This window comes from Microcoleus sp. Pol14D4, assembly GCF_036701245.1.
In the GTDB taxonomy this organism is placed as follows: domain Bacteria; phylum Cyanobacteriota; class Cyanobacteriia; order Cyanobacteriales; family Microcoleaceae; genus Microcoleus.
In genome coordinates, this window is sequence record NZ_JAUBQM010000029.1 from 1 (window position 1) to 57224 (window position 57224).

Consider the following 57224-nt stretch of genomic DNA (forward strand, 5'->3'; position numbering starts at 1 on the left):
TGCCTATCTTTTTTTACCACAAGTTGGCTCAATCCTTACTAACTATGGGTTTGGGGCGGGTTGTCACCCCCCCAGATATTTTTCCTTAAGAAATCTCTATCCGATAAATCAATAGCTATACGATAATCATGTGAATTAAGATTCCGATGGGTTCTACCCACTCAGAAGACTTGCGGACAAACCAGAAACCTTGTGTAGGAGAAGTGAAATGAACGAAATAGTTGAAAAAGCTCAACAGGCAATTGCTACACCCGAAGTGCAAGAGATGTTGAGGAAGTTATCTGAATATGGTTTAGGTGTGTTTATGCCACATATGCACGATCCAGAAACAGGTGACTTTGCCCCGCTTCCTTCAGGGATGGTAGCCGTAGAGGATAATCTACAAGTATCTTTTCATCATGTTTCTGAACCGGAAGTTTCTAACGGTAGACCAGTCGGTTGGGTTTGGGATAATTCTTCTCAAACAGCTATGGCTTGTACTACTTGTATGGAATATAGTGGACGACACAGTAAAACTAATCATTAAGTAGTTTGTTGATTGAGTACAGTCTGGGATAAGTCAACTGCTATCCCAGTTTCTGTCTGAGGAGATGCAAAACAGTTGTCTGTCTCAAAACTTGGTTTTGATTCAACAACATAATGTTAATTATTCACAAGGAGTTGAATATGAAGTTTTCGGCTGACCGTACAGAGAAGAAAGGGCCTTTGGGAGGAGCTTACTACGAAACATACATCAAGATAACTTTGACACCAGAAGAGGAAAATATTGCCAACAAACAAGGCATTATGAGTTCCAGAATTTTCGGAAGTATGAGAAATTCTGATGACCCTGAAACAAGAGAGGCTTTTAGTCTTTGTGGTCGGTTAGAAATAACAATGGAAGATTTAATTAATGGGATTACAGTTAAAGTTGGTAGCGGTAAAGAACTGGGAAGGCTTGCAGCGTTTGAAGATTTGATAAAACAGCGTTGTAAAAACTTTAAGTCCAACCTTGAAGCCGATCAGTTTTTTGGCTCTGGCGGATCTAAAGATGAAGAGGAGTTATAAGCTCCTGGTTTTGCATTATTGTGTTGATAAGTTTTGTTGAGCAATGGAGAGAAAAAATGTCAAACAAGCGAATGGAAGACGATCGCCCTGAAAATCGTGCGTCAGCAAAAGATAAAGTAGAAGACGTGGTTAAAGAACTTAAGCTAACTAAAAATGAGCGACAACAGCTACATTACCGCTTAGAAGACTACATGAGCTACTGGGAGATACTGGAACTTGCAAAAAGTATGTTCCAGTCAGAAGGTCGTTGGTAGATAATGAAGGTATCAAAAAAAATTGCCTTTTTTTATCCCAGACAAAAGAGCGATCGCACTTTTTTCAGTATCTCGATGAAAATGCGATCGCTCTATTTTGCATAATTTGCACTGACTCAGTATTAATTTCAGTTAAATCACTCAGTTTTATATCATTTGTGCGTTCGATCGCCCAAACCCCTTATCCCTGACCTCGCGCTGGTCTAAAATCTCCTGGGCCGCAACAAAGGCGATATGTGCGATCGACAAACTGCCCGTATAACCCCGCCAGCAGCAGGGAAAAACTAGCAGCAAGTCGAAGAAGCCAACTAAAACTGCTGCGGTAAAATCGGAAACTGCAACTGAGAAGACTGTAGCGAAGAAAACAACTGCTAAAAAGACGGCGACAGCGACAAAGTAGAAAACCAAGTGAAATTAGTTTAGTTTTCACTCATCCCAGAAACCCGGTTTCTTAAAGAAACCGGGTTTCTTTATTTGTAAAAAACTAGACAAGATGGCCAAAATAGGTTTGTACTTCAATCTTTAAAATTCTCTTATCTTCCTTTGTCTCATCAGCTTCTGCGGGGTTCGATCGCCCCTATTTTTTTTGAGACATATCAACTCAAACACTTGTCAAGCCTAGCTATTCAGCTTACTTGTCACCCGTCGGCAAAATCATCCTATTTACTTATTGACAATTGCTGCTCTCTGTTAAATTGTCAGGAATCGAACATATAAGGTTAAAAATTGTATCATAAGCAACAGAAAGTACCCAATGTTTTATGTAGCGCTCTACAATTGAGAAAAGAAACAAGATTAAGAGGCGCGATCCCGATGGATATGAATATGGATATGAATGGAAACCTAGACTGGGAAGAAGCATTTGAGTACCGAGCGGGCTTAACAGTAGAGTTGAAGTCCCAGCCTGGGGTTTTGCATACGATCGCTTACTATGAAGTGATGATGGTACCGCCCATCTGGTTAGAAAATGACCCCCGTCCCCGCTATCCTCACGAAGTGCGAGTCGTTGCCCACCAGCCAACTGTGTCCAATGTTTGCCGGATTTCAGAGAGTCCTGTTTTAGTCGCCTCCTAAGTTTTTTCAGCGGGAAATATGGGCGATGGCATCTAGCCAGCAATCAAACCGATGCAGTGATTTTCGGATTGAGATTGCTTGAGTTTACTTTGTGGCGATCGCTTAAGATATAGATGGCGCCGAGAGTGCGATCGACTCGAATCACTTGACCTGTTAATGTTGCAAGTGAGAAAATAGCCTGATTAAGGTTAGCAGCCATTCTGTGAAATCATTCTCTCCCCTACAGACAATAATTGCAGCATGGTCAGACTGTAAGCTGTGCAGTCTGATAAAATAACCGCGATTTAGAGTTAAAACAGCTCAATTTTCACTGACTGCAAAAGCTAACACTTCTTCGTCAGGAATTTTTTGGTTATCTTTTCCGGCTTCTTGCACTGTCAAAATATTGTGCCCCATCTGGCGCAGCAATTCTACAATATCTCTGGGAAATTGTTGGTCAGTATCAAGACGCGCCATCATTTCAATCCTCGTCATTTTCGCGGATAGCTATTTCAATTGCATCTGGGAAAGCTGCTGCATAAGCCCACGCATTTGCTAAATCAGAAGCAGTTAGTGTGGCATAGTGATATAAGAGTCGAGACTCGTTCATACCCAAACGATGAAAGCTAACCAGTTCCCAAATAGGAATGCGAGTATTTCTCATACAAGCATCACCGCCACAGACACCAAGAGTTTGGCTCATTCCTTGCCAGGTTTTAGCTATATTTTGCGTTAATTATTAGATAGATAATATGTATTTGCTATTATACGAAATTCCTTTCTCTCTCCTCTCTTCCTCTGTGCCCTCTGCGGTTCATAAAAAAGCCCTTTCACCAATGCAATAGCATTATATCTTTTTAACTTCTGGCTAATTCTCTCTTATTATAAAAATTGCTCACCCTTTTACCCGGAGCTTAAACCAACCTAAAAAACTTAACAAAAAACGAGTCATACCATTTGAGATTTTAGGTTTTTAAATTGGGAATGACTGAGAACATAAAGCTTTGGATATTGCTTAAAGTTGATTTTTTTTTGATAACTGGTATCAGCCATCAGCAGGCACAAAGTTAAATTAACTTCACCTATAAATCCTTATCGCTTCTACCTTGAGAAGTATCTTTTTGGGGACTGGCACCACGCATCCTACCACTCGCAACATATACTACGGCTCAGTGCGGAGTACAAAGCCTACAAAAAATATTGTGTAAATCCTATTATGTATTGCTGAATTCCTTGATCCCCGCAATTAGCCGCCTTTATTGAATCAAAGTCGTGCGATATTTAGCCATAAATTAACATTGATTTAAACTTTAATGGAGGCATAAACAAGCTAGAATTCAAGAGTTTGCGTGGAAGACATAGAGTTTAAATACAAAATGTCACAAATAACAAATTAATATCGATCGCACTTCACGATCGCACATTACAAAACAACCACTACTTAGGAGTCAATAGCTGATGATGCTAGGAACAACCGAGATCCCGCAATTAAAGCCGCTTTCCGACTCAGAACTACACAAAATGAACGCCTACTGGCGGGCGGCAAACTACCTATCCGTCGGACAAATCTATCTCCTCGACAACCCCCTACTCAAAGAACCCCTCAAAATCGAACACGTCAAACCGAGACTCCTCGGACATTGGGGCACCACTCCAGGCCTCAACTTCATCTACGTTCACCTCAACCGCATCATCAAAGCCCAAGACCTCAACACCATCTACATCGCAGGTCCCGGACACGGCGGGCCGGGCTTGGTCGCCAACACCTATCTCGAAGGAACTTACAGCGAATATTACTCGAACATTTCCGAAGATGAAGAGGGTATCAAACGGCTGTTCAAACAGTTCTCCTTTCCCGGCGGTATCCCCAGCCACGTCGCCCCGGAAACCCCCGGTTCGATTCACGAAGGCGGCGAACTCGGCTACGCCCTCGTCCACGCTTACGGGGCGGCCTTCGACAATCCCGATTTGATTGTGGCCGCCGTTGTCGGCGACGGGGAAGCCGAAACCGGCCCCTTGGCTGCTAGCTGGCACTCTAACAAGTTTCTCAACCCGGTTCGGGACGGGGCCGTGTTGCCGATTCTGCACTTGAACGGCTACAAAATTGCCAATCCCACGCTGTTGGCCCGCATTCCGCAAGAGGAATTGGAAAGTTTGATGGTCGGTTACGGCTACAAACCTTATTGGGTGGAAGGTTCAGACCCAGAAACCATGCACCAGTTGATGGCTGCAACTCTCGATACCGCGATCGGCGAAATTAAGGCGATTCAGGAAAAAGCCCGGACGGAGGGCTATTCCGGTCGTCCCCAGTGGCCGATGATTGTGATGAAAACTCCCAAAGGCTGGACGGGGCCGAAGGAAGTTGACGGTAAGAAAACTGAGGATTATTGGCGATCGCACCAAGTCCCGCTTTCGGAAATGGCTTCTAAGCCGGGACACGTCCAACTCCTGGAAGATTGGATGAAAAGCTATAAGCCGGAAGAACTCTTCGACGAAAATGGCAAGTTAATTCCCGAATTGGCGGAACTCGCACCCAAGGGAACTCGACGGATGGGGGCAAATCCCCACGCTAACGGCGGCCTGCTGCTGCGAGACTTGAAAATGCCGAAATTTGAAGACTACGCCGTTGACGTGCAAAAACCGGGCACTGTAATGGCAGAAGCAACCCGCGTTTCCGGTCGCTTCCTGCGAGAGGTGATGAAACTGAATCAGGAAAACGCCAATTTCCGCATTGTCGGGCCTGACGAGACGGCCTCAAATCGCCTCGATCCGGTGTTTGAAGTGACGAACCGGATGTGGGCGGGAGAAATTTTGCCCGAAGACGACCACATCTCCCCCGACGGCCGGGTGATGGAAGTCCTCAGCGAACATCTATGTCAGGGATGGCTGGAAGGCTATTTGCTGACGGGACGCCACGGCTTTTTCTCTTGTTACGAGGCGTTTATTCACATCATCGATTCGATGTTCAACCAACACGCCAAGTGGTTGAAAACTACTAACGATATTCCTTGGCGCCGACCGATCGCCTCTCTGAATTACTTACTAACTTCTCACGTTTGGCGACAAGACCACAACGGTTTTTCTCACCAAGATCCGGGTTTTATCGACCACGTAATTAACAAGAAAGCGGAAGTGGTGCGGATTTATTTGCCGCCGGATGCTAATACTTTGCTGTCAGTAACGGATCACTGTCTCCGCAGCCGCCACTATGTCAACGTGATTATTGCAGGGAAGCAGCCGGCATTGCAGTATTTGGATATGGATTCTGCGATTAAACACTGTACCGCCGGCATCGGCATTTGGGAGTGGGCTAGCAACGATAAAGGTGGCGAACCGGATGTGGTGATGGCTTGCGCGGGTGATGTTCCAACGCTGGAAACTTTGGCTGCGGTTGACATTCTCCGCCGAGATTATCCCGATTTAAAAGTGCGGGTGGTGAATGTGGTGGATTTGATGACGCTGCAACCTGCTAGCGAACATCCCCACGGTTTGTCTGACAAGGATTTTGATACTTTGTTCACGAAAGATAAGCCGGTGATTTTTGCTTTTCACGGCTATCCTTGGCTGATTCACCGCTTGACTTATCGCCGGACAAATCACCCGAATATTCACGTTCGGGGTTACAAGGAAGAGGGGACGACTACGACGCCGTTTGATATGGTGGTGATTAATGACCTCGATCGATTCCATTTAGTTGGAGATGTACTCGATCGCGTTCCCAAACTGAGTTCTGTCGCAGCTTACGGCAAACAAGCTATCCGTGACAAGCTGATCGAACACACGCAGTATATCACCGAACACGGCGATGATATGCCGGAAATCCGCGACTGGAAGTGGCCGCACGCGGGCCCTGTTTCGTCGGAAGCGCCGAAGGAAACGAAAGATCCGGGGGCGACAGCAGAACAAACCGTGCGATCGGGTGCACCGGGCTAGGTGCGATCGCTTCTAGAACACAAGCTACTCATCCCTATGATTGTCAACCAGAGGAAAAATTGACGATTTTGCGAGTATACAACCTAGGCAAGATCGAGGTTCCACCTCAGTTTGACAATCATAGGGAGTGACATCAGTTAAATAAAGCTTCAGCAAGGAATGTCAATTTCTAGGTATGCGCCCGGAACAATAGTGTCGATCGCGTTCCGAATCTCGTCTTGATGCCTTTGAATACGCGGCCAAGATGTAGACAGCAAAACCACAATAGCAATTTGTCGGCTTGTCAGATTTTGTTGATAACGCAAGTTGCGATCGGTTGTTACCAGCAGATTATACCCATCGCGTTCGGCTGTGTCGAGCAGATCGCCATTTGCTAATGTTGACCATCCACGTTCATAAGCAGTATCTACTGTATGACTCAGCAGCGATCGGCGCAACGGTACTGGCGTACCTTGATCGAACAATATCTTCATGCCACCATCTGCGTTAACGAGGCTAGCGCGCGATCGAGTAGCACTTCAACTTGGGCGCGAGTTACTCCCGGAAACCATTCCAGAAACTGGTCAATAGATGCTCCATCTTTAAGGTTCTCGAAAAAGGCGGCAACAGGTACGCGCGTTCCCCGAAATATCCATGCACCACTCACCTTGGTTGGATCGCGTTCAATGACTTCAAAGAGGTCTACATTCTGCATGACGATCGTTTAGTATACAATTAAAACAAGATAATATGTAAGTTATTTTAGCATAAATCGATCGCGATTTAGGATTTGTACATTCACAAGAGGCGGTAATGCTTAAAGAAATAGAAATCCAAAATTTTAGGTGTTTTGAGCAAATCAAAATTTCTGGCTTTGAAAGAGTCAATTTAATCGGCGGGAAAAATAATGCTGGCAAGACAGCCTTGCTAGAGGCACTTTTTCTCAATTTGGATCCCGATGCTAGCAGTCTCGTAATCCTAAGAGAGCTGAGAAGAGAGCCATCAGAAGCCCTAGAAGCTATGCGTGATAGAGCCTGGGACAACTTATTTCATGCACTAAAAAAAGATAGATTTATAGTAATTATTGGCAAAGACGACAACAATAACACCGAGCGATTAGAAATTAAAGTAGAAATCAATTCAATTAGAAATAAGATAATTTTTGAGTTTATGAAAAACGAAGACGAATCTACTTGGTCATTAACACAGGTTGCTGCCGGAGGTTTAAGCAATTTTCGCATTTCTATTGACGAAGTACCAATCATTCCCTCCTGGATCAGGATTTCGGGAAAAGAACTCACACAAGCATACGATAAAGCGCGTTTGGATGAGAAAGATAGCGAAGTTTTGAAAGCTTTTCAAATTATTGACCCTACAATCGAATCAGTAGAGAGTTTTTCGATTGGGGAACCCACACTTTACTTGAGAAGAAAAGGCGAAAAGCGTTTGCCTTTATCATTGTTTGGAGATGCCATTAACAGAGTGGCAGAAATTATCCTTAAACTGGTAAACAGTGAATACAAAATCTTGCTAATCGATGAGATAGAAAATGGCATACATTATACAAGCCAGCGGGAGTTTTGGAGAATGTTATTTCGCTTGGCGGTTGAACTGGATACCCAGATTTTTGCGGCCACTCACAGTTTAGAGATGCTGCAAGCATTTGCTGATGTGGGTTTAGAACCCAATCAGGAATGCAGCAGTGCATATTTTGAACTAGCTAAGAAACCGAAAACAGATCAAATAATCGGAATCCGGCGCGATTTGGAAACTTTGAATTACGCACTAGAGCATCAAAAAGGAGTGAGAGGTGAGTAATATTGTCATAGTAGAAAGTAAAAATGATGCAATTTTTATGCAGGCAATGGTTAAGCAACTAAACTGCGATATCCAGGTAGATCCACCTATTTATATAGATAATTATAAAAGTTTGGAAGGCTTGAGCGAAACCAAGTTAATAATTACGTTAAAAGATTTAGAAGCAGATCTTCAAAAAAGAGAGATAGAAAAAATTGGGATTATTATTGATATTGACAACTATTCCGAGCCAGATCGGTTAGAATGGGTAAATAAATGTATACAACAGGTGTTTGTTGAATCTGAAACATTGTCAAGCACTAAACAATTTATCGATATTTGTGGAGATAATGGAACAAATGCAAAATTGGCTTGTTACTTTACAAATTTTGAAGGTAAAGGCGAACTGGAAACGCTTTTAAAGGGAATAAAGGCTAGAGAATCTCCTCATGCTGATTGTTTGAATAGCTGGAAAACTTGCATAGAAAGCCAGGGACAGCACATCAAGCAGAAAGATTTTGATAAATTCTGGGTTAACACCTATCTGAGGTTTGATACTTGCTCAAAGCAGGATCAGAAACAAGCTGGCAGAAAATGCAGTATGTTTGAGTTTGATTATGTTATGGAACACAAAAAAGATATTTGGGATTGGGGTAATCCTGCTCTCGATGATTTGAAGGAGTTTTTTAGACTCTTTTGCTAACATAGTAAAATTCACACACAATTAACTAACTCATGAGCTTAAGAATCTACTTTGTACGACACGGTGAAACGACTTACAGCCAAACAGGCAGTTTCTGCGGCGCGATCGACCCAGAATTAACGCCCGAAGGTTCTCAAATGGCAGAACAGTTTGCCGCCACTTACGCAAAATTGCCTTGGAATGCTGTTTATGTCAGTCCGATGAAACGAACTATTGCTACTGCAAAACCTTTGTGCGATGCTGTGGGAATTGAAATGCAGCTTCGCGACGGACTGAGGGAAATTAATTACGGTGAGTGGGAAGGCAAAACAGTAGAAGCGGTCAAAAAAGAATACGAAGAAGATTATATTAATTGGCTGACCGAACCTGCTTGGAATGCACCAAACGGTGGCGAAACTTCGGTGGAAATTGCTAGTAGAGCTTCCTTAGTTATCGCAGAAATTGAGGAAAAGTACAAGAGTGGTAATGTTTTGGTTGTCTCGCACAAGGCGACTATTAGAATTATTCTGTGCAGTCTGTTGGGGATTGATTTGGGACGTTATCGCTATCGCATTGCGGCTCTAGCAGCGTCTGTGAGTATTGTCAAGTTTGATGTTCGCGGGCCGCTGCTGGAAGTTTTGGGCGATCGATCGTACATGGATGAAAACCTCCGCAATTTACCCGGTACTTGAAATCGCGGGTAAGGTGCGGAGGCGCACCCTACAGTCTGCCACTAAATCGCACCGAGGTAAGACAATCCTAAAATCGTACCCGTTCCCAAAATATGACCGAAGCAGAGACTTCCCACAAGTGCACCCAAACTCAAGCCGCCGACCAAACCCGATGAGGGCGCGGCTGGGCCTGTGTGAGGCTTTTGGATGGTTGATCTGCCGATCGCAATAGCTAAAATATTGCAAATAATCATAATCAAACCAGTCGTGGGGCTCCACTCTACGGTTCTGGCGACAGTGGCAAGTAAAATTGGTGTAAACATCGATCGGCTCCTTAAACTTTAGTAAATGAAAATCTGCCTAGAAGATATATCAAAAAAATGCAACTGTTAGCTACAGATTGCATTAACAGTTAATTTTTCGACATTTTTCTTAATAATTTTCCCTGAGTCTCAAGATTTTTTAGTCCCCCTCTGCTGGGACGAAAGTTTGACAAGACGCGATTTCAATCGCCTAGCGATCGAAAGAACGAATCAACAGGAAATAATAAAGCATGAAAATACTGGTGTTAAATGCGGGTTCTAGCAGTCAAAAGAGCTGTCTTTACGAGTTAAACGATGTCCTGCCCGATCGCCCGCCCCAACCCCTCTGGGAAGCGCAAATTGACTGGACTCACCAGCAGGGTATAGCAGAGTTGAAAGTCAAAACAGCAAAGGGCGATCGGCTTGAAGATGAGTTTGCCTCAGACTCTCGCAAAGATGCTATTTCTCGAATGCTGGAGACTCTTTGGAGGGGAAAAACTCAAACCATTAATGATTTAAAGGAGATTGATATTGTCGGCCACCGCGTCGTACACGGCGGACAAGAATATCAGGAAAGTACGTTAATTTCGCCGGATGTTAAAAAGGCGATCGCCCGTTTATCTGTTTTCGCCCCCGTTCACAATCCCGTTAACCTCGAAGGTATCGAAGCGATTGAGAAAATTCTCGAAAAAGTGCCGCAAGTAGCAGTATTTGATACAGCTTTTCACGCACAATTGCCGCCCGCAGCCTTTGTTTATCCCGGCCCCTATGAATGGCTGGAAAATGGGATTCGGCGCTACGGTTTTCACGGGATTAGCCATCAATATTGCGCGCGTCGGGCCGCCGACATTCTGGGTCAAAATTTGGCAGATTTGCGGTTGATTAGCTGTCATTTGGGCAACGGATGTTCTCTGGCGGCGATTCGCGGGGGCTGGAGTGTTGACACGACGATGGGATTTACGCCTTTGGAAGGTTTGATGATGGGAAGTCGATCGGGTTCGATCGATCCAGGCATTCTCATTCATCTGTTAAAACAATCCGATTTTACTGCTGAGAAACTTGATGGTATTCTCAATCGAAATTCAGGCTTAAAAGGGATTTCAGGGGTATCTAGCGATATGCGGCAGATTGGAGATGCGATCGCCCAAGGTAATGAGAGAGCTCAACTTGCTTTGGATATTTACATCCACCGTTTGCGCGCCGGAATTGCGGCGATGCTGGCGAGTTTGGGAGGGTTGGATGCTTTGATTTTTACGGCGGGAGTTGGGGAAAATTCTGCTGTTGTGCGGGCTGCCGCTTGCGAAGCTTTTGGATTTATCGGGTTAAAATTGGATGGGGATAAAAATCAACATTCACCGATCGATCAAGATATTGCAGCAGTGGATTCTGCAGTGAGAATTTTGATAATTCACACGCAGGAGGATTGGGAAATTGCGCGAGAATGCTGGAAACTTTATCACTAACTTATTTTATGAATTCCTGCAACAGCGATGCCCACTCAGCTTCGCAGCAGGGTCAATCGATTTTAGATTTTAGATTTTATATTTTAGATTTTAGAATTGAAGCATTGACCCCACAGATCAATTCGGGCGCTTGTTTATCGGATACAGGTTTTTTATTTATCCGTCCTGAGTCTGCTTTCGGAATGAATCCGGGGGCTTGTATCCTGGATGCTTTCGGTCAAAAATCACGCTCGGCGCCACAGTAATAGATCTAATTCATCTGCGTTAATCTGTGTTTCTCTGCCCTAATCTGCGGTAAAAAAAAGATAATTTATTAACCGCAGATGACAAAGGATTGACGCTGATTCACGCAGAGGTCGAGAATAGAGATATGAATAATTCCGATGCCAACAGATTTGATATGAAATCATTGAAATACTGCCAGGGTTGGTAATGATCCAGAAACGATTACAAAACTTGCCTGGGGGCGATAGGAATTTCAATAATAAACTCGGTTCCCTCTCCGGGTGCAGAAACGCAAGTCAATTTTCCGCCATGAGAACTCACAACAATCGAGTGAGAAATAGACAATCCCAAACCAGTTCCCGAACCCACGGGCTTAGTTGTAAAAAATGGATCGAATATCTTGTGCAGCACCTCATTGCTCATCCCCGGCCCGCTGTCGGCAATTTTAATTATGGCAGAATTCCTCTCAGTCACCTCTGTAGAAATTGTAATCGTCGGCTGTTGATGAGAGTTTTCCGGGCAATCTCTTGCTACGAGGAGAGCATCGATCGCATTTGTCAAAATATTCATAAACACCTGATTGAGTTGTCCGGCATAGCATTCCACCAGGGGTAGAGAACCGTAGTTTTGAATCACCTCAATAGACGGTCGTTCCAATCTATTTTTGAGGCGGTGTTGCAAAATCAGTAGGGTGCTGTTAATACCCTCATGGATATCCACTGCTTTAAAATCTGCTTCGTCCATCCGTGAAAAGTTCCGCAACGACAGGACAATTTGGCGGATGCGATCGGTACCCATTTTCATCGAAGACAGCATTTTGGGCAGGTCTTCTTGCAAGAACTCCAGGTCGATTTCTTCGGCTGCGATTTGAATTTCGTCAGCAGGGTTAGGATAGTGCTGTTGATAAAGCTGTACGAACTTTAACAAATCTTGGGCGTATTGCTGTGTATGGACGAGGTTGCCGTGAATGAAGTTGACCGGGTTGTTAATTTCGTGGGCGACTCCACCAACCATTTGCCCCAAACTAGACATTTTTTCGCTATGAATTATCTGTGATTGGGTGCGTTGCAACTCACTTAGGGCGTTTTTGAGTTCAGCGGTGCGGTATTCCACCCGGTCTTCTAATTCTGCATTACTTTTTTCTAAGGCGGTAAACGATTCGCGCAGTTGTCTTGCCATCTGGTTAAAGGAGTTGGCAAGGGCGTTGAGTTCTTGAATACGGCTGTCTTCTACAGCTTGGTCGAAGTTGCCAGATGTTATTGCCTCACTCGCCCGGTTCAGTCGCAGAATCGGACGCGCAATCCAGCCGGAGGTGAGAACGCCCATCCCACAAGCTACCCCCAATGCTGCTAAGCAGAGTAAGATTGTGGTGCGGGTGTTGGCATTGATTTGCCCCATGAAATCGGATTCAGGAACCGCAACAACTACCAACCAATCCAATCCCCATTCGTCTTTCCAGGGTAAAACTTGGACAAACTGGCGTTCTTTATTCAGCCAGAAATCAAGCTGTTGAGTATCTTTGATATTGTTGAAGTCGCCGAAATGCTTTACTAAATATTGAGATGTTGATTGGATCAGTCGATCGCTGCTTTCCAACGCGTTTAACCGTTCGGGGTTGTTATTAATCAGTTTGAAGGGTTGCTCGTTGCTGGAACTCGCAACAATTAGCCCGCTGCGCTCCACAATAAACGTTTTGCCGGATTTGCTGACTTTGATTTGACGCAAGAAATCGCTAATTTGCGAAAGACGCTGGTCGATGCCTATGACACCAATCAGTTGATTGTTCTTGTCATAAACCGGGCGATTTGCCGAAACAGCCAGAGGATACGGCGTGATTTCCCACTGGTATAAAACCCATGTGGGTTTTCTAGCTTTAACCGTGTTTGAGTACCACAGTTCTTTCTGGAACTCGTAGTTTTTGTATATATCAATAAGCGTAGTTTTGTTGCCCTGACTATCTGTCTTGTAGACGTAATTATTTCGATGACCGCGTTGCTTGGGGTTACTGGTGTTAACAATAATATTTCGATCTGTGTAATATCCAGAACCCGCAAACTCGCCTCTTGGAGCGCCAAAGCTTATGTAGCCGACATTAAACAATTGCATTTGTTTCCAGAAGAAACGAGCCACATTATCTAAATCTTTGGGAGCGATCAATCCTGCGTCAAAGGCATCGGCATTCACCTGAGCAAGGTGACGGGCTGTGTTGAGTTGGCTGTCTAGATGCTGGTCAATCCGGCTGCTCACTTCAGTCCGCAGTTGAGATGCCAAATCGTTGACTGCTTTCTGTCCATTTTTAAACGACAAATATCCCACCAGACCGACCGCTCCAAAGATTTGCAAAGCAAATGGGACGATCAGTATGAGCTGCAATCCGATCGCCTGACTTTTCCAGAAGTGACGTATGTTCATTCTCGAAAATTACTTTCCTTTTAGTGTGTTCTATTATCTACTGTTCCATCATATTTATACACACAATATTGACTTCTTTAATTAAAAATCTGACACTTTTTATGCTTTGCCGGAACATGGCCACCTCGTTGCGATCGAAAGTCCTCATTGCGGCTGAAAAAGGGCGATCGCCCTTTTATGAAAACCAGCTCGCTCGCCTTTAATGCAGAGTTTTTGCCGAGCTTGAATTGCGAATTCAAAGTTTAGTAAACGCAATGCGTGGCCGGATTGTTAAGGGTTGCTGGAATTAATTTGGGGATGTTGGTTAATAGTGGTGCCGATTACAAAACTTGCCTGGGGGCGATCGGAATTTCAATAATAAACTCGCTCCCCTCTCCCGGTGCAGAAACGCAAGTCAATTTTCCGCCATGAGAACTCACAACAATCGAGTGAGAAATAGACAATCCCAAACCAGTTCCCGAACCCACGGGCTTAGTTGTAAAAAATGGATCGAATATCTTGTGCAGCACCTCATTGCTCATCCCCGGCCCGCTGTCGGCAATTTTAATTATGGCAGAATTCCTCTCAGTCACCTCTGTAGAAATTGTAATCGTCGGCTGTTGATGAGAGTTTTCCGGGCAATCTCTTGCTACGAGGAGAGCATCGATCGCATTTGTCAAAATATTCATAAATACCTGATTCAACTGAGACGCATAACAAGTAATTAGGGGTAGCGTGTTGTAATTTTTAATCACCTCAATTCCCAAACGCCCGCCCTCTTTTCTCAGGCGCGGTTGCAGCAACATCACCGTACTGTCGATGCCTTGATGGATATCTACCGACTTCATTTGCGCTTCGTCGAGGCGCGAAAAATTCCGCAAGCTTAGCACAATATCCCGGATTCTTTCCGCTCCTACTTTCATGGAATCCAGCAGCTTTTGCAAATCCTCGCTCAAAAATTCCAGCTCAATTGTTTCTATTTCTTCGAGAATTTCATCAGCCGGTTCTGGATAGTGCTGCTGGTAAAGCTCAATCAATTTTAGCAAGTCTTTAACGTATTCGCTAGCCGGATTAAGATTGCCGTAGATGAAACTTACAGGATTATTAATTTCGTGAGCTACACCAGCGACCATTTGCCCCAAACTAGACATTTTTTCCGTTTGGATTAATTGAGCTTGAGTTAGTTTAAGTTCGCGCAAAGTTTGTTCTAAACGCTCGTTTTTTTCATTTAACTCCTGCGTCCGTTCTTGTACTTTCTGTTCCACAGAATTGTAAAGTAGAGCATTTTCCAAAGAAATAGCAACTTGGGAAGAAAGCAACCTTAAAACTTCCAATCTGTGGGGAGTAAATGCTCCGACAGTCAAATTATTTTCTAAATAAAGAATGCCGATCAGTTTGCCTTGATTGATGATGGGAGTACACAAAATCGATTGCAGTTGGTGTTTAGCGATGTAAGGATCAGCGGTGAATAGTCCCTCACCTGCCGCATTGCTCAACACCAAATCCGAGCGAGTCCTTTCCACATAATTAATCACCGTCACAGGTAAATCATGATAGTCTCCAACAGGCGTAAATTGCAGCACAGCTACATCTTCAGCAAATACTGACGCTTTAGCTGAAATCAACAGTTTACCATCTCTGACTAAAATCAGAAAACCTAATTGAGCCCCCGCATTTTCTAAGGAGATTCTCATCAAAGAAGCCAGCAACTTATCGAGGACAATTTCGCTAGAAATCGCCAGAGATGCTTTCATTACCGTTGCCAAATCCAGCACTCTCGCATCGCTGCCAGTAGAAGTATGAATAGTTGTGGTAGTTTGACTGTTGTTAAAACTGCCGTTGAGGGGCGTCATTTCCCGCAACTGCGGATACTTCTGTTCTAAATCTTCTACTTTGCGAACTGCACCCCAGCGCAAGTAGCACGAGTGAGCTTCGCGCAAGTGAATTTTGGCATATTGATACTTGCCTTTACTCAACCAAAACTTAGCTGCTAGTTCATTAGCTAGCGCTTCATTTTGGACAAACTCATTGTCTTGGGCTAAATTTATAGAGAAATCGTACAGTTCTACAGCTTCTGAATCTTTCTTGGAAATTCTGGCTATTTCTGCTTGAACTAAAAGATACTTGTGCAGAAAATTTTCGGCACAGTTATCTGACCAAATTTTCATCTGTTTTTGGTTTTCCTCTAACTTTTCCAAGTATTCCTTTTGCTTCTCTTCTGAAACATTTGGGAAAACGGCGGCTAAAGTTAGAGAAAAGAAAAAATTCCATTCGGTAGCGGGTATCGCTCCGGTAATAAAAGATAGCTGTTTTTCTACTTCAAAAGCTAGTTGTAGCGCTTCGTTGAAGTTACCGTACCAGTACATTACCTGGCATTTGCGAATCTGATAAAGGCAGAGCGAGTACAAATTTTGATGAGCTTGACAGTTGTGTACGTATTCAGCTTCGCTGATATCTTCGCTTTCAAAGACAAACTTTTCAGGAGTTAGTTTGCTCAAGTTACGCAGGATTAACTCTACCCCTAATAATATATCGGTTACGAGCTGATTTTTGGTTTTTTGGCTGAACTGCAAATACCTGCTCGTGTCGGCCAGAATTTGCGAGATTTCTTTACCTTGAAAAAATGAGTTAGCTATGCGGTTGGACAGGATATAACCCGCATACTCTAAATCTCCTGATTCTAAAGCTGCTTGATATCCTTCATTGCTGATTGCGTGGGAATCTTTTATGTGATTGAACCAGTAATAAAAAATACTGACCAGGGATGAACAAGCTCTGCACTTCAAGCCGATATTGCCAGATTTTTCGCTGAGATTCAGCGAGAGCAAGCCGAATTGATACGCAGCTTTGTAATCTCCCGAAACTGCGTTTAGGAACATACCGTAGCCAGCATAGCAAAGAGAGGCTTCGGGTACTAAACCGTATTGTAGAGAAAGATTGACTCCTTTTAAAACGCTGACTTTCCACAAGTCGGGATTTTTGAGGTACGCCGATGTCAGCAAGTTGGTAATTAATTTGACTGCCACTTTTTTGTCGGGTACAGTCATTTCGGGGGCGTCAATTAGGGAAGCTATTTCTCTACCTGCTAAAATATTTGTAGCTGCTGCAAATTCTTCGGATATGACTTTTTGTAGCCCGTCTAGTGGCAAGTCAATGCCTAGCAAGTCCAAAGCTTGGATTCCGGCTTTAACGGCTTCTTCGTACTTCGCCCGCAGGGTGTACTGCACGATCAGCAGGTTGTAAATTTCTACCTTTTCTAAGGGCGATCGCGCTTTTTCCAGAGTTATATTAATAAATTCTTCAGACTTCTCGAAATAACCGTTTAAATACTCAACATTTGCCCGCTCCATGTGCAAGGCAAAGGCTAAATCGTAGTGGGCATCCCAAATATCGGCGCTCAAACCGTCCATGCCTGCGGTCAAATACTGCAAGGCAGCAACATAAGCAGTGGCATCTTTGGCTCTGCGGGCCGCGTCTAAATTCAGCGTTGCCAGTTCAATTAATTCTCGATCGTCTTTAATTAGCGATCGAGCTACATTCAAGTGATCGACTAATTCAAAGATTCTGTCAGCGCGATATTCCGCCGGGGTGTTTTCTAGGATTTGCCTGCCTATTTTCAGGTGAACTGCCTTTTTTTGCGAGTCGTCGATCAGAGCGTAAGCTGCTTGCTGTACGCGATCGTGCAAAAATTTATAATTCAGAATTAATAGCGGAAACAGCACGTAATCTAATGACTTGCTTTCCAATTCCGAAGTTGGCAGAATCAATCCCGACTTAATGGCTGGCAACAGGTGAGAAAAAGTTTCCGAGGCTTCTTTTTCATGAATTAAAGAAAGAGTATTCAAGTCAAATTCGTTCCCCAAACAAGCCACTAAACGCAAAACTTGCTGCGTTGAACTTGGCAGTTTTCTCAACTTTTGTACCATCAAATCTACTACATTGTCAGTGATAGCGCACTGTTCAATTTGAGTCATGTCCCAATGCCAGCCGCCCTTGCTCCCCGACTGTGGCGGGTGAAAAACTAGCAGGTTTTCTTGATACAATGTTTGCAGAAATTGATTTACAAAAAAAGGATTGCCGTCGGTTTTGCTGATTACCAATTCAGCTAACGGTTTGACAGATTCTCGATCGCTGTGCAAAGTCTCGGCAATCAAATGAGTTATGTTTTCCACCCCCAGCGGCGACAAAGCAATCTGATTAATGATAGCTTCTTGATTCCGCAGCGTCTCCACTGTCATCATTAAAGGATGAGTAGGACTAACTTCATTATCCCGATAAGCACCAATTAAAAACAGATATTGCGTAGCTTCATCTGTCATCATCAATTCGATCAGCTTGAGAGTAGCCGAATCAGCCCACTGCAAATCGTCGAGAAAAATGACCAGCGGATGTTCTGGCTGGCAAAATACGCGAATGAAATTTTGAAATACTAAATTAAAGCGGTTCAGAGATTCCGTCGGCCCCAATTCAGCTACAGGAGACTGAGCTCCGACAATTAGTTCAACTTCGGGAATAACATCAATAATAATTTGTCCGTTTTGACCGAAGGAACTGCGGAGTTTTTCGCGCCAAACTGCTAATTGAGCCTCACTTTCAGTTAACAGTTGCCGCACCAATTCCGAAAAAGCGCTGACAACGGCAGAGTAAGGAATAGTTCGCTTGTACTGGTCAAACTTTCCCCAAATAAAATATCCACGCCTGCGGGTAATGGGTTTGTCTAAAATCTTCACCATTGCAGATTTGCCAATACCGGAATAACCGGCAATCAGCATCATCTCGCTGCGAGATTTATGCTGTCCTCTCGCCAGGACTGACAAGGGACTTTCTTTTTTCGATTTGCTCTCTTTTTTGATGACAGAAATTTGAGAATCGTCGCTGCGGTAGCCTCGATTATTTGTTGCTGCTACCCGTTCAAATGCCGCTAAAAGAGTTTCAACTTCTCGCTGTCTGCCGTAAAGTTTTTGAGGTATTTGAAATTTGTCGGAAATATCTTGGCGGCCGAGAGGAAACTCAGAAACAACCCCAGATGTTTGCCACTGAAACAGGCATGATTCCAAATCTGCTTTTAGTCCCCAAGCACTTTGATAGCGCTCTTCAGGAGTTTTTGCTAACAATTTCATCACAATATCTGAAACAGTTTGAGGAATCTCTGGGGCAATTTCAGCGAGAGGTACTGGCTGTTTGGCAATGTGACAGTGAACTAACTCCATGGGATCTGTAGTGGAAAAAGGGAGTTGTCCTGCCAGGATTTCATAGAAGGTCACGCCGAGCGAATAAAAGTCGGTGCGGTAATCGACTACCCGGTTCATTCTGCCGGTTTGTTCGGGCGACATATAGGCTAAAGTGCCTTCTAGAAAATTGGGATTTTTAGTCGGAACATTTTCCAGGTTGGATGCAGTTGAAATGCTAAAGTCTATTAGTTTTACTTGTCCTGTAGCAGGATTAAAAACTATATTAGAAGGGTTTATATCTTTATGAATTACATTTTTTCCATGAATTTCTCCCAAAGTTTCAGCAACTTTGATTGCCGTAGTCAGAAATCCTAAAATGGTAAACTTTTGAGAACCCATAAATATTTTTAAAGATTCCCCGCCAAAATCTTCTAAGATCATTGCCAGACTATTTCTAACCTGTTGCAACTTATACACTTTCACAACTCCGTCCAACAGGCTTAAGTTGGCAGTGATCTCATATTCGCGCTTGTATCTATTCAGTTCTTCAGGAGTCGGATAGTCTTCTTTGATAAGTTTGATAATAACAGGTTGGTTGTTCTGCTCGTTGTGGCCGCGGTAAACCAGGGAAGTGCTGCTTTCATAAATGAGAGCGAGAACTGCAACGCCGGGAATTGCCATCATAGTTGGGTTCTCTCAAATTAGGTGTGCTTGGTCAATGTTACAGGACTGACGCGCGGCGGGCTAGAAACCCGGTTCCTTCGTTGCTAGTCGTTGACAAACCCAAGATTTTATCGTGTAAATCGGGTTTCTTTTCGTAAATCCTATGTTATTCTTCATTATCGCTCAAGAGCTATCTTTTGGGATGTGTGGGTAGGCAGGCCTTGACAGCAAAGAGCTACTGCTGACAAAAGCACGCTGGGGCTTTCGTCACCTCAGCAGTTAGGTAAACAAAATCGCAAATACAGGATTTGTGCAAAGATTTACTCTAATGCTCGATCGCCATGCTGACAACTAAATCCCCTCAGATTCCAAGTAATCGCTTGACTTTAGTGGATCGTCACCACATCTCGTGAAAATATGCAAGTGCTGAAAGATTTATTTTTTCCGGCTATCGGGTACGAATTTGCGGTGCTTCAAAAAAACCGGCCGGTGCAAATCTTAACTATAATTCGCGACCGAGGTGCTGAGGGAAGTAAGTGTTGCTTCGGAATCTGAAATTTCCTTCAGTTCTATCTATTTTGACCGATCGATTAACAATACTAACTGAGCGTTTGACCAGAGTAAATTTGACAAGAAATTCAGAATTATTGCACCTTGTCTGGTGCGCGGCAGCGAACCCTACATTAATCAAATTTGCCTAACTCTTAAGAAAATTTGAGGAAAGATTAAGAATTATTGCCATAAAACCCAGGTAAAGTTGTTTGAATTGCGAGTCAAATCCCAAGCAGGCAAAGCGTTTGAGCATTTCCTAAATCTGTAAATTCTCAGAAAATTAGTATTTCTCAAGGATTCATCCGGTGAGAAAATCAGAAACAACCTTAAAATTTAGCAGTAATCGCCCGATCGGGCAATTCTCAACCAGCACCAGGAAAAAACCTATGAAATTGGCTTATTGGATGTACGCCGGCCCAGCCCACATCGGCACTTTGCGCGTCGCCACTTCCTTCAAAAACGTCCATGCGATCATGCACGCACCGATTGGAGACGACTATTTTAACGTCATGCGTTCCATGCTGGAGAGGGAACGGGATTTCACCCCAGTAACTACCAGCGTCGTTGACAGACACGTACTGGCGCGGGGTTCGCAGGAACGGGTGGTGGACAACATCACCCGCAAAGACAGAGAAGAACACCCAGATTTAATCGTCCTCACCCCGACTTGCACCTCCAGCATTCTGCAAGAAGACTTGGAAAACTTCGTGGAGAGAGCTCAATTGGATGCTAAAGGCGATGTATTGCTGGCGGATGTTAACCATTATCGGGTAAACGAACTGCAAGCTGCCGATCGCACTTTGGATCAAATCGTCCAATTTTACATTAACAAAGCCCGCAAAAAAGGCGATTTAGTAGAAGCCAAAAGCGAAAAACCATCTGTCAACATTATCGGTATGTCTACCCTGGGTTTCCACAACCAGCACGACTGCACCGAGTTGAAGCGTTTGATGGCAGATTTGGGCATTGAAGTCAACGAAGTTATTCCCGAAGGTGCTTCGGTTCACAACTTAAAAAGACTGCCTCGCGCTTGGTTTAACTTGGTTCCTTATCGGGAATTGGGGATGATGGCCGGGGAGTATTTGCAAAAAGAATTCGGCACGCCGATGGTGGATATTACGCCGATGGGCGTGGTAGAAACTGCGCGCTGTATCCGCAAGATTCAGCAAGTTTTGAATGCTCAAGGTGCGGATGTTGATTACGAAAATTTTATTGACCAACAAACTCGATTTGTGTCGCAGGCTGCTTGGTTTTCCCGGTCGATCGACTGCCAAAACTTAACCGGTAAAAAAGCGGTCGTATTTGGCGATAATACGCACGCTGCGGCGATGACGAAGATTTTGGCTCGCGAAATGGGAATCCACGTTGTGTGGGCAGGAACATACTGCAAACACGACGCTGACTGGTTCCGGGAACAGGTTAGCGAGTATTGCGATGAAGTGCTGGTGACGGACGATCACGGGGCGATCGGGGATGCGATCGCCAAAGCGGAACCTTCGGCGATTTTCGGTACACAAATGGAACGCCACGTTGGTAAGCGCTTGGATATTCCCTGCGGCGTAATTGCTGCACCGATTCACGTCCAAAATTTCCCGATCGGCTACAAGCCATTTTTGGGTTATGAAGGCACGAATCAGTGCGTAGATTTGGTCTACAATTCCTTCACTTTGGGAATGGAAGACCACTTGCTGGAAATCTTCGGCGGCCACGATACCAAGGAAGTGATTACGAAGGGTATTTCGGCTGATTCTGATATGGGTTGGACGAAGGATGGACAGGCAGAATTGAATAAAATCCCTGGTTTTGTGCGGGGTAAGGTGAAGCGGAATACTGAGAAGTTCGCGCGCGATCGGGGGATTGATAAGATTACCGTTGAAGTGCTGTACGCAGCGAAGGAATCTGTCGGCGCGTAGGTTATTGTTGGGGTGGGCATTTGCCCACCTCACTTAGTAAAATAGAAATGCACTGTCACTTTTCAAACATAGAAAAGTTCTTTATGGCTAATTCTGTTGCTTTCCAGACCGCGATCGAATATGTAGAATCTCTGGCAATTGAAGAGCAAGATTTGTTAATTGAATTAATTCAGAAACGGCGAATTGAAAATCGGCGCGTCGAAATTGCTAGCAATGCAAGAGAGGTTTTGAGTGCTTTAAAAGCAGGCACAGCCAAGCGAGGCAACTTTGCACAGTTAAAAGCTGATTTACTGGATGAAGAATGAAAACTTTAGTTTGGAACAACAGTTTTAAACGGGCTTTTAAACGGGTTATCAAGAGAAATCCGCAATTAGGTGAGAAAATCTTTTCGGTTTTGGAGTTGTTAGTGAACGATCCATTTTCTCCTCCATTGAAGTCACATAAACTGCGGGGGCAATTAGAAGGACTTTGGGCTTGTTGGGTTGAGTCCGATTGCCGAATTATCTATACTTTTGAGCAAGATAATGAAACGCAAGAGGACTTGATCGTCTTGATTGATATTGGGACGCATGATGAAGTATATTAACTGACGATCGCCCTTTTCCAACAAGCGTGCGATCGCCCACCTGAAAAATTGCTATAGTATCAAATGAGCCAACCTTGCTCTCAGTGAAAAAATATGTCAACCCCTACACAAACTCCCCAAACAAGCACCCTTGAGATAACTATCAATCAGGAACAAAAAGAACTGTTAGAAAAAGCAGCTACCCTGTGGGGTCTTAGTCTGAGCGAATATCTGCTCGAAGTTGCTCTAAATCTAGCCGAAGAACTGCCACTTAAACCAGAAAAGAACGATCTTTCCGAACCCAATTGGGAAATTGTTACCTCAGCGATTGAAAACCCACCAGAACTTAACTCTAAGCTGAAAGCAGCGATCGAGAGGTATCGGCAAAAATACGATCGCAAATAAATAATGGAATGGATATTTTGCTCTATAGATGATAGCAGGGTGATTCGGGAGAATTTTGATTGCGGTGTGCCGGAGTTAAATCAGTATCTCAAAAAATACGCCCGACAAAATCAAAGAAAAGGGATTGCTAAAACTTGGGTGGCAATTCCTCAAGACGGTGACGGTCAAGTAGCAGGTTATTATTCAATAAGTAGGGCTGCATTACAACTAGAGTTACTTCCTGAAAATTACAGAAGAGGGTTGCCGCGCTACCCCCTTCCAGTCATGCGGATCGGAAAACTGGCAGTAACTCAATCAATGCAGGGTAGAAGACTAGGTGAGACATTGCTAGTCGATGCTTTTAACAGAGTGATTCGTTTGTCAGAAGATATAGGAGTATTGGGAGTGATAGTTGACGCTTTCAACGAACAAGCTAAGGGATTTTATTTGCAATACGAGTTCATTGCCTTAGAAGGCGATGAACTCTCACTTTTTATTCCCATGACTAGGATATTAGAAGCTTTTACATAGGTAAAAGACAAAAGTTGGTCTTAGCTTAGAAAAGGCGATCGCCCTCTTTCAACCAAGGGCGATCGCACGCTTATCAACTCGCCACCAAAATTAATCGATCGGATCGAAAACAAGAGTCAATCGAGCACCGGGAAGCAATTGTTTGAGAACTCGCAAATGACCCTCTGCATCAGACCAATTGCGAAACCGACCGACAACGACCCTTTGTAGATGTGGAAGCAAACGAACCACGATCCACGGTCTGAGACGTTTCTCATACGGCATAATAGGTGTATCTCCTTGTTAATTGGAGCCATAGCCAGTCCTGAGCCCTCGGAAAGCATCGGACTGGCTTTTGACTGAGCCTTGATGGGATTAGACGAATTGTAACATAATAAGCCCAAATATGTGTCAGTAGATTTTTAAGAATAGGGTAACAACACGATCGGGAGCGTAAGCTTGTACCATTAAGAGCGTTGGCAAACAAAAAAACATTTACATTGAGCAAGCGCGTTCACGTTACCTTTCCTGATTACGTATATGAAGCTTTGGATCGATGGGCTGACAAGCAAGGCAGATCCACGGCTAACCTGATAGCCTTTCTCGTGGAAACGGCTTTATTGGAAGCCCAACAAAGGGGAGAAGTACCCTCTGGGCCTGAAGATCCCAAAAGCGACACGTAAACAGTTCCCTCGTGGGTTACGGGGGCGTGTCGCGCGATCGCACTTATCGAAATTGATGAAAATTAGCATCCGCGCCCGCAGTTGGCGCACAATATTTAAAATAATTCTCTGCTTTTTCCTCGCGATCGCCTGTTAGTGCATAAGTCCTATCAGCCATCGAAAGTGCCAGTTATTGAATTGTCCGCCGGCTAGTCAGTTGCAGGGAAACTCACAAAAAAATATCATTCTCAGTAACCAGCTTTCGACTATACATTCAATCCTATTGTGGGGCGGGCTTCTAGCCTGCCCCTAAAAGCTTATTGAGAATAGTACCCGATCTTAGGGGAAACGGAAATTGCATCCCAGGATTTCCTCCTTGAGGCCAATTATGAAAACTGTACTGTTCGATCGCCCTAATCAATCCAGCTTACCTAGATTAGACGCATCAACATATTTTAGAGGAATGACTTATGAACTTCACAGCAAGACTCACACAAACCAGCTTACTCGGTTTAATGCTATTTGCCAGCAATCCAGCGGCAACCTTTGCTTTAGGACAATCGAACACAAGCACTGCACCAACAGCGTCTCGCACTCAGTCTCCGATTGAAACCATACAAATAGCTAATGTATCCACTCCCCAAAAACAGGTGAGAGATTTTTGTGTTCGCAAAAGACAGACACTGGCAAACTATTTCGAGACCAGCAACTTTCGGATTTATCTGTGCTACAACCACGCTCATCAACTATATTACTACGGCGTTAAAAAGAGTAACGGCAGCACGATCGCCCTGCGAGCTCAAACTGAAGAGGGGACTGGTTACGTGGCCACAAATGGCACCTACGATTACATTGTTACAGGAGCTAGCCTTAGTATTTATAACAAAGGCAAACGCATTCTCGAACAACGAGTGATTCGCTCCCTTTAGTATTTAAATGCGATCGCTCTTTCAAGCCCCGAATTATTCAAAAAGCCGGGGATTTAACAGAATATCTGGCTTTTCTGCTGAGGCAGACGAAAGTTTGTATAATTTAACCTCGAACTCAAATGACCGGCGCTTCGCCACATTTGAGTTTGAGGTTAATATCGTTTCCGGTTGCATCAAAATAATAAAATCGAGTCAACAGTTAACACTCAACCATTCAGTTTTTCGACTCACAGTCAACAGTCAACAGTCAACAGTCAACAATAATTCCGGTGTAACCGGAATTGATATAACAAGTTTCAACCGCCGAATAATCTCAAAATAAAAAAACCCTCCCCAACAAGGAGAAGGGAGGGTGAAAAGACAGTGAGAAATTTAAGTTTTTGCAGAATTAACAATAAGGAGTTACATCTTCGCCACACTCGTCAGCCAAATAACACAAAGCTCGAAAGCGCAGCCCAACGACTTGCTCGTAAAGCGGATTTAACTTGCACAGCGGCGGAATGGATAATAAAGTGCGATCGCCAATTTTGACTTCTCGCTCAAACGGACACTGGCTGGGAATAAACTTACACAGCAACCGAGCCAACTTTTGACTTTTAATTGCAGTGTTATCAAGCCATTCTTTTAGCGGATGCAAGGGGTCAAAGTGTGGCTTTTGACCGTAAGGTTGAGAATTTGTAGCGACATTAACGGCGGTTTCTTGTTTGCCAAACCCTACCCAATTTGGCAGAGTTCGGTAGGAGATTGTATGCTCAAATACGTTCATTTTGCTCTGTTCCTCTTTTATAACGAGGTGCCAAGAACTCTCTGTAGAGCTTGTGCGATATTATCTACAATCAGTATCTACAGCATCTCGTTTTGCTTTACCGGATTGAACTTCTAAAATTAATGACTTAGGGCGAGAAAAGTAGTTCCTGATTTTTTTTAAAGACGGTGTGCGCTCTAAAAACTGTCCTCATTTCAAGCCCAACAATTGATTGATAGGGTAAAAATTCTGTCTTCTACGTTTTAGCTTCAACCTTCGGTTGACTCTCCTTTTGTAGTTCAATTACTATTGTGAGGCATCCAGGTGAATTATCCTATACGTGAAAATGCGGAATTTTTAATAAAACTTATAATATTTCTAAATAAGCTCTGCTGCAAAAAACCCTCAAACCTCGCCCCAACAATCTTTGCTCGCGATCGCTCAGAAACTTCTACAATGAGAAATAATCGGTATCACCGCCCTCACAACCCATGAGTAACCCAGAAACCAAAGCTATCACCCGCGAATTGCAAAGCCACGCCGCCATTCTCGGTGGCTTCGTCTCCCTCCTGTGGATTATCGAAATTGTCGATGCCTTCCTGTTCGGAGGCAGGCTGAATGACTACGGAGTCCGCCCCCGCAGCCTCGACGGACTTGAAGGCATCTTGTTTATGCCTTTTCTGCACGGCAGTTTTGCTCACTTAGCCGCCAATACCCTCCCTTTTGTGACATTGGGTTGGTTGATAATGCTACGAGAAATTAGCGACTTTTTTATCGTGAGTGCCGTCACTGTGCTAGTCAGCGGATTGGGAGTTTGGCTGACGGGCGCGCCTAATTCCGTTCACATTGGTGCTAGCGGATTAATCTTTGGTTACTTCGGCTTCTTGCTGCTGCGGGGCTATTTTGAACGCAGCTTTACATCTATTTTGTTATCTTTAATTGTCGGTTTCTTCTACGGCAGTTTAATTTGGGGAGTTTTGCCCTCGCAGCCGGGAGTTTCCTGGCAAGCGCATTTCTTTGGCTTTGTCGGGGGGGTATTAACAGCTCAACTTTTGGGGCGGCGGAAACGGGAAATTAGCTAGGATTAGGACTTGTGGTGTATCCTATCATCACCTTAGTTTATTGCCCCGAACTTATTTGAAAGCGTAGGTTTTTTGTCCATAAACCTGCTTTATTGTGTAAAAAGTGCGTCCCGGATAGCAAGACTAACTGCTGACCAATAATTCAACGCGGGCAGGCAAGTACACAGTAAAAACCGAACCGCAACCTAACTCGCTTTCAACGTGCATATCGCCACCCATCATCACGCAAAAGTGACGGCTAATAGTCAATCCCAAACCGGTGCCGCCATACTTGCGCGTAGTTGAGGCGTCGCCCTGCATAAAAGCTTGAAATAAATGCTGCAATTGTTCGGGGGGAATCCCAATACCCGTATCAGCTACGCGAAAAATTATTGAGTCGGAAGGTTCTGCTATTTCTTGAGTTGTTAAGCTGTCATGTTTAACTCTTTCAATGCAGAGGGTAATAGTGCCACCTTCCGTAAATTTGGCTGCATTGCTCAGCAGGTTGAGCAATATTTGACGAGTTTTGGTAATGTCCGCATACATCATTCCCAAGTCCTCACCACAATCAACTTCAAACTTATTAGAATTTTTATCTACCAAGGGTTTGACAGTAGAAACTACCTCGTCAATTAAATTAACCGGGTTGAAAGTTTCTAAGTAAAGTTCCATCCGACCCGCTTCTATCTTAGAAATATCTAGAATGTCGCTAATTAAAGATAGCAAGTGTTTTCCCGCTGTTTGAATTTTTTCCAAGTCGGGGATAAAATCTTCGCAGCCTAAATCCTCAGCGTCTTCTTTGAGCATATCGCTGTAACCAATAATCGCGTTGAGGGGAGTTCGCAATTCGTGGCTCATATTAGCTAAAAAGGCGCTTTTGGCTTGGTTTGCAGCTTGAGCTGTTTGAGCGACTTTTTGGAATTCTTCTGCTAATTTGCGCTGGGTAATATCTTCGGCAATACCGACGATGCGGTAAATTTCTCCGGTTTGGCTGCGGACTGGAAAAGCCCGATCGCGCACCCAGCAAACTGAACCGTCGGTTGGCGTAGCCCCCTTAGGGGATCGCACTACCCGATACTCTTCATCATAATCGCCCCGCACCTGTTTCTCAAAAGCAGCCTTGACGCGATCGAGATCCTCCGGGTGAATAGCATCCCAAAAAGCCTCCGGTTCTGACTGCAAACTCTGACAGCTCAAATTCCATATTTTTTCGCAAGCAGGGCTCACATAAACTAGCTGCTTTTGATTGGGTTCTCTAATCCAAAATACCTCATGAATATTTTCTGCCAACTGACGAAACCGCTCCTCGCTGGCCCGCAACTTCTCCACAGCACTTTGAAATTCAGTCACATCCTGAATCAGCGATGCCACCCCGATGATGGTGCCGTCAGCATCAACCAAAGTCGTATTGTACCACTCGCAAAGAATAATTTTGCCATCCTTTCGGATGTTCTCGTTAATGCTACTAATTCCTCCTTGATTAGTGAGCAAAGTTATAGATAGTTGCCTAACATACTCCTTAGCACTTTCAGGAACTATTAGATCGACTCCGTGGCGTCCCATTGCTTCCAAGCGGCTGTATCCAAAAATTCTTTCGGCTGACAAATTCCATTCCGCTACTTCAAAGTTGAGATCCCATTCAATCGCGCCCAATGGAGTTTGGTGAAGATGGAGAGCCAGTTTTTGCTGCGATTTTTTCAGAGAAAGAATTAATTCATTTTTGTCGGCGATCGCAGATTCTACCCGCTCTTCGAGAGTAGTAAACGACTCTTCCAATTGACCGGCCATCCTATTAAAAGAGCGAGCTAAGACACCCACCTCATCCTCCCGATCTACAGACGCCATCAAGCGGGGATCTACCGCCATCCCGTCCCATTCTCCCCGCGACAAAGCCTCCGCAGCCTTGCTCAGACGCTGAATCGGTACAACAATCCACCTAGAAGTCAGAGCGCCAATCGCCGTTGCCAGCACCAAAGCACCCAGACACATCACCACAGTATACCGAGTGTTGGCATTAATCCTTTCCATAAAATCGGCTTCAGGAACCGTCACCACAATCAACCAGTCGAGGCCCCTGCTGTCTAAAAGCGGCGTCACCTGTAGAAATTGCCGTTGACCGTCGATCGTAAAATCTAACTGGCGAGAGCTGTCAATTTTGTGCAAATCCCCGAAGCGTTCTGTCAAATAGCGGGCGGTCGATCGAATTAGAACATTCTTGCTGCTCGTTGCCACAATCCGTTTCGCAACACCATTGCTAACAATAAATGGCGGTTCCTGAGTAGAATTTGCCACCAATTGCCCAGACCTTTCTACAATAAAAGTCTGTCCTGATTTGCCAATTTTTAGAGTTTCCAAGAATTGATTGAGCTTGGACAGTGCCAAGTCAGAACCCAGGATGCCAATCAGTTTACCATCCTCGCCATAAACTGGTTGAGCAGCCGTAATCGCTAGTTTGGGAGCGTCAAAATAATTATAGATTTTACTCCAAGTCGGTTTGCCTGCCCGCACCGGAGCTATGTACCAAGGTCGGACGCGGGGGTCGTAGTTGATAGTGGTTTTTAATAGCTTGGTTTGTTTCTCGAACTGGGACAGCCCGTAGCTATGCAAATTATAGCCAGTAGATTGATTAGAAATCTGAACTTGCAACTTGCCGTCGTCGAGGCGTTCAACTCCAATAAAATCTTTTGCTTCGGATGCGAATTGAATGTAGCTAATTTTATCAAAAATTTTTATTTGTTTGTAGAAGTAGCGTTGCAAACTCTCACTATCCTGCTCGTTCACAATGCCGAGACGGATGGCATCGAGATTTAGCTGATTGATTTGGTGTGGCGTTTCAATATAACTATTAATATGTTGCTGGATACGCGATGTGACTTCTGTCCGCAGTTGTGCGGCAACATGGTTCACGGCTATGCGCCCGTTCCGCAGCGACAGCCACCCCGTCAACCCTACCGCAGCGAAAGTCTGGAGGGCAAAAGGCACAACAAGGACGATGCGAATTGGCACTTTGCCCGACATTTTTAAAATCGGGTCGGTCAGATATTTGATTGGCATGGTAAAGCAGAACTCTTATGAACCCACAACATTCCGGTCATTCGATTTTAGATTTTAGATTTTAGATTTTAGATTGACACCACGGATAAATCCTGGGGCTTGAGGATGCAAGGATTTTGGATTTTGGATTGATTCCACGGATAAATCCGGGGGCTTGTACCCTCAAGAAATTATTGGTCAAGTACAACTTGATGAGCGCAGGTTTTGAAGTTGAGATGGTTTTAGTAGGCACAGTGCTGTTAATAACTCGGAATCTGCCGCTGGCAACTGAATTTTTAACGACTGCCACCGCCATCTTAGCGCGATCGCGAGCTTTGGGAACATTGGCGATCGAGATGAATGCAGTATCAATCCTCCATGCACTCTACACGCTCATAATATTATAGATTTTGAGATTAAAGAATTGAATAATTGGGAAAAACTGATTCTGTAAGGGTTTAGAAGTTGCCTGCTGTTGCATTCTTTTTTTTAACCGGTTTCAGAAACCGGGTTTTTTAGCGTTTTGGCGGGCTGTAACTATTGTCGTGAAAAAACCCATTGGTGAATAGCCACCCGTCCATCCGCCACTAACTATTTTTCCACTTCTGAGGCGCCCTAATCAAACAAATCGAGTTTTTGGTTGACTCATTCCTGAAAAGACGTATTCTGGGGTTTCAACCGGGTTGCTGGGTTAGTTCTATTTTTCCGATAGCGCGATCGAAAATTATAAGTTTTCACAGCAACTGCAATTGATATCTCCACAAGCAGCTACTTTGGATAGAGTGCAACTTAATGCCGACTCGGTACAATAAGCGCATAGTAGGATGCAACTAGCGGAGGCATGGATGATGAACGCAGTTATTGCTACTCTTGGCACTGCTCTCGGACTGAGCTCAATTTTTATCGGTTTGACCCCGGCGGTTCTCGCCCAACAAAGACTGCAACCAGCGCCCCAATATTCGGAAACGACTTTATCTGGGGATTCATTGAGGGCTGTGGAGGACAGAACCTTAGACTCGGACTACCAAAACTTGATTGGTGAACCAGAAACGGCAGGTAATTCTGCTAGAAGGGAAAGCAGCTTGGGCGACACATTTCGCCTCAAAATCGATGGCCCATTGGAATTTATTACTACTCCTTCGGACGCCCAGCGTCAAGGAAATCCTTTACCTCCAAAACAAACCGACAGCGGTACAGAAGCGGGAGTTCAGCTTCAGCTAGGACTTTAGCAATTTTAAATGAATTCATTTAAAGCAAGCGATCGCGGAACCCAATTTTTGACTCTCGGAGTTATTGTGACTGCGATCGCTTTTTTATCAGAGTTTTATCACAAGTTTTGTGCGGTTTCCCTCACACAAGGTTCTCTATTGTGAACCTACGATTAGACCAATTAAACTTCCGATACAGACCGATTAGCTACATTTCTTTACAATAGCGCATAAAACTGGCGGTGAAGGTGATGAGAAAGGCTCAACTTATCGATTATTTGCGGGGAGAGTTGGCGATATCGAATTCGGCGATCGCCGTTGCTCTCCGACACGGTGAACAAGATGCCGGCGAACTGCCGATGGTACTGTGGCAGTACGGGTTAGTAACACTGGAACAGTTAAACCTAATTTTTGATTGGCTGGAAGCTCAGCCGACTTAGCAATTTAAAATCCTGAGTTAAAAAATATGGATATCGGATTGCAATTTTTTGACAAATAAAGCTTGCACAAACGGTCGTCGAAAAGTATAGGGTTGAGTGTTTAGGTTGAGGGTGGGTCTTATTTTGTCCCAATTAGAAAAATACAAATATACAGTAGGGACACAGCAGTGCTGTGTCCTCATTTTTTTTGCCGCCTAAAATAAACTGCTTTCATATCAAATGTGGCAGCATCGGAATTAATATTGCCCACCGATTTCGAGACGGCAGTGGCGTCTCCTCTATATCATGTCGCTCGTGCAACCGGAAACGCTATCAATCGTCGAAGATGCGATCGCCGACGGCCTCCAACAGACGGCATAAAACAAACCCCAGCAACTTTTAGGCTGCCGGGGCTTGTCTTGTTTAATTTGGTGGCGGGAAGTGGATTTGAACCACTGACCTTCGGGTTATGAGCCCGACGAGCTACCAGGCTGCTCTATCCCGCGTCGCTTTGTCTCTCTGTAGTGGTTTCCAAAAACAAAACCCTGAAACCTTAACGATTACAGGGTTCGCTTGAATTTGGTGGCGGGAAGTGGATTTGAACCACTGACCTTCGGGTTATGAGCCCGACGAGCTACCAGGCTGCTCTATCCCGCGTCGCTTTGTCTCTCTCTAATATAAACATATCTTTCTGAAAATAGCAACCCCACAATCAAAAAAACTTTTTAGATTGTGGGAGGGGTTGCTTAAATCGGCTCAGAGTCTCGATCGCCCTAAAGCATCGAAACTTCCCCGATTACCTCCAAGCGCTTGAACTCGCTGAGAGTAAGGTAAGTTTCCGAAAGAGTTTCGGCGATCGTCGGAGTAATCCACCCCAACTGCTTGAGCAAGTGAATCGCCACAGCAAATTGAGCCCGCTTTCCCCCATCCGTCACCTTAATTGCCAAGCCCATGCCTTCGCCAACGCGGCCAATGCACTGCACCCCTTCGGCGCCGGATTTGCTCACCAATTCCCCTTGAGTCAAGCGCATCAGTTCCGTGTCAAATTTGCCCTCACCAGCAACCATCATCGGGTGGTGAGTCATAGCGCGGACAATCCGCTCCATATCCACATTGTTACCGGAGGCTAACTGAGCGTACAAAGACGCCATTTGCCCCAACTGCAACAGATAGGTAGGAGCCCCACAGTCGTCGCGAGCGCTGATAAACTCTTCGGCAGGCATTGCCAGCAAGTCAGCCACTTTGCCCAAAATAAGCTGCTGGACGGGATGTTTGCGGCGCAAATAAGTGTCCAGAGGCCAGTGCAGTTGCTGGCAGACAGCCAGCATACCGGCGTGTTTGCCGGAACAGTTGTATTGCAGGGCGCTCTTTTTGCCTTCAGGAATCGGGCATTGAAGTTTAGATGGGTCAATGTCGCAGCGCCACAGGACGTTAAATACCTGTCGCGATTGCTCGATCGTACCTTGATGGGAACTGCAAATAATCGCTAAATCTCGATCGGTCAATTCGTAGCGTTCTAAAGTGCCAGTCGCCGTCACCGCCAAAGCTTGAAAAGGCTTGAGTGAAGAACGGACAAATGAGGCCGTTTCCGAGTTACCAGCAACAGACAGAACGCGCCCGCGGTTGTCGCAGACAGCGGCCTGGGCGCGGTGCCTCGATTCGACAATACCTTCGCGCAGCAATGTGACTTCCAGTTCGGGAGCTTGGGTTCGTTTTCCCCTTGTCATATCAATTTTAGATTTTAGATTTTAGATTTTAGATTGGGGTTCAGGAAGTTAGGAGTTGCGAGCTGCCAGTTAAGAGTTATAAAGTTAATCTTTCTGCGATCGTTTCTCACTCATGCACTCCGTGCGTGTTGTTGGCTGTGCGCGGCAATCTCAAAAATCAAAACTCCCTTGAATTCCCGATTACAAACAACTCCAAGTTAGTCCCCCGGCAACCAGCAATACTGTCAAACCATAAAATGTCTGCCGCAGACGCCTGAGAATTGGTTCTAGTTGGTAGTTGACAATCAACTGATCTTGAAGCAAAACTTCTGGAGTTTTAGGCCAAGATTGACAATCGTACCAACCAGACTCTTCGTAGACGACCGTGGGATTTGAAAGGCGCGATCGCACGTAGAACCAACCCAAGTAGAGCCGCAGCAAAGCTAATCCTAGAATAAAACCGGCACCTGCGGCACTGCTGAGGACAAACTGAGCTGGATACTTGACAGGAGCAAAGCTAGAAGCAGCTATCGGCCCCGATACCAAGCAACTCCAAGCCCACACCCAAGCTAGTTTTGCCAGGTATCCTGGCCAATTGAGTGTTACCCAGCTAAAAAACCAGGATTCTTTAAGTTCTTGGTATTCATTGATCGGTCGCTGTTCTTGCGGAACGGGACAAATAGAAGCAGAAACGTTTTTCACATTAGCCATCCTCACGGCGCGGGGGAAAAGTCAATGCGTTCGGCGTGTCCCCAGAACGCTTCTAAATTGTAGAACTCCCGCTCTTGAGGCTTCAAAATGTGAACGATCGCGTCGCCGTAATCCATGACCACCCAACTAGCGTCTGATAGGCCTTGTGTACGCAGTGGCAAGCGTTGCCACTCTTCTTCCACTTGGTCTGCTATCGCTTGGGAGATGGCTCGTACCTGCACATTGGAAAATCCGGTGACGATCGCAAAGTAGTCTGCCAAGTAGCATACTTCTGACACGCGGAGCAATACAATATCTACTGCTTTGCGGTCATCGGCTGCTTGGGCAACGGTCATGATCAGACCGCGGGCTTCGTCTGAGGAGGTGCCGCCCGTTGCTGTAGACTGGGCCCTGGAGTATTCGAGTTGAGTTAGATCTGACATTAAGTGTTTAATTTCCTAAGTGATAGGGTAAGGGGAAATGGGTGCGCTATTCGCTTTCGGTTGTTGGCAGTTTGAGACGGGAAATAGGAGTTAGGTTGAAGCTAAAAGTAAGGACAGGATTTCTGATAAATTTTACTTTTAACTTGTGATTTGTTCGATCGACTTCTGGGTCGAATTTCCTGTTTCCGGCGATCGAGCCATTTGCAGCGCCCAATTCCGCGTCAGTACGGTGCGGGGGTGGATGTAGCAGCGAGTTTCTAGCAAATATTTCAGAGAATAATCGCTAGTTTGCCACACGGCTGCATAAAGATTTTGCCAGCTTGCCTCGCGCAGTGCTTCTAGTTGGGCTGTGTTACCACGGCTTGGCTCTATGGTATCTGCTATGAATACGGTACAACTGAGCTGGCTCATGTTTGGTCTGCCAAGGGTGTGATTGGCGATTGCGTCCAAAATTTCTCGATCGACCACCCCGAATTCATCTCTGGCGACGATCGCGCTTGCGTCTGCGTGCAGCAAATGCGGGTGTGCTTCCAACACTGAGTCTAACTCTAAACCTTCCTTCTGGGCCATTTGCAGCAGGAGTTGAGGTTTGAAGTATTTTGCCAAATCGTGCAACAAACCGGCCGATCGGGCTTTTGCTTCGTCGAGGCCGTAATGGCGAGCCAAGTCACCTGCTGTCTGTTCGACTCCCAGAATATGTTTGATGCGGGCAGCAGGAACTCTGTCTGACAGCCAAGCTAGAACGTTTTCGCGCGCGGGTGCAAGTGTCAAATATTAACTCCAAAATTGTATGAGCTACTATTTTAGCGTTTTGTTTTAATGGACTGCTGTGTCGGGCACGCAGGGGTGTGGTGGCTTCTGGGATGGGGAGGGGTGACAATCAAGGTATGGAATTTGACGTATCCGCTCAAGAATCCGGGGTAAATCGCTCAAAGATACACCTCAAATGACGCAAAATCTTTCCTGAGTGGGTAGTCCGCCCCGAATTATTGAGCGGATACGAATGTGAAATTTTTGTCTTTCATCAAACTGTGGCAAATTCTGTCAAAGGTCTTTTGCTAGGATGATGAAACCCCAAAACAATATCGCCCTTAGAAATTCCTGCTGCTAGTAAATCATCAACTACGCACAAATCCGTCCAATCTTCTTCCACCCAAACTTTACCCTCTTTAATCCGAAGATACATCGTAATGTGGCGGAGCCGTTTTTTGCCATCCCAGCCAGAACGAAACCATAGATATTGATCTCGTTCTTCGTCAAATGCTAGACGATGCTCAGACTCTAATTCATCTAGTGCGATCGCCCCTGTGACGGTCATTTCATAATATCCAGTCAATATTTGTTTAATTGTATTGCGATAGTATTCTAATTTATCCATTCCAGAATTTCCTCCTTTGCCATTTCAACTACCATTAACAAAACCTGATTTTCATTAGTAATTACTTGGATAGACTTGCGTTTAAAAAAATCTTGGTATACAATATCATCAATTGCCAAATAGAGCCTGTGTTCTGGAGCCGTAAGTTGAATCAGATTTCGGTAGACAATGTATTGACCGAGTGCGCCGTGAAAATCATACATTAGCGATCGCCCAATAAAGCTCTTAATTTCAACAACTATTTTTTGTCCTTGGCGTTCTGCAGCGATCGGCTTTTCTGCTGCTATATCGGCATACAACTCGGCATCCTCATATTTGATGAAGTACGGGTCAGCCGTAATTCTCCAACCATCTTTTAGCAGGGCATTTTTAACTGCATTGTGATAGTTGTCTTTGGCAGGCATTATAAAAACAGTTAAATATTACTCGCTCTTTAAATACAGTAAATACATTATAACTCTTAAGATTCGGTTTCACCAAGAAACAAATAACGGTCGGTACTCACTAACCTAATTATCAGATTATTTCGGCAGGGGGGCCAATATTTTCTCAGAATGACTCGCTGCCACCGCCGCAAATAAAGTTTCATAATGATTCAAAGCTTCCTCAAATCCGTAATTCTCAACAGCATAATTTCTGCCTTGCTCGCCCAAGGCATCGACCTTAGCAGGGTGCAGGTACAAATCCTCAACAGCCTCAGCCAAAGCCTGCGGATCTTCCGGCGCTACCACCACCCCGCCACCGCTTTGCTGCACTGCTTTCTGGGCCGTACCAGTTTCGGGAACCGAAGCCAAAATTGCCCGACCGCTGGCGAGAATTACTTGAATTTTTGAAGGCATATTGAAGTTAGTAACGCGGCGCTTTTGTACTACTAAACTAACATCAGCAGCAGCTAACAATTCTGGCAATTTTTCTCGCGGTTCAAATGGTAGCAGCATTACATTATTAGCTTTGTAAGTTTCGCAATCTTGTTGCAAGCGCGCCAAGGCTGTTGATTCCCCCACAATTACAAAAGCGATTTCGGTTAGGTGTTTCAAACGAGCCGCTGCTTGGACAACTGTTTGCAAGCCTTGAGTGAGGGCAATATTGCCTGCATAGAGAACGACAAATTTTCCCTTGAGTTTGTGAGTTTCTCGAAATGAGTTAGTTTCCTTGGGTAAGGGGCGAATGAAATTGACATCAACCCAATTGGGCACGCAAACTATTTTTTCCGGTGGTACTCCCTGAGAGTGCAATTTTTTGATAAAACCGCTGTCGATGACGCTGACTTGGCTGGCTGTGCAGTATGCCAATTTTTCTAAAGCGTCAGCAATGCGAACTAGCAGTCCGTTTTTTTTGACCAAGCCGACGCGCACGGCTGCTTCTGAGACGATATCCTGAACGTTGAGGACGATCGGGCAAGCGCGAATCCAGCCGTAAAAGGCGACTGGGACGCAAATCGGTAAAGGGGGCATTGTAGAGAAAATCACGTCGGGACGCCAGCCTCTGAAGGCTTGGACGGCGCTGGAGACGACAAAACTGCCGTCTAGCACAAGTCGGTCTAGGAGGCTGGGGTGGGGCCCGTTGACGCGCAGATAGCTGCGCTGAATTGTGACGCCGTTGTGTTCTTCGGTGAGGTACAATTTGCCCTCATATTGCGGATAAATCCGGCGCTGCGGATAGTTGGGCATTCCTGTGACGACTCGGACTTGGTGGCCGCGCTTGACTAAGCCTTGCGCTAGTTCTGTCATCAGGGGGGCAATGCCGATCGGCTCTGGATAATAGTTATAGGAATAAATTAGAATACGCATAATATTTATTTTGAAGCAAATTGTCCTCCAGCCGCGTGCATCGAGCCTGCACCCGCAGAATTGCAGAGGATGTGGTTGGGTTCCGGGTAGGACAATAGGGGGCGAGGGGATCTTCCACTCCTTGGGAAAGAAGCCGCCCTTACCGGGCGGGTATCGCGCCCTCAGCTAATGTTTTTTCGCATTACCAGGCAGTTGCGGCGATCGTCGGTACGGATATAGCGAAGATCGTCTGTGAGCTTGTACATGAAAACCAGTCCCCTTTCTCCTTCTCTGTCCAAAGGATCGCGCTGCTCTTGCATGATCGAATGCAGCTTTGCTTCGAGGTTGAACGGTTGACCCCTGTCCCAAATCCTAATTTCTAAGTAATCGGCAAACACTTTTACCTCAATGTCTATGGGCGTCGCGGGGGGCAAGTTCTGGTGAGCGTGGCGGACAGCGTTTGTAAAGCCTTCGTTGATTATCAGCCGGCACTGCCACCAGAAATCCGCTGGCAGCAGGGGCAAAACGATATTCTCCAACCATTCCAAAACGGATGTTAAAGCATTCAGGTCTGTTTCAACCTGAAGGTGCTGCTCAGCCTTTGGTTGCTTGTCTTTCATCTTTCTTCCCCCTGGTCGGCCCCCACCACCGCTGTACTCAGCGCCGGAGAGAGAGAAAAAGGAGGGCAAGGTCTTGGCAACATATTAGTTAAGTCAAGCTTGAGTTGAAGAAGCCCGTTTTGCCTCAAGGTGAGCATTCCTTTCGCACCATTTACTCGCACAGCAAATGAGAGACTTCCGATACTGTAACCCGCCTCGGTAGGGCGTTTAAATAGGGAAAATTCCCGAGTCAGCTTGCGAGGAAGTGATTTAAGCTTCGATCGTGTTAGCAGTCGGTACTTTTCTAAACACAGGTGAGTTCTTCTCGTCCTCGAAAATCATGCTGGGATAATTCGAGTATGACCTCGAACTCGCCAATTGCTAATTATTAATGCTCTGATTGCAGAGCTGGCAACTAGCTGTGCATTTTCTGGGCGTGTGAATTTTAACACTTAATGCTAACGTAGGTATCGCTAGCGATCGTCTGCTTGACTAAGTATCGAGTTCGAGTTCCCGTCCCCCCTCGGCAACAGCACCTCAAAGTTCAGCGGTTGGTTGTTGAGGGTTCCTACACAGCGCCACTATTTTTGTTAAACAGGACTGTTACAGTTTTGACTATTAGTTTGAGGTCATACACAAGGCTCCAGTTTTGTTGGTATTTTAAATCTAAACGGATGACATCTTCAAAATCGCGGACTTGAGAGCGACCGTTGACTTGCCATTCCCCTGTCATCCCGGGTTTGACATCCAAACGCTGCCACTGAGGGACTTCGTAGCGCTCAACTTCGTCTGGGGTAGGCGGTCTAGTGCCGACTAGACTCATTTCGCCTTTGAGCACGTTCCAAAACTGCGGCAGTTCGTCGAGGCTGGTTTTGCGTAAAATGCGCCCGACTTTGGTAATCCGCGGGTCGTTGTCATTTTTGAAAAATGCGCCAGAAGCCTGGTTTTTGATTTGGGCTTTCATGGCTTCGGCGTTGGTACACATCGATCGAAATTTCCAAATCCGAAATTGTTTGCCCATCCAGCCACAGCGGGTTTGACCGAAAAATATCGGGCCTGGATCGTTGATAGTGATTGCTGCAGCTATGGGTACGAGCAAAATTCCTGTAATCATCAAACCGACGATTGCCCCAACAATATCTATCAGCCGCTTCACCCACGATTGCACTGAGGGGTGGGTCATCGGTAGGTGATTATCCGAGGGGTTGGTCTCTGTGGGAGTTGAGGTTGCAGAGGGCTGCTCGATCGTCAGCACTTGATCTAGGCTGGTGAGAGCAAATACTGCCATCACCTGCGGCTTGAGGCTTCGGAGCACCAAGTCGCTACCACGCTGTTTTGCAAATTTCAGATTGCTGACTAAAGCACCGATCCCGCTACTGTCGATGAATGTCGTCTGACTGAAGTCTAGGACAATCTTGCTGGGAACGGTGGTGCTTTCCGAAAAAAGTTGCTGGCAGGTTGTCTTGAAGTTTACAGCTTCAAGTACGCTCAAGCGCACGGGTATGTGAACTGAGGGAATCTCGTCCGAGTACGTTACCCGAAAATCTGCCTCTGGGGTTTGACTGACCATGAAGTCCTGGTTTCAAATTTCAAGCTGATGTCTTTAGCCTATTCTGTCCTAGCAGCTCCACCTTTACCAAATATTATGGTTAACAAAAGGGTAGCTTTATACAAACTTTACAAAAACGCCTGCAAACTCGCCCGCCGAGAATGATATCAAAGGCAAAAATAGACTTAAGTCTACCAGTGCCAGTTTTGGTCCAAAGATTTTTGAACGCAGTCGCGGTCAAACTTTGACATCGGAATCAAGATTTTTGTGGATTCAGGCCGATTAATCTTGTCGTTAATTATTTTGGTGCCTGTCTTGCACAAGATAGCCATCGCAGTTAACAGTTAACAGCTAACCCACAAGTCAACAGTTAACGGTTAACTGGAAAACCCCCGTAACCAGCGTCGGGGGATGAGGTTAAGAATTGTAGACGTTTTCTGACTGGGAAGTTTCGCGGGTGATGGGTTTGACTTTGGCTTTGGCTTTGGCTGCGTTGCGTTTGAGGGCCTGGAGACGAGCTTCGTATTTAGCCCGCTGCTGTTTTTTGGAGGTTTGCTCGATTAAGGTTTTTAAGGCGCTGCCGAGGCTTTTGTAGGCGTTTGGGAGAGTGTAGCCGAAGCGGGTTGCCAGGGCGAGGGCTTTTTCGTCGGCGTCTACTGCTTCTTTTAAACTTTTCTCTCCGTTGTTTTTTTGGTAAAGTCTCCAGCCGGAGACACCGCATAAGGATAGGGCTAGTAACAGCAGCAAGCCGTCTTGCACCCAAAGTTCGCCGACAGCGCCGCCTAAACCAATGGCGAGGGCTGCCATTTCCCAACCGTCTCTGGGGATAGTGTCGTTTTGGATTCTGGCGACTTCGTGCCAAAATAGGAGGTTCCGCTGATCCATTGCTAGCTGTTCCCAGCGGATCAGGTCTATTTGGATTTCTACCTGGTCTTTGCCTATTTCTTCGCTGCGGATCAGGGTAGGATTAACTTCTATTGTTTTTTCTACTGTTACCCAACTTTGGAGTTCTGGGGGCAGTATGTTTTTCAAGCGCCGGATCTCACTCATCTCGGCTCTTGCTGTAGAGGTTGCATAGGATGTCATAGCTCCGGCCTATTGATTTTCCAAAGGTTAATATGTGTCTATTTCTGGAGTATAGCAAACCTTTAATCAAAATCTAGTCGAGTAACGGGGGTCGATCGACCAATACTTGCAAATTTACTTGATTTTAGTCTCAGGGGGCGATCGCAACTGCCCGATCCATCATTTCCGTTGTAGTATTTGAGCGGCGGACTGACACTCATCTAAGCGATAAAGTACCAGTTACCCTACTGCTATTTCTGGCTTCGGCTTTGATAATCCTTTTCGGCAAAAATAGAGTTTTTTGTGAACAACTTATTACTGTTTTCTCGATTTTTATACCTTGGCTTTATGCCCGGTTAATTAACAGCTTTCAATATTCGATAGTAACTTGACTATGATTTAAATATTACATCATAATTCTACCGCAAATATCTTTCTTGTTCTGATAAATTTGGGCTTCGGATTGAGAATAGGACGCCGAGGGGTTTTGGAGAGATGTTTAGCCGCGATCTTTTAACTTTAATTCCGACATTACCGGATAAGTTTTTTCTGTGAGTTTGGGCAATAAAACTTGTTGTTGAAATTTCTCATTATTTTATATTTATTGATAACTAAATCCTTGTGAGTTGAGTTAAAAAGCTTGCGTTTTATGCCGTTTAATGATATTTTTATATCGGATTAAATATTGCCAGTCTTCTAGTTTTTCCTTTATTTTATCTTTTTTTACGTTGCTGATTAACGGTATGAACCAACTTTTTTCGGAAGTTACAAAACTCACCAGACTTGGCTTATTGCAATTCCGAACTCTTCAATTCATACCTGTATTAAGCAACGCCAAATTTAAAGTGAATTGAGAAGACCGATTTCTAACTGATAAATGGCTGTCATGATTCCACTTTCAGGATTTGTGAGCAGGGACTTTTTGACATCTTTCAAGTATTCTACAATATGTTCCCGCAAAATTGGTCTTTCTACTTTGACTGTGTGATTGTAATCCCACAAATCCCAGATGATAATCCCGATGCCGACAATCGGGTCGATTAAACTTACTCCCAACTGACTAGCAACTGTACCGCCTGTTTTTGTGGCTACCTTGGCGGCGGCTTTGCTGGCAACTTTTGCGGTAACTTTGCTGCCCACTTTAGCTGCTACCCCCAAAATTAAGGGTTTAGCAACTAAGTAGCCGCTGCCGCCAACTAATACTTTTAATGATAAATTAGAGACGTTTCCTTTGTCGCTAATTGTGGTGGCAATATCGTTCAGATATTTGTCCCACTTTACTTGCGGTATATTATAATTGTTTTGAACTACTTTCACATTCTTGCTAACTTCTGATATGTACAAATTAGCAGTATCTTGAGTGATTAATTGAAAGCGCAGTTGAGCGTTTTTGGGTACGAGTACGCGGTTAGCAAATTCTCTTTGAAAGTCTTCGGTTAATTTTTCGGAAACAGCACGAGATGCTGCTGTCATATCAAATCTGTTGAGTACGGCAGATTTCACGAAATTAAAAGGTACGGTAAACTCCATCTTTTTTTGATTGAAGTAATCAAAGTACCAATCGAGGAAACTATTGTCTACTCGTGCAATTACTTCGGCTTCCCATTTGTCCAATTCTTTTGATGCGAAAGTTTCGGCTGTTGTATGGGATTGTTGGATAGCGTTTTTAATGTCTTGGTTGACTTTGCTAAAATCGTGTGGCGGCGAGACTACAACTGCTGTGGTTCCGGTATTTGTTAGTGACTGGGAAATTAGAAAGTTACCTAATAGGGGAATGATGACTACTAAAATTACGATCGTCCAAATCATCGGTGTCACAGTTTTGATAAACTGACCGATAACTCTGAGACGTTCTGTTTTCTCTGAATAGCTAATTTCTTCCTTGTCTTGACTCATGGCGGTTTCTCAACTGATGAGAGTTGGGCTAGTTTCGATTATAGGCGATCGTACCTGCGATCGTGTTACGGGCGCGTGGGCTGAGATTCTGGAAAAGTTGGGGAAAAGTCCGCGCGAAGCTACCCCAAAGGGAATCGCCAGTTTTTAATTATTGACTCCATAGAAATTAAAGTGGTACTATTTTTGAATATATCTCAAGCTGTTAATATGACCTTAGATCCTTTGCTCCGCAAGCTAGCAGCCATAAATCAAGCTTTATCTGCCATTTCAGCAGAAACCTGCACGGCGTCCGGATGCAATCAAGCAGTTTCAAAACCCGGTCACAAATTATGCTACGAACATTGGAAAGCTAACAACGCTCAACCCGTGTCAGCGCCCAAACCTAAACCCCAACAATCCTCTTCCCCCTCACTTCTGTCCGCTACCAGCATCAGCGAGAAACTAGAAATATCAAAGCACAAAGTCAATCCGATTTTAGCGGAGTTAGGATTGGTAAATAAAGAGCGCAACGGCTGGGTAGCCACTAAGCGGGGAATCGGTTTTGGGGCGGTGCAAAAAACCTACCCTCAAGACAACACTCCTTATGTGCTTTGGCCAGAATCTATACTGACAAATCAAGTTTTTCTGGCGACTATTGAGAGTCTTAAAGGTGACAATTCAGAACAGAGCAAAACAGAAGTAAATACAAAGCTAGGGTTCCGCGAGAAGTTTCGGGCGAGTGCACAGCATCGAACAACCGACGGTCATTTTGTGCGCTCTAAAGCTGAAGTTTTGATTGATAATTGGCTCTATATGGCGGAGCTAGTTCACGCCTATGAACGCCGACTACCCATAGAGGAAGAAGCTTACTGTGACTTTTATATTCCTGGGGGAAAGGTGTATATTGAATACTGGGGATATGAGAACAACCCGGAGTATGTGGCGCGTAAGGAAGTGAAACAAGAACTATATCAGAAGTACGAACTCAACCTGATTGAGTTAACAGATGAACACATCAAAAATTTGGATGATTATTTGCCTAGAATGTTATTAAAATTTGGCGTAATTGTCAATTGATTGAAAAGTACGATCGCACTCTTCATCCGCGTTCATCTGCGTCAATCTGCCTTCATCAGCGGTTCCCAAAAAAAATAAGGTGAGCAAAGCCCACCCTACTATCTTACTAAAAACGATTAAACCTTCGCTTCATTCTTCACCAAATTACCCCAACCCAAATCCTTCAGCGAATTATTCCGGCGCAGCGGACGAGTCACCAACTCCAAAATATCCCGCGCATTACCAAAGCCGTGAATCTGAGCAAAAGTAAACTCAACAGACCACTTAGTATTAATTCCCCGCGCTTCCAAAGGATTAGCGTGAGCCATACCAGTAATTACCAAATCAATATTCTGCTCGTAAATCCGCTGAAGCTGATTGTAATTGTCCGGTTTTTCCACAATCCGAGGAGTAGGAACTCCCATCTCGTGACAAGTCTTTTCTAACAAAGCCAATTCAGCCGCCTGATAGCGCTTGTCCATGTAAGGAATGCCAATTTCCGGGCAAGTCATGCCGCAGCGAATCAAGAAACGTGCTAAAGAAATCTCCAGCAAATTGTCTCCCATAAAGAAGACAGATTTACCGCGAATTATTTGCAGATAATCTTCCAAACCAGCCCAAATTTGCGCTTCCCGTTCGTCCAAACCTTTTGGTTCAATTCCCAACACCGAGCAAATCTTTTCAATCCAAGCGCGAGTTCCGTCAGGGCCGATCGGGAATGGCGCACCAATTAGCTTACACTTGCGGCGGCGCATCAACGTAGAAGCAGTACGCGACAAGAACGGATTCATACCCGATACATAATAACCTTCTTCCAAGACTGGCAATTCTGTGTAGCGCTTGGAAGGAAGCCAACCAGAAACTTTGATTCCTTGCTTCTTCAATTCTAGAGTTAGCTGAGTAACAACCGGATCGGGCAAAGAACCGAAAAGTACCAGCGGTGTGTGCTTGACATATTCCGATTCATCTGCTGCAACTTCCTCTTTTTTCTTACCGAAATTCAGCAGTTGAGAGATAGCATTTCTTTCTTGCTTCTGAGCTTCTACAACAGGAGCTTTGTCAGGGCATTTAGCAGCCATCGCTGCTAAAACGGTATCTTCCCCTTGAGTAAAAGCGTAATCCAAGCCGTTAGCGCGCGCTGTGACGATGGGAATGCCAATTTCTGCTTCGAGTTTCGGCGCTAAGCCTTCCAAATCCATTTTGATGATTTCGGTGGTGCAAGTGCCGATCCAGACAATTACACTGGGGTTACGATCGCGCTTAATTTGCAAGCACAGCCGCTTCAACTCATCATAATCGTTTAACTGAGCGGAAATATCCCCCTCTTCCAACTCAGCCATCGCATAGCGAGGCTCAGCAAAAATCATCACGCCCATGGCGTTTTGCAAGAAATAGCCGCAAGTCTTGGTACCGATGACCAAGAAAAAGCTATCTTCAATTTTTTGATAAAGCCAAGCTACGCAGCTAATCGGACAAAAAGTGTGATAATTGCCTGTTTCGCATTCAAAGTTTAAAGCTTCCGGTTCATTAGTAGTAATAGCAGTCATATCTCAAATCTTCTCCCTTTAAATTGTTTTTAGTCTGAAACAGGACAGGCTCGCTAAGCGAGGAAATATCTGTTTTTTGCGATCGCCTCGTTGCTCTGCCGGACGATAGAAATAGGTTTTTTTTCCTCTCGAACGCGAACAGGCGCAGCGGCGAGAAAACACGTGTTTTGTGCGATCGCACTTTCGCAGCGAACAATAAATAGAAATACCTGATTTTGGGCTAATTCCTCTAAAAAATAGATGCAGCCAATTCAATATTTCCGCAGCCGCAGCATCCAAAATTTGAGCTAAAAAATTCTGCGCGAGGGCTTATAATCCCTCACAGCAGGGATTTAATTTTCTTCAACTCGCTCCGGCAAAAAGCCTCTTGGGAGTTGGTGAGTTTGAGCTAATTAAAAATCAACAACTCGCAACTCACAACTCACCAATAGACCGGCAAAATTCAAGACTAGAAGAGATGCGGGCGATCGCCACAACCTCACTTAAAATCCGACAAAAAGCCCGAAATTTCTTCATCCTCATCGTCGGAATCCAAATCGCCGAGACCTAGAGCATCTAAATCATCTTCATCGGGATCTCCGGTAGTTGCTTCCCCCAGATCGTCGAGTCCGAGATCGTCGAGGTCATCGTCATCAGATACAGAGAAATCGTCAATACCGTCATCGTCCAAGTCACCCAGATCCATGTCTAGGTCATCTGAGGTCGCTGCCCCAAACGGATCAGGTATTTCTTCGGCGACAAACTCTGCATCTTCTTCCCCAAACGGATCGGATATTCCCGATTCGAGATCCCCAGAGGTCAAAGTCCCAAATTGTGAGGCTTCTTCTTCCTCGTCATCGCCGAGGTCGAGACCGCCCAAAGCCGAGGCTTCTTCTTCCTCGTCATCATCGCCGAGGCCGAGACCGCCCAAAGCTAACGCTTCTTCTTCCTCGTCATCATCGCCCATATCAAAGTCAGATACGGCGTCTTCCTCGTCGTCGCCCATATCAAAGTCAGATACGGCGTCTTCCTCGTCGTCGCCCATATCAAAGTCAGATATGGCGTCTTCCTCATCGTCTTCGAGACCGAGAGCGTCCAAAGCCGAGGCTTCTTCCTCGTCATCGTCCATGTCGAAGTCGGAGACCGCTTCTTCCTCCTCGTCATCGTCCATGTCAAAGTCGGAGACCGCTTCTTCCTCCTCGTCGTCCATGTCGAAGTCGGAGACCGCTTCTTCCTCGTCATCGCCCAAGTCGAAGCCAGAGACTGCTTCTTCCTCAAACTCATCGAAGGATTCGTCGGATCTCAGTGCTGACGCACCAGCAGCCAGACCGGCTGCTCCGGCGACTCCGGCGACTACTCCGGCTGCTGCTAAGGCCGCACCGCCCAATTTATTAGATTTGGCATCAGCGGGTGCAGCAGTAGAAGTTTGAGCGGCTGCGGGTGCAGCAGTAGAAGTTTGAGCGGCTGCGGGTGCAGCAGTAGAAGTTTGAGCGACTGCGGGTGCAGTAGTTGCAGTTTGAGCGACTGCGGGTGCAGCAGTAGAAGTTTGAGCGGCTGCGGGTGTTGGAGATTTACCGGCCGTCTGCGGCGCGATATTTGAGGGCATACCCAGCGCGATGTCCGGGTCAAAATTTAGTCCCAACACTTCGATCAGGCTGTCTGCATCCGGCTTGAGTTTTGAGAAGGGCAGCATTAATTGCTGGAGTTCCGGCTCCAGGGCAGCCGCAATTCCCAGGATGAGGTAAGAAACAGGCCTTTTCCCGCCGTCGGGTGTGGCGACCGTGTTCTCAGCCGTCATGTGCAGGAGCAGCCAAGCCCGATTTACCTGGTAGTAGTCCAACCACTTCTGTTTGAGAGCAACTGAAAAAGTATCAAAAAAAGCCATAACCTCTTTATCCTCATCCTGATCGCTAGACCTATTAAACCATCATCAGGTCTAGCTCATCTTCCTCCTTCTTGACCACCGGTTGCACTGGATTTAGATAAAAATCTGAAAGTAAGGCGAATAATTCGCGATCGGGCGTGTCGTTGGGCACTACTCCTTCGGGCATTGCCAAAATCTGGTCGGCGATGTTGAGGTAGTAATCGCAGACGTAGTTGAGGGAAGGATCGCTTTCGGCCATCTCAAACAATGTTTTGCCTTTGACGCGAGAAACGCGGATGTCTTCAATCAGGGGCAGCACTTCCAGCACCGGCATCGGTACAGAGTCTATGTACTTGTCGATCAAGTCGCGCTTTGAGGTGCGGTTGCCAATTAAACCGGCGAGCCGCAACGGGTGAGTGCGGGCTTTTTCGCGAACTGAGGCGGCGATGCGGTTGGCTGCAAATAAAGCGTCGAACCCGTTGTCGGTAACAATCATGCAGTAATCGGCGTAGTTCAAGGGGGCTGCAAAACCGCCACACACTACGTCACCGAGCACGTCGAAGAGGATGATGTCGTATTCGTCGAAGGCATTGAGTTCTTTGAGGAGTTTGACGGTTTCACCCACTACATAGCCCCCGCAGCCAGCTCCTGCGGGAGGGCCGCCTGCTTCTACGCAGTCAACGCCGCCGTAGCCTTTGTAGATGACATCTTCGGGCCAAACGTCTTCGTAGTGATAGTCCTTTTGCTGAAGGGTGTCAATAATTGTGGGGATCAAGAAGCCAGTGAGGGTAAATGTGCTGTCGTGCTTTGGATCGCAACCGATTTGCAAAACTTTCTTGCCGCGCTTGGCTAGGGCAACGGAGATGTTGCAGCTTGTTGTCGATTTGCCAATTCCACCTTTTCCGTAAACTGCGAGTTTCACTCTTTGTTCTCCTATAGGTTTCTATCAAAACGATGAGGGCTGGGTTTTCATCCTTTTTTTCGATCGCCCAACTCCAATAGCCCAATTGCAATAGCCCAATTGCAATTCCCTTACTGTCAGTCGATTTGAGATTTCAGATTTGAGATGAAAGAATGGACTCCACAGATGAATCTGGGGCTTCTCTCTAACTAAAATTTTCGATCTCGACGACTTTTGTTTGGGGCTTGTATCCGTCTTTGGGTTAGGCCAATTTTGGACTCGGCCCTTAGTCACCTCGTTGAAAGCATTATTAGCTAACTTGCGATGAAAAGAAAGGGGGCTCCTAAATGAAAATGCTAGTAAATTTGTTTATTTTGCATCTTTGGGAATCTTAACTGGTTTTTTGATATAAAAATCTATTTTTATATTTTTTTTAGCTTTTAAATAGATTTTAGAATACTTTCTTAATATAAAGAGGTACAAAAATAAAACAAAAATTAACTTCTCAAACAATCTGGGCTTTTGGCTTTGGGGCTAGGATGCAGGCAGTTGATGGCTTGTGCGGGTAACTGGAACGGTCATCAAGGCGCTAGTGGATGAGCCAAACTCGAAGTGAGTTCGGATCAGTTGAGTCAGGGGAGGGCAAAGTTATGGGATTTTAGATTTTAGATTTTAGATTTTAGATTGGGAAAGATTGACTTTGCTTGGGTTTCTGGTGTTATGTAAAAAATTGTGAATTTTTAGGAAATGGTGGAGAGTCGGAGAGTGGGGGAGTGAGTCGGGGAGAGCGGGAGTGAGTCTGGGAGAGTGGGGGATTGGCAGAATATGATTCTTCCCAATGACTACTGATACCCGTTGAAAAAAATAATGCAACTGTAGGCCCGCGATCCAAGCCCCGGGCTTCATGAGTCATTTCCCATCCTTAAATTGTTCGATCGAAAATCGTATGACTGGTGGCTAATGACAACTGACGATCGGAATCTCGATCGCAAACTCAGTGCCCCGTCCAGCTTCCGAAACGCAGTCGAGCCGCCCCCCGTGCTGTTCGACAACTAAATGGTAAGAAATCGAAAGTCCCAACCCAGTGCCCTTGCCTACTGGTTTAGTAGTAAAAAACGGGTCAAATAATTGGCGGCGAATCTCCTCCGGTATGCCCCGCCCGTTGTCGGAAATGCGGATCGCCACAAAATCGCCACCAACCACTTCAGTACGAATTGTAATTGTCGGCACACTCAATGGAGAACTAGGATTTGACGGGGGTGAATTTTTTCCATCTCTCGTCGCCCATTCCCCTTTCTGGATTTCTTCATCCAAAGCATCAATAGCATTGCCGATAATATTCATAAACACCTGATTTATCTGACCGCCACAGCACTGGATCAAGGGCAAATTACCGTATTCTTTAATAATGTTAATAGCTGGATGTGCGCCGTGAGCTTTGAGCCGATGCTGCAAAATCAACAAAGTGGTTTCGAGTCCCTCATGAATGTCAACGAGCTTGATGTTAGATTGATCCGATCGCGAAAAATTACGCATCGACACAACTATTTGGCGTATGCGCTCGGTTCCTACTTGCATAGAAGACAGGATCTTAGATAAGTCTTCTACCAAAAAATCGACTTCCATCTTTGCTGCTGCTTCCTTAATTTCCGAGACTGGTTCGGGATAGTGCTGCTGGTAAAGTTCCAAGAGTTGAAACAATTCTTTGATGTAGTGGCTGGCGTGGGAAAGGTTGCCGTAGATAAAATTAACAGGATTGTTAATTTCGTGAGCGATACCGGCAATCATTTGTCCCAAAGAAGACATTTTTTCGGTTTGCACTAATTGAGTTTGAGTTTGCTGCAACTTTCGCACAGTTTGCTCTAATTGCTGCGCTTGATTTTTCAAGCAAGCTTGCTTTCGCCGCAGCGCTTCTTCGACTCGCTGGCGCTTGAGAATATCCCGTCTCAACAATTCATTGGATTCTAAAAGTTGAGCGGTGCGTTCTTCAACTTGTTTTTTTAAGTCGTCGTGAGCTTGGCGCAGGGCTTCTTGGGCCCGTTGCCTCTCTAAAATTTCTTCCTGCAAAAGTTGGTTGGCTTTCTGCAATTGGGTGGCTCGATCGTCCACTGCTTGCTGCAAAAGCTCGATCGTCCCGTACATTTCAGATTGGTTAAAAACTTGCGGCAAACTTGTCTGAGAGACAACCCCCAAAAGTTCTCCCTGGCTGCCAACTACGACCAAACGGCGGACGCAGTGCCGCTGCATGGACTGGTGAGCACTCCAGAGAGAATCGGCGGGAGATATGCAAAATAAAGGCGCACTCATGGCCTCTATAGCCGATATTTGGGAGAGGTTTAATTCGAGGGCGTGAAACTGCACGATGTCGCGCTCGGTGACAATGCCGATCGGAATTTGATAATTTTGTGTTGGTGCGATCGCCCGATCGGGATGCTGAGTTTGCTCTTGGACAATTACTACGGAACTAACTCGATGCTTGACCATGAGCTGGGCTAAATCGAGGGCTGAGGCAGTTGTTGGGGCAGAAATGACTTCTTTGGTCATGACATCTGCTGCACAGCGCAAATTGGTTAGCAAGTTAATCGGTTGCAGGGCTTCGTGAATGGCTTCGCGGGTGATGATGCCCAGAAGTCGCGAGTCCTCGTCCACTACGGGCAAATGCCGAATCTGATGCTGGCGCAACGTGAACATAGCTGTGAAAATATCTTGAGACTTGGATTGTTTGAGGGTAATGGGCGATCGAGTCATTACGTCAGCTATTGTCAGTCCGACCGTACAAGCTGCGACGGTAGTTAGCTTGACGATATCCCGTTCTGTAAAAATGCCGATCGGGCGATTATCTTCGACGACTAAGACGCAGCTCCGCTTGGCTGCGCTAGCAACAGCGTTTTGTTTTTCGCCACAAAGCTGACAGGAGACGCGCATCGGGTTCATGAGAGCCAACACCTGCGCGATGGGGGTTTCTGGAGGCACGGTGAGGGGGTGGCGGTCGATCGCCCGATCTAAAGGTGACGAGTAGAGCGGCCGGCTGTTAGGCCGTCCGGCTGGTTCTGATGATTTAATTACGGGCAACTGCAGGGCTGAATCTCGGAAATGTTGTAATTTTTCTTCTTGTAGCATGATTATTAATTTTACTTAATGAGTTGTTACAATTTTGGAGACTTGGGTTGGCAGACTTAGCATTAATTAAGCGGGTGAGAGATGCTCGATCGCCTAAAATCTGATTGCTAGAACACTCTTATTTAATTTTTATTTTTTAAATCCTATGTCGTGGACTCCCTTAAGTCATCGAATTCATCATTTGCCGCTGATCCTTGCGGGCCCGATTTTGCGCCGGACTGAAAGTCGCGCCGTCACAGTTTGGCTCGCTCTGAAAGCACCCCGCCAAGTTGAACTCAAGGTTTATTCGACAGAGGGCGGAACCGGCGAAATTGTCGGTCAGCCCTTACTGCAAGGTGCGAGCTCTACCGTACAGCTCGGCAAATACCTGCACGTAGTCGCGGTGACTGCTACACCAATTAATAGCAATGTCTTGAAATCTGGGCAAATTTATGCTTATGACATCAAGTTTGCTGGGAGTAGCGAGTCGCCGTCGGCGGGCGCAGTCCCAGAAAATGAGAAAGAAAATCTCATTTCTTGCCTGTGGCCTGCCGCCCCTGATTTATCGGCTTTGGGGCCGGAGACGATTAGTTATTTCGCTCACCAGTTGCCCACTTTTGCCCTGCCGCCGCAGGATTTAAACTATTTGCGTATCGTTCACGGTTCTTGTCGCAAACCCCACGGAGACGGCAGAGATGCACTGCCAATCTTGGATAATGCGCTCGAACAGTTTGCAGGAACGGCAAATAGCAGGCCCCACCAACTGTTTTTAACGGGCGACCAAATTTACGGCGACGACGTTGCCGATGCGATGCTGTGGGCTTTGACTGATGCTGGCGATACCCTGTTGGGCTGGGAAGAAAGTCTACCCCTGATGGATGATGCCCAAATTAAAAAGAATTTGTGTATCAGTATACCTAAAAATTCAGAAAACGAAAATGCAGTTGGCCAAGAGAGAGAATTTTTTAGAGAGTCGCCTATTCAGAAACCGTCTGATGTTGAGTATGAGTCCAAAAAACCAATTGAGTTACAGCCGGGGACTCGCAGCGATATTGCCAGAGATTGTGGTGGCTTTACGGCGATGTTGGTGAATAAACCCGCCAATGCTAAAAGTCATTTATTTAGCTTGGGCGAATATTACGCGATGTATTTGTTAGTTTGGTCGCCGATACTCTGGTGTACGAGTTTTCCGAAGGGTAAGGATATTTGTCCAAATTCTAAGCAGGCAAAAGTTTGGGATAGAGAAGTTGTTGAACTTAACGGTTTTGCTCGCAATTTGTGGAGGGTGAGGAGGGCGCTAGCGAATATTCCTAGTTATATGATTTGCGACGATCATGATGTTAGCGACGATTTGTATTTGAATCGAGAGTGGTGTTACCGGGTGCTGGGAAAGCCGCTGGGCCGACGGGTGGTCCAGAATGCTTTGCTGGCTTACGCTGTGTTTCAGGCTTGGGGCAATACGCCTGCACAGTTCGATCGCGAAAAACCCGGAGATAAATTATTAACAACTGCGGAAAAATGGTCGGCTTCTGCTGGGACGGATGTTTCTGCGTGGGAGGAGGCGGCTTCGTATTTGGGAATTCCTGCACTCGATCCGAAAACTCATTTGCCTAAGTTGAAATTAGATGAAGATGTTTTTATTTTGGATCGAGATGAGGAGGGTGTCAATGAGGTTTTGAATTGGCATTTTACTGTGAGAAGTTTTAAGCACGAGGTAATTGTGCTGGATACGCGGAGTTGGCGCGGGTATCCGGTGAAAAGCGCGATCGATCCACCGATGCTTTTGACTTACAAAGGTTTTGAGGAACAAATTCAGAAACCTTTGAGGGAGACAGATTTGCTGAATAAAACTGGGGAGTTTGAGATTGAGGCGACGCTGGTGGTTGTGCCGACAAATTTGGTGGGTTTGTGGATTATTGATGCGGTGCAAAAGTGGGATGTGGAACAGGGGAAGGTTTTTAATAGTGACGCGGGGGATGCTTGGAATTTTCATGAGTTGGCTTTTGTTAAGCTGTTGTCGGAGTTTTTTAAGCAGCGCGATCGGGTGATTGTGTTGACGGGCGATATTCACTATGCTGCTGCTGTGCGACTGAGTTATTGGTCTGATTGTCATTTTGGCGATTCTCGGCCGAATATTGAGCCTTTGACGAGGGAGAATTATCGGTCAAATTGTCAATATTGTGTGCTGGCGCAGTTGACTGCTAGTGCTTTTATCAATGAGGAGTGGAAAACGCATTTAGTTCATACTAAGATTAAGTCGCTGTTTCCTGAACGCTCGCATGAATGTTTGGGATGGAATCAGCCGCTGGAATTAATTAAAATTCCCAGGAGTAGCAGAAAGAAAGCTCTGGAGGCTGCTGTTAGAAATAGACAATCTCTGCCTGACTGGGGCTATCGGATTGACTGGATTAAACGGCAAAGAGCTCGGGTATTTTTACTGCTAGAAAAGGGAACTGCGTCAGATAGATCTCATAAAAATAAACAATTGTCATTCCTGCATAGGTTGTGGAATTTTATAGCGCTGTTGTGGCGCAATCGCTGGCTGCAAGAGGGTGATGAGATTGTGGGATATAGCAATATTGCGATCGTCAGTTTTCAGTGGCCTGCTGAGGGTGATGGGGAAAAAGCGGTGATGCAAAATGTTTATTGGCGACCTCTTTGGGAGCCGGATAGTGTGGTTTACAGTCAATATTTCGTCCCACTGGGATTGGATGAGGATGATTAGATTCCCGATTTCTTGAACAAGTCCGGGAATTCCATATGGGGACAATATTGTGATGAGTTTGTAGCAGTGTCTGCCGGGAGCATCTCAATGAAAGCAGCCAAGCTAGAAATTGGAGCCAGGAGCCAAGAGGACAGAGGAAGAAGGAAGGAGCTAGAAGAAGTGTTTTTACCAATATGAGATGCTCCCCCGGCCGACTTACTCAACCAGTTCAAAGACAGAGGGAAAAAGTCCGGCGCCAACTTGACAGATATGGAAGTCGTTTTGGAGATATTAGAAAACCATGGGCGCGAAAGTTGAGCGGAAAACTAACCTTCTTGCTGTGCGATGAAGCTGAAATCCTTGAGGTATATACCAGAGAATAGCAAGCCCGTGACGAGATTTGAACTCGTGACTTCCTCCTTACCAAGGAGGTACTCTACCACTGAGTTACACGGGCATAAAAAATTAAGAACCGCCAATTAAAAAATTAATTTTTAATTCTTAAATTTTAACTTTTTATTAAATTGAGGTGGGCCGAGCTAGATTTGAACTAGCGTAGGCGTAGCCAGCGGATTTACAGTCCGCCCCCATTAACCACTCGGGCATCGACCCATTTCTATCACAGTTATAAATCCTAGCACCAGAATCTTTATTTGCAACATTATATTTAAAACTCTAATAATTCAGTTGATAACACATAAGTGAGTTAGGGGCAGACTAAAAAATTGAACACTATTTAAGATGTGCATTGCTAAGTCTAGGCTGGGTACCCGCCCGGAGCACCCTAAGTCTAGACTGAGAGGAAATCCCTAATTCACTAATTCCCCGGTTTCTTGCAGGGAGTGCAGGCGGCGGTAAATGCCTTGTTGACTCAAAAGTTCTTCGTGGCTGCCAACTTCGACGATTCTACCGCCGTCGAGTACGACGATCGCATCGGCTTCGCGAATTGTACTCAGTCTGTGGGCAATAATTATGGTGGTGCGCGTACCGAGGATATTCTGCATGGCTAGCTGGATCGATCGCTCCGACTCATAGTCCAAACTAGAAGTAGCCTCATCAAAAATTAACACATCCGGCTCCACCAATAGCGCCCTGGCAATCCCCAACCGCTGCCGCTGACCGCCGGACAACCGCATTCCTCTCTCCCCGACCACGGTATAGTAACCTTGGGGCAACAGCCGCACAAAATCGTCTACTTTGGCTATGCGACAAGCGTCCTCAACTTCCTCGAAAGTGGCGCTTCTGTTTCCGTAAGTCAAATTTTCCAGCAAAGTACCGTTAAAAACGTCTACTTCTTGGTGGACAATCGCTAAACGCTGCCGGTAGCGAGTCACGTCTAAGCTGCGAATGTCTTCGCCGTCGATCAGAATGCGGCCGGAGTTCGGTTCAAAGTAGCGAAACAGAAGTTTAACTAAGGTCGATTTCCCCGAACCCGATCGCCCGACTAATGCTACAGTTTGTCGGGGATGAATCAATAAATTCACATCCTGCAAAACGGGTTTTTGACTGTCGTATCCGAAGGTCAAACCGCTGAACTCAACTTTGCCGGTAAATTTATAAGGCGACGCCGATCGAGCATTTTCTGCTAAATTAACCGCATCAACACCGTCTGGTAACTGCATAAACTCGTGGAACCGGATCATTGAAGAATAACGCCGTGCCAATAATTCGGCGATAACGCTAATCGGACGCAGTTGGGAATATGCCATGCTTGCCAGGGTGTAGACGGTAACAAAATATCCGAGGGAAATTTTGCCTGCAACCGTGGCTGCTAGGCTAAAACCGAGGACTGAAAACAAACACAACTGGACGATCGTCTGCTGGTATGTCCCCAGGATGACGTATCCTTTGTGAATGCGGTGGATCACGACTTTTGATTCGCGATCGAGTCTGGTTGTTTGCCTTTTGAGTTCATGGCTTTCTGTCGCAAAAGCTTTGACTGTTTTGATGTTGGTGATAATTTCCGAGTTGCGGCTTTCGGTATCTTCGATGTATTCATCCAGACTTTCTTCCTGCGCCGTCACCTGTTGCAGGCCTTTTAAGGTGAAACTGAGGATAAATAGAAATGAAACCAAAATTAATAAGCCAATCCGCCACTCAATTAAGCAGATAACGGCAAAAATGCCGATTAAGCGAACGACTTCGGGGATGAATTCGCCGGCAATTTCTGGGTAAGTCCAAGTATGGTTGGCGATGCCTTTGGCGATGCGGCTGGCAATCCGTCCGGCGTTGTTTTCGTCGTAGAATTCTAGGGGTAAGGTGAGGATTTTGCCGATCGCACTTCTCATTCGATCGCGCCTTGCCCTCAATGGTATCGCCCAGTGGAACCAATTTCCCACCCAAGGCTGTACCGGTGCTTTGGCTACTGTTACCAGAAAAATTATGCCCAGCAAGACGGATAGCGATAATATTTTGTTGGGTGACTGCTGGGTAACAGAGGCGATCGCTGTTATCAGTTTTTGGGTTACTGTATCTGTAGGTTGACCCGACAATACGTTTAATATTTGACCGATCGCGTAAGGAACAAGCAAATCGGCTAGTGCCAAAACGCTGGATGCGCCTATGCTGTAAAGTGATATTTTCCAGTAGCGACTGTAGTATTGGAAAATGTCATGAAAGCTTGCCATAAATTTGTGTTGAGATACAACCCTTGCAAACACTTGCATCTAAAATTGCGCTCTCGGCGCGCTTTGTTTACAAGTGTACTACAAAAGTAGTCGATCGGGAAGTCATCTCGGCTCATGCTAGCGACTCGCCCGATCGGGTGATTTATGGCAATCATTGGATCGTCAGCAATCAATCCGCATTCCTGGGCAATAAATTGCAAGACTAAGGGCAAAAAAATGCAAAAGACAGAATTTTTCTTAAATTCTGCCTTCTGAGCAAGGTCTTATAAGTTTTACGTTTGAGTAGTCTGTTAGCTAAAGGTGTAGGCTGATTGCAGCGCCCACCAGATCAAGAAGCCGATTCCGCCGGCAATGACAATCGCCGAAATGGCGATCGCTATAGGACTGTCAGCTCCCTTGAACTTCATGATTCCGCGATTTAAATCTGACATGACAGTGTTCTCCCACAATTCCAGCTTGATTGTAGCTTTGCCGTCGCCGGATGGCGGTCAATTTTCACGGCAATTACTGATTTGGTTGAGAATCTGGCTGCTGAAATTTGACAAAGGGAGTGGGTTTGGGGGGGTTTACTGGGTTTGTGAAAAAAACTTACTAAAAAGACTTGACAAATTTCGGGAAGTGAGACAATATTGTTAATACCGCAGGAAATGCGGGTGTAGCTCAGTGGTAGAGCGTCACCTTGCCAAGGTGAATGTCGCGCGTTCGAATCGCGTCACCCGCTTTAGAAGATAAAAAAATCCAGGAAACCGGAATCCAAGACA

General features: G+C 45.4%; 55 protein-coding genes and 5 tRNA genes (1 of these 60 running past the window's edge). 28 read left to right on the forward strand and 32 right to left on the reverse strand.

Annotation, left to right across the window (positions count from 1 at the left end; translation table 11 throughout):
- Positions 1-208: 208 nt before the first annotated feature.
- From QUA33_RS12830 to QUA33_RS12840, 3 genes are all read left to right on the forward strand, one after another.
- The gene (locus tag QUA33_RS12830; RefSeq protein WP_333148914.1) at positions 209-526 is read left to right on the forward strand and encodes a hypothetical protein; all 318 of its coding nucleotides are present in this window, start codon (positions 209-211) and stop codon (positions 524-526) included.
- Between the two features lie 113 nt (positions 527-639).
- On the forward strand, positions 640-1047 hold the full coding sequence (locus tag QUA33_RS12835) for a hypothetical protein (protein ID WP_096831124.1): 408 nt from the start codon (positions 640-642) through the stop codon (positions 1045-1047).
- A gap of 71 nt (positions 1048-1118) precedes the next feature.
- Entirely contained in the window at positions 1119-1301 is a 183-nt protein-coding gene (locus QUA33_RS12840; protein ID WP_333148916.1) for a hypothetical protein, read from the forward strand.
- Between the two features lie 147 nt (positions 1302-1448).
- Here the strand turns inward: QUA33_RS12840 and QUA33_RS12845 are convergent, their stop codons facing one another.
- Entirely contained in the window at positions 1449-1709 is a 261-nt protein-coding gene (locus tag QUA33_RS12845; RefSeq protein ID WP_333148917.1) for a hypothetical protein, read from the reverse strand.
- 423 nt (positions 1710-2132) lie between these two features.
- Between QUA33_RS12845 and QUA33_RS12850 the strand changes: the two genes are divergently transcribed.
- Positions 2133-2375, forward strand: coding sequence for a hypothetical protein (locus QUA33_RS12850; protein WP_333041742.1), 243 nt, complete (start codon positions 2133-2135; stop codon positions 2373-2375).
- A 43-nt stretch (positions 2376-2418) separates the two neighbouring features.
- Here QUA33_RS12850 and QUA33_RS12855 read toward each other — a convergent pair whose 3' ends face one another.
- The 3 genes from QUA33_RS12855 to QUA33_RS12865 form a co-directional block, all read right to left on the reverse strand.
- Positions 2419-2574: a hypothetical protein gene (locus QUA33_RS12855; RefSeq protein ID WP_333148918.1), complete on the reverse strand. Its 156-nt coding sequence runs from the start codon at positions 2572-2574 to the stop codon at positions 2419-2421.
- Positions 2575-2675: 101 nt separating this feature from the next.
- Positions 2676-2849, reverse strand: coding sequence for a DUF5615 family PIN-like protein (locus tag QUA33_RS12860; protein ID WP_333148919.1), 174 nt, complete (start codon positions 2847-2849; stop codon positions 2676-2678).
- Positions 2836-3057, reverse strand: coding sequence for a DUF433 domain-containing protein (locus QUA33_RS12865; RefSeq protein ID WP_333148920.1), 222 nt, complete (start codon positions 3055-3057; stop codon positions 2836-2838). The genes QUA33_RS12860 and QUA33_RS12865 overlap by 14 nt, the downstream gene beginning before the upstream one ends.
- A 755-nt stretch (positions 3058-3812) precedes the next feature.
- Between QUA33_RS12865 and QUA33_RS12870 the strand changes: the two genes are divergently transcribed.
- The gene (locus QUA33_RS12870) at positions 3813-6287 is read left to right on the forward strand and encodes a phosphoketolase family protein (protein ID WP_333148921.1); all 2475 of its coding nucleotides are present in this window, start codon (positions 3813-3815) and stop codon (positions 6285-6287) included.
- A 149-nt stretch (positions 6288-6436) separates the two neighbouring features.
- Here the strand turns inward: QUA33_RS12870 and QUA33_RS12875 are convergent, their stop codons facing one another.
- Positions 6437-6760, reverse strand: a complete 324-nt coding sequence (locus QUA33_RS12875) for a hypothetical protein (RefSeq protein ID WP_333148922.1) — start codon at positions 6758-6760, stop codon at positions 6437-6439.
- A complete protein-coding gene (locus QUA33_RS12880) occupies positions 6757-6981 on the reverse strand; it encodes a DUF433 domain-containing protein (protein ID WP_333148923.1) in 225 nt (74 codons plus the stop codon). Before QUA33_RS12880 ends, QUA33_RS12875 begins: the two co-directional genes overlap by 4 nt.
- 98 nt (positions 6982-7079) lie before the next feature.
- Here QUA33_RS12880 and QUA33_RS12885 point away from each other — a divergent pair, with 98 nt between their 5' ends.
- From QUA33_RS12885 to QUA33_RS12895, 3 genes are read left to right on the forward strand one after another with little or no spacing between them, the layout of a single operon-like run.
- Entirely contained in the window at positions 7080-8084 is a 1005-nt protein-coding gene (locus QUA33_RS12885) for an AAA family ATPase (protein WP_333148924.1), read from the forward strand.
- On the forward strand, positions 8077-8766 hold the full coding sequence (locus tag QUA33_RS12890) for a DUF3226 domain-containing protein (protein WP_333148925.1): 690 nt from the start codon (positions 8077-8079) through the stop codon (positions 8764-8766). Before QUA33_RS12885 ends, QUA33_RS12890 begins: the two co-directional genes overlap by 8 nt.
- Before the next feature lie 32 nt (positions 8767-8798).
- Positions 8799-9437, forward strand: coding sequence for a histidine phosphatase family protein (locus QUA33_RS12895; RefSeq protein WP_333148926.1), 639 nt, complete (start codon positions 8799-8801; stop codon positions 9435-9437).
- 41 nt (positions 9438-9478) lie between these two features.
- Here the strand turns inward: QUA33_RS12895 and psaK are convergent, their stop codons facing one another.
- Positions 9479-9739: a photosystem I reaction center subunit PsaK gene (gene psaK / locus QUA33_RS12900; protein ID WP_333099668.1), complete on the reverse strand. Its 261-nt coding sequence runs from the start codon at positions 9737-9739 to the stop codon at positions 9479-9481.
- 230 nt (positions 9740-9969) lie between these two features.
- Between psaK and QUA33_RS12905 the strand changes: the two genes are divergently transcribed.
- The gene (locus tag QUA33_RS12905; protein WP_333148927.1) at positions 9970-11181 is read left to right on the forward strand and encodes an acetate kinase; all 1212 of its coding nucleotides are present in this window, start codon (positions 9970-9972) and stop codon (positions 11179-11181) included.
- On the forward strand, positions 11160-11426 hold the full coding sequence (locus QUA33_RS12910; RefSeq protein ID WP_333148928.1) for a hypothetical protein: 267 nt from the start codon (positions 11160-11162) through the stop codon (positions 11424-11426). The genes QUA33_RS12905 and QUA33_RS12910 overlap by 22 nt, the downstream gene beginning before the upstream one ends.
- Positions 11427-11628: 202 nt before the next feature.
- On the opposite strand, the gene QUA33_RS12915 is transcribed toward QUA33_RS12910, so the two are convergent.
- Positions 11629-13818: an ATP-binding protein gene (locus QUA33_RS12915; RefSeq protein WP_333148929.1), complete on the reverse strand. Its 2190-nt coding sequence runs from the start codon at positions 13816-13818 to the stop codon at positions 11629-11631.
- A 320-nt stretch (positions 13819-14138) separates the two neighbouring features.
- A complete protein-coding gene (locus QUA33_RS12920) occupies positions 14139-19652 on the reverse strand; it encodes an AAA family ATPase (RefSeq protein ID WP_333148930.1) in 5514 nt (1837 codons plus the stop codon).
- Positions 19653-20569: 917 nt separating this feature from the next.
- Here QUA33_RS12920 and bchB point away from each other — a divergent pair.
- The 7 genes from bchB to QUA33_RS12955 all read left to right on the forward strand — a co-directional run bounded on the left by bchB (position 20570) and on the right by QUA33_RS12955 (position 25146).
- Complete coding sequence (gene bchB / locus QUA33_RS12925; protein ID WP_190659189.1) at positions 20570-22096, forward strand: ferredoxin:protochlorophyllide reductase (ATP-dependent) subunit B; 1527 nt, start codon at positions 20570-20572, stop codon at positions 22094-22096.
- Between the two features lie 83 nt (positions 22097-22179).
- Complete coding sequence (locus QUA33_RS12930) at positions 22180-22401, forward strand: hypothetical protein (protein WP_333148931.1); 222 nt, start codon at positions 22180-22182, stop codon at positions 22399-22401.
- A complete protein-coding gene (locus tag QUA33_RS12935; RefSeq protein ID WP_333148932.1) occupies positions 22398-22682 on the forward strand; it encodes a type II toxin-antitoxin system mRNA interferase toxin, RelE/StbE family in 285 nt (94 codons plus the stop codon). Before QUA33_RS12930 ends, QUA33_RS12935 begins: the two co-directional genes overlap by 4 nt.
- Positions 22683-22775: 93 nt before the next feature.
- Positions 22776-23066: a DUF1778 domain-containing protein gene (locus tag QUA33_RS12940; RefSeq protein WP_333148933.1), complete on the forward strand. Its 291-nt coding sequence runs from the start codon at positions 22776-22778 to the stop codon at positions 23064-23066.
- 3 nt (positions 23067-23069) lie between these two features.
- Positions 23070-23576 carry a GNAT family N-acetyltransferase gene (locus tag QUA33_RS12945; RefSeq protein ID WP_333148934.1) on the forward strand — a complete coding sequence of 169 codons (507 nt, stop codon included), beginning with the start codon at positions 23070-23072 and terminating at the stop codon, positions 23574-23576.
- A 455-nt stretch (positions 23577-24031) separates the two neighbouring features.
- Positions 24032-24238 carry a ribbon-helix-helix domain-containing protein gene (locus QUA33_RS12950; RefSeq protein ID WP_333148935.1) on the forward strand — a complete coding sequence of 69 codons (207 nt, stop codon included), beginning with the start codon at positions 24032-24034 and terminating at the stop codon, positions 24236-24238.
- Positions 24239-24687: 449 nt separating this feature from the next.
- Positions 24688-25146 carry a hypothetical protein gene (locus QUA33_RS12955; protein WP_333148936.1) on the forward strand — a complete coding sequence of 153 codons (459 nt, stop codon included), beginning with the start codon at positions 24688-24690 and terminating at the stop codon, positions 25144-25146.
- A gap of 388 nt (positions 25147-25534) precedes the next feature.
- On the opposite strand, the gene QUA33_RS12960 is transcribed toward QUA33_RS12955, so the two are convergent.
- Positions 25535-25912 carry a Mo-dependent nitrogenase C-terminal domain-containing protein gene (locus QUA33_RS12960; RefSeq protein WP_333148937.1) on the reverse strand — a complete coding sequence of 126 codons (378 nt, stop codon included), beginning with the start codon at positions 25910-25912 and terminating at the stop codon, positions 25535-25537.
- Positions 25913-26382: 470 nt separating this feature from the next.
- Here QUA33_RS12960 and QUA33_RS12965 point away from each other — a divergent pair, with 470 nt between their 5' ends.
- Positions 26383-26973 (forward strand): rhomboid family intramembrane serine protease, encoded by a 591-nt coding sequence (locus QUA33_RS12965; RefSeq protein ID WP_333148938.1) that lies wholly within the window; start codon positions 26383-26385, stop codon positions 26971-26973.
- A gap of 123 nt (positions 26974-27096) precedes the next feature.
- Here QUA33_RS12965 and QUA33_RS12970 read toward each other — a convergent pair whose 3' ends face one another.
- A complete protein-coding gene (locus QUA33_RS12970; protein WP_333148939.1) occupies positions 27097-30006 on the reverse strand; it encodes a PAS domain S-box protein in 2910 nt (969 codons plus the stop codon).
- A 191-nt stretch (positions 30007-30197) separates the two neighbouring features.
- Between QUA33_RS12970 and QUA33_RS12975 the strand changes: the two genes are divergently transcribed.
- The 4 genes from QUA33_RS12975 to QUA33_RS12990 all read left to right on the forward strand — a co-directional run bounded on the left by QUA33_RS12975 (position 30198) and on the right by QUA33_RS12990 (position 31633).
- The gene (locus tag QUA33_RS12975; protein WP_333099657.1) at positions 30198-30392 is read left to right on the forward strand and encodes a hypothetical protein; all 195 of its coding nucleotides are present in this window, start codon (positions 30198-30200) and stop codon (positions 30390-30392) included.
- 438 nt (positions 30393-30830) lie between these two features.
- The gene (locus QUA33_RS12980; RefSeq protein WP_333148940.1) at positions 30831-31214 is read left to right on the forward strand and encodes a hypothetical protein; all 384 of its coding nucleotides are present in this window, start codon (positions 30831-30833) and stop codon (positions 31212-31214) included.
- 9 nt (positions 31215-31223) lie between these two features.
- Positions 31224-31358 carry a hypothetical protein gene (locus tag QUA33_RS12985; protein WP_333073122.1) on the forward strand — a complete coding sequence of 45 codons (135 nt, stop codon included), beginning with the start codon at positions 31224-31226 and terminating at the stop codon, positions 31356-31358.
- Between the two features lie 86 nt (positions 31359-31444).
- Positions 31445-31633, forward strand: a complete 189-nt coding sequence (locus tag QUA33_RS12990; RefSeq protein ID WP_333099655.1) for a DUF2949 domain-containing protein — start codon at positions 31445-31447, stop codon at positions 31631-31633.
- A gap of 408 nt (positions 31634-32041) precedes the next feature.
- On the opposite strand, the gene QUA33_RS12995 is transcribed toward QUA33_RS12990, so the two are convergent.
- The 13 genes from QUA33_RS12995 to QUA33_RS13055 all read right to left on the reverse strand — a co-directional run bounded on the left by QUA33_RS12995 (position 32042) and on the right by QUA33_RS13055 (position 42707).
- Positions 32042-32118, reverse strand: a tRNA-Met gene (locus QUA33_RS12995).
- Between the two features lie 74 nt (positions 32119-32192).
- A tRNA-Met gene (locus QUA33_RS13000) sits at positions 32193-32269 on the reverse strand.
- Positions 32270-32385: 116 nt separating this feature from the next.
- A complete protein-coding gene (locus QUA33_RS13005; protein WP_333065553.1) occupies positions 32386-33339 on the reverse strand; it encodes an asparaginase in 954 nt (317 codons plus the stop codon).
- Positions 33340-33519: 180 nt separating this feature from the next.
- Entirely contained in the window at positions 33520-34029 is a 510-nt protein-coding gene (locus tag QUA33_RS13010) for a CGLD27 family protein (protein ID WP_333065555.1), read from the reverse strand.
- 2 nt (positions 34030-34031) lie between these two features.
- Positions 34032-34451, reverse strand: coding sequence for a ribosome silencing factor (gene rsfS, locus QUA33_RS13015; protein ID WP_333099654.1), 420 nt, complete (start codon positions 34449-34451; stop codon positions 34032-34034).
- 138 nt (positions 34452-34589) lie between these two features.
- Positions 34590-35222 carry a bis(5'-nucleosyl)-tetraphosphatase (symmetrical) YqeK gene (yqeK, locus tag QUA33_RS13020; protein WP_333148941.1) on the reverse strand — a complete coding sequence of 211 codons (633 nt, stop codon included), beginning with the start codon at positions 35220-35222 and terminating at the stop codon, positions 34590-34592.
- Between the two features lie 253 nt (positions 35223-35475).
- On the reverse strand, positions 35476-35829 hold the full coding sequence (locus tag QUA33_RS13025) for a XisI protein (RefSeq protein WP_333148942.1): 354 nt from the start codon (positions 35827-35829) through the stop codon (positions 35476-35478).
- A complete protein-coding gene (locus tag QUA33_RS13030; protein ID WP_333148943.1) occupies positions 35817-36233 on the reverse strand; it encodes a XisH family protein in 417 nt (138 codons plus the stop codon). The genes QUA33_RS13025 and QUA33_RS13030 overlap by 13 nt, the downstream gene beginning before the upstream one ends.
- Before the next feature lie 117 nt (positions 36234-36350).
- Positions 36351-37619, reverse strand: a complete 1269-nt coding sequence (locus QUA33_RS13035; RefSeq protein WP_333148944.1) for a WcaI family glycosyltransferase — start codon at positions 37617-37619, stop codon at positions 36351-36353.
- A gap of 161 nt (positions 37620-37780) precedes the next feature.
- Positions 37781-38218 (reverse strand): ATP-binding protein, encoded by a 438-nt coding sequence (locus tag QUA33_RS13040; protein WP_333065568.1) that lies wholly within the window; start codon positions 38216-38218, stop codon positions 37781-37783.
- A gap of 547 nt (positions 38219-38765) precedes the next feature.
- A complete protein-coding gene (locus QUA33_RS13045) occupies positions 38766-39767 on the reverse strand; it encodes a sugar transferase (protein ID WP_333148945.1) in 1002 nt (333 codons plus the stop codon).
- A 396-nt stretch (positions 39768-40163) separates the two neighbouring features.
- Complete coding sequence (locus tag QUA33_RS13050) at positions 40164-40832, reverse strand: DUF3318 domain-containing protein (RefSeq protein WP_015178535.1); 669 nt, start codon at positions 40830-40832, stop codon at positions 40164-40166.
- Between the two features lie 819 nt (positions 40833-41651).
- Complete coding sequence (locus tag QUA33_RS13055) at positions 41652-42707, reverse strand: hypothetical protein (RefSeq protein ID WP_333148946.1); 1056 nt, start codon at positions 42705-42707, stop codon at positions 41652-41654.
- A 16-nt stretch (positions 42708-42723) separates the two neighbouring features.
- Between QUA33_RS13055 and QUA33_RS13060 the strand changes: the two genes are divergently transcribed.
- Positions 42724-42855, forward strand: coding sequence for a hypothetical protein (locus QUA33_RS13060; protein WP_333148947.1), 132 nt, complete (start codon positions 42724-42726; stop codon positions 42853-42855).
- 59 nt (positions 42856-42914) lie between these two features.
- Positions 42915-43763, forward strand: coding sequence for a hypothetical protein (locus tag QUA33_RS13065; protein ID WP_333148948.1), 849 nt, complete (start codon positions 42915-42917; stop codon positions 43761-43763).
- A gap of 116 nt (positions 43764-43879) precedes the next feature.
- Here QUA33_RS13065 and QUA33_RS13070 read toward each other — a convergent pair whose 3' ends face one another.
- The 4 genes from QUA33_RS13070 to QUA33_RS13085 all read right to left on the reverse strand — a co-directional run bounded on the left by QUA33_RS13070 (position 43880) and on the right by QUA33_RS13085 (position 51153).
- On the reverse strand, positions 43880-45289 hold the full coding sequence (locus QUA33_RS13070; protein WP_199301442.1) for a ferredoxin:protochlorophyllide reductase (ATP-dependent) subunit N: 1410 nt from the start codon (positions 45287-45289) through the stop codon (positions 43880-43882).
- 478 nt (positions 45290-45767) lie between these two features.
- Positions 45768-47153, reverse strand: coding sequence for a DUF5331 domain-containing protein (locus QUA33_RS13075; protein WP_333148949.1), 1386 nt, complete (start codon positions 47151-47153; stop codon positions 45768-45770).
- Between the two features lie 34 nt (positions 47154-47187).
- Entirely contained in the window at positions 47188-48054 is an 867-nt protein-coding gene (bchL, locus tag QUA33_RS13080) for a ferredoxin:protochlorophyllide reductase (ATP-dependent) iron-sulfur ATP-binding protein (RefSeq protein WP_006634709.1), read from the reverse strand.
- A gap of 936 nt (positions 48055-48990) precedes the next feature.
- On the reverse strand, positions 48991-51153 hold the full coding sequence (locus QUA33_RS13085) for a CBS domain-containing protein (protein ID WP_333148950.1): 2163 nt from the start codon (positions 51151-51153) through the stop codon (positions 48991-48993).
- A 145-nt stretch (positions 51154-51298) separates the two neighbouring features.
- On the opposite strand from QUA33_RS13085, the gene QUA33_RS13090 reads away from it, so the two are divergent.
- The gene (locus tag QUA33_RS13090) at positions 51299-53857 is read left to right on the forward strand and encodes a PhoD-like phosphatase (protein WP_333148951.1); all 2559 of its coding nucleotides are present in this window, start codon (positions 51299-51301) and stop codon (positions 53855-53857) included.
- Positions 53858-54221: 364 nt separating this feature from the next.
- On the opposite strand, the gene QUA33_RS13095 is transcribed toward QUA33_RS13090, so the two are convergent.
- From QUA33_RS13095 to QUA33_RS13105, 3 genes are all read right to left on the reverse strand, one after another.
- Positions 54222-54293 (reverse strand) — tRNA-Thr (locus QUA33_RS13095).
- A 73-nt stretch (positions 54294-54366) separates the two neighbouring features.
- Positions 54367-54448, reverse strand: a tRNA-Tyr gene (locus QUA33_RS13100).
- A gap of 197 nt (positions 54449-54645) precedes the next feature.
- Complete coding sequence (locus QUA33_RS13105) at positions 54646-56463, reverse strand: ABC transporter ATP-binding protein (protein ID WP_333148952.1); 1818 nt, start codon at positions 56461-56463, stop codon at positions 54646-54648.
- Positions 56464-56486: 23 nt separating this feature from the next.
- On the opposite strand from QUA33_RS13105, the gene QUA33_RS13110 reads away from it, so the two are divergent.
- On the forward strand, positions 56487-56669 hold the full coding sequence (locus QUA33_RS13110) for a hypothetical protein (protein WP_333148953.1): 183 nt from the start codon (positions 56487-56489) through the stop codon (positions 56667-56669).
- 84 nt (positions 56670-56753) lie between these two features.
- Here QUA33_RS13110 and QUA33_RS13115 read toward each other — a convergent pair whose 3' ends face one another.
- A complete protein-coding gene (locus QUA33_RS13115; protein ID WP_172188980.1) occupies positions 56754-56894 on the reverse strand; it encodes a hypothetical protein in 141 nt (46 codons plus the stop codon).
- Positions 56895-57112: 218 nt separating this feature from the next.
- Here QUA33_RS13115 and QUA33_RS13120 point away from each other — a divergent pair.
- Positions 57113-57184, forward strand: a tRNA-Gly gene (locus QUA33_RS13120).
- A protein-coding gene (locus QUA33_RS13125) for a hypothetical protein (RefSeq protein WP_333148954.1) crosses the window boundary here: on the forward strand, positions 57155-57224 show its 5' portion. It continues 59 nt past the right edge of the window; 70 of the gene's 129 nt are visible here — the first part of the coding sequence; it begins with the start codon at positions 57155-57157; its stop codon lies off the right edge, out of view. Before QUA33_RS13120 ends, QUA33_RS13125 begins: the two co-directional genes overlap by 30 nt.

Bases quoted from the DNA above. Each gene is read 5' to 3' on its own strand.
- QUA33_RS13055 (WP_333148946.1), bottom strand. From the start codon at position 42,707: ATGAGTCAAGACAAGGAAGAAATTAGCTATTCAGAGAAAACAGAACGT.
- QUA33_RS12865 (WP_333148920.1), bottom strand. From the start codon at position 3,057: ATGAGCCAAACTCTTGGTGTCTGTGGCGGTGATGCTTGTATGAGAAAT.
- QUA33_RS13115 (WP_172188980.1), bottom strand. From the start codon at position 56,894: ATGTCAGATTTAAATCGCGGAATCATGAAGTTCAAGGGAGCTGACAGT.
- QUA33_RS13010 (WP_333065555.1), bottom strand. From the start codon at position 34,029: ATGGCTAATGTGAAAAACGTTTCTGCTTCTATTTGTCCCGTTCCGCAA.
- QUA33_RS13090 (WP_333148951.1), top strand. From the start codon at position 51,299: ATGTCGTGGACTCCCTTAAGTCATCGAATTCATCATTTGCCGCTGATC.
- QUA33_RS12930 (WP_333148931.1), top strand. From the start codon at position 22,180: ATGGCTAATTCTGTTGCTTTCCAGACCGCGATCGAATATGTAGAATCT.
- QUA33_RS12980 (WP_333148940.1), top strand. From the start codon at position 30,831: ATGATGAACGCAGTTATTGCTACTCTTGGCACTGCTCTCGGACTGAGC.
- QUA33_RS13075 (WP_333148949.1), bottom strand. From the start codon at position 47,153: ATGGCTTTTTTTGATACTTTTTCAGTTGCTCTCAAACAGAAGTGGTTG.
- QUA33_RS12840 (WP_333148916.1), top strand. From the start codon at position 1,119: ATGGAAGACGATCGCCCTGAAAATCGTGCGTCAGCAAAAGATAAAGTA.
- QUA33_RS13060 (WP_333148947.1), top strand. From the start codon at position 42,724: ATGAGAGTTGGGCTAGTTTCGATTATAGGCGATCGTACCTGCGATCGT.
- QUA33_RS12830 (WP_333148914.1), top strand. From the start codon at position 209: ATGAACGAAATAGTTGAAAAAGCTCAACAGGCAATTGCTACACCCGAA.
- psaK (WP_333099668.1), bottom strand. From the start codon at position 9,739: ATGTTTACACCAATTTTACTTGCCACTGTCGCCAGAACCGTAGAGTGG.
- QUA33_RS12945 (WP_333148934.1), top strand. From the start codon at position 23,070: ATGGAATGGATATTTTGCTCTATAGATGATAGCAGGGTGATTCGGGAG.
- QUA33_RS13025 (WP_333148942.1), bottom strand. From the start codon at position 35,829: ATGGATAAATTAGAATACTATCGCAATACAATTAAACAAATATTGACT.
- QUA33_RS12870 (WP_333148921.1), top strand. From the start codon at position 3,813: ATGATGCTAGGAACAACCGAGATCCCGCAATTAAAGCCGCTTTCCGAC.
- QUA33_RS12875 (WP_333148922.1), bottom strand. From the start codon at position 6,760: ATGAAGATATTGTTCGATCAAGGTACGCCAGTACCGTTGCGCCGATCG.
- QUA33_RS13050 (WP_015178535.1), bottom strand. From the start codon at position 40,832: ATGACATCCTATGCAACCTCTACAGCAAGAGCCGAGATGAGTGAGATC.
- rsfS (WP_333099654.1), bottom strand. From the start codon at position 34,451: ATGTCAGATCTAACTCAACTCGAATACTCCAGGGCCCAGTCTACAGCA.
- QUA33_RS12915 (WP_333148929.1), bottom strand. From the start codon at position 13,818: ATGAACATACGTCACTTCTGGAAAAGTCAGGCGATCGGATTGCAGCTC.
- QUA33_RS12905 (WP_333148927.1), top strand. From the start codon at position 9,970: ATGAAAATACTGGTGTTAAATGCGGGTTCTAGCAGTCAAAAGAGCTGT.
- QUA33_RS13030 (WP_333148943.1), bottom strand. From the start codon at position 36,233: ATGCCTGCCAAAGACAACTATCACAATGCAGTTAAAAATGCCCTGCTA.
- QUA33_RS12860 (WP_333148919.1), bottom strand. From the start codon at position 2,849: ATGACGAGGATTGAAATGATGGCGCGTCTTGATACTGACCAACAATTT.
- QUA33_RS12910 (WP_333148928.1), top strand. From the start codon at position 11,160: ATGCTGGAAACTTTATCACTAACTTATTTTATGAATTCCTGCAACAGC.
- QUA33_RS13070 (WP_199301442.1), bottom strand. From the start codon at position 45,289: ATGACTGCTATTACTACTAATGAACCGGAAGCTTTAAACTTTGAATGC.
- QUA33_RS12990 (WP_333099655.1), top strand. From the start codon at position 31,445: ATGAGAAAGGCTCAACTTATCGATTATTTGCGGGGAGAGTTGGCGATA.
- bchB (WP_190659189.1), top strand. From the start codon at position 20,570: ATGAAATTGGCTTATTGGATGTACGCCGGCCCAGCCCACATCGGCACT.
- QUA33_RS12975 (WP_333099657.1), top strand. From the start codon at position 30,198: ATGAGCGCAGGTTTTGAAGTTGAGATGGTTTTAGTAGGCACAGTGCTG.
- QUA33_RS12850 (WP_333041742.1), top strand. From the start codon at position 2,133: ATGAATGGAAACCTAGACTGGGAAGAAGCATTTGAGTACCGAGCGGGC.
- QUA33_RS12880 (WP_333148923.1), bottom strand. From the start codon at position 6,981: ATGCAGAATGTAGACCTCTTTGAAGTCATTGAACGCGATCCAACCAAG.
- QUA33_RS12965 (WP_333148938.1), top strand. From the start codon at position 26,383: ATGAGTAACCCAGAAACCAAAGCTATCACCCGCGAATTGCAAAGCCAC.
- QUA33_RS12985 (WP_333073122.1), top strand. From the start codon at position 31,224: ATGAATTCATTTAAAGCAAGCGATCGCGGAACCCAATTTTTGACTCTC.
- QUA33_RS12940 (WP_333148933.1), top strand. From the start codon at position 22,776: ATGTCAACCCCTACACAAACTCCCCAAACAAGCACCCTTGAGATAACT.
- QUA33_RS13065 (WP_333148948.1), top strand. From the start codon at position 42,915: ATGACCTTAGATCCTTTGCTCCGCAAGCTAGCAGCCATAAATCAAGCT.
- QUA33_RS12835 (WP_096831124.1), top strand. From the start codon at position 640: ATGTTAATTATTCACAAGGAGTTGAATATGAAGTTTTCGGCTGACCGT.
- QUA33_RS12960 (WP_333148937.1), bottom strand. From the start codon at position 25,912: ATGAACGTATTTGAGCATACAATCTCCTACCGAACTCTGCCAAATTGG.
- QUA33_RS13045 (WP_333148945.1), bottom strand. From the start codon at position 39,767: ATGGTCAGTCAAACCCCAGAGGCAGATTTTCGGGTAACGTACTCGGAC.
- QUA33_RS13085 (WP_333148950.1), bottom strand. From the start codon at position 51,153: ATGCTACAAGAAGAAAAATTACAACATTTCCGAGATTCAGCCCTGCAG.
- QUA33_RS12895 (WP_333148926.1), top strand. From the start codon at position 8,799: ATGAGCTTAAGAATCTACTTTGTACGACACGGTGAAACGACTTACAGC.
- QUA33_RS12855 (WP_333148918.1), bottom strand. From the start codon at position 2,574: ATGGCTGCTAACCTTAATCAGGCTATTTTCTCACTTGCAACATTAACA.
- QUA33_RS12970 (WP_333148939.1), bottom strand. From the start codon at position 30,006: ATGCCAATCAAATATCTGACCGACCCGATTTTAAAAATGTCGGGCAAA.
- QUA33_RS12955 (WP_333148936.1), top strand. From the start codon at position 24,688: ATGAACTTCACAGCAAGACTCACACAAACCAGCTTACTCGGTTTAATG.
- QUA33_RS12885 (WP_333148924.1), top strand. From the start codon at position 7,080: ATGCTTAAAGAAATAGAAATCCAAAATTTTAGGTGTTTTGAGCAAATC.
- QUA33_RS13105 (WP_333148952.1), bottom strand. From the start codon at position 56,463: ATGGCAAGCTTTCATGACATTTTCCAATACTACAGTCGCTACTGGAAA.
- QUA33_RS12920 (WP_333148930.1), bottom strand. From the start codon at position 19,652: ATGATGGCAATTCCCGGCGTTGCAGTTCTCGCTCTCATTTATGAAAGC.
- QUA33_RS13005 (WP_333065553.1), bottom strand. From the start codon at position 33,339: ATGACAAGGGGAAAACGAACCCAAGCTCCCGAACTGGAAGTCACATTG.
- QUA33_RS12935 (WP_333148932.1), top strand. From the start codon at position 22,398: ATGAAAACTTTAGTTTGGAACAACAGTTTTAAACGGGCTTTTAAACGG.
- QUA33_RS13035 (WP_333148944.1), bottom strand. From the start codon at position 37,619: ATGCGTATTCTAATTTATTCCTATAACTATTATCCAGAGCCGATCGGC.
- QUA33_RS13040 (WP_333065568.1), bottom strand. From the start codon at position 38,218: ATGAAAGACAAGCAACCAAAGGCTGAGCAGCACCTTCAGGTTGAAACA.